Here is a 51,595-nt window from a genome sequence, read left to right on the forward strand (position 1 = left end):
CATATCTAGACAACCTCTTGCCGTCCGCTCCGTGGCGGCATTTTTTATTCATTGCATCCCTGCGGGTTAATTAATCCTTTCCCTGATTAATCCTCACCCCATTCATCAACCCACGCTTCAAGTGGTGTTTTTCCTGCTTCGTAATCATCACGCCAAGCGTCTGCATCTGCTGCGCTACCGCCGTGGTCTGCTGCTACTTGCATTAATAAATCGTGCCATTCTTCAAAACTACAATTTTCATTATTCATATATCTATCTCCTGTTTGCATCCTTGCAAATATATCCTTTGGTTAACTAAAGAATTCCTTTGCGATATTCTTTTTCCAGATAAGTTTCTTTCCCGCTAACTTCGATGCTTCCCTTAAGTAATTCTCGGTTAGCTTTCCCGATAGGGTTATCTGGCCTTATATCTAATCCCTTCAGTGGCCTAGACATAGAATCATGACGACTGATAATTTCCTGCCTTTTCCTGTCAACTCGATCGCATACTTCATCAAAATGCTCTTCGCAGGAATGAAAGCCTCGGTATTCATACCCGTTATAGTCATCAAGCTCTTTTTTGCATAAGCAGCATTTATCCATGGTTATATCCTTTGGTTAAATCACATAGGGAAGGGTCAGAAGGGTAGTGTGGATTACAAAGATTGGAAGAATGGCAATAATTCACTTTCTTCTATTTTGTAATCAGCCCATTTACTAGCTAGTGTTTCTGGAATCGATATTGTTGATGCAGTGGTAACAATTTCATTCGGCATGAGAAAAACATGCTCAGTTTCATTGTCATCATTAAGAGCGTACAAGACAAAAAAGTCAGCGGTGTCTTTTTGTTTATTGATGCAATAACCCCACCTTGGGGCTGAATTACGAATTCCTTTTCCTTGCTGGTAACGTCTAATTCGTGAAGTTTTAACGTCTACCGTTATGTTTCCAATGGTGAAATCAATATCTGCTTGATACTTCAAGTCATTATTATCTATGGCTATTGGAACTGCCTTCTTAAACTTTTGCTCACCAATAACCGCTATTCTATCTGTAACTGACCCATACCTAGCTTTATCACCAGTTACTGGATAATCCGCCTTCCTTAGCGTGCTATATACCGATTGCCACGGTATACCTAGCTCCATGCCAACTAACTTAAGGTTTTTATGTCGAGAGTAACTTTCTATACATAATTGCGTATTATCCATGCTTGATTCCTTCTAAAACGGGATCATATCATCATCAAAATCTAATGGTGGCTCAGGTTGTTGAGTTTGCGGTTGTTGGTGTGGGCGCTGAACCCCCTGAGTTGATGGCTTCGGATTCTGACTTTCAGTTTGATTACCGCTGCCTAACATTTGCATTTTTCCATCAATGTCAACGATGACTTCAGTAATGTACTTATCTTGCCCGTCATTACCTTGATACTTACGAGTGCGCATTTTCCCCTCTATGTATACCTGACTTCCTTTTTTCAGGTATTGACCTGCCACCTCGGCTAACTTTCCTTGTATGACAATGTTGTGCCAGTCAGTGCGCTCTCGTTTCTCACCTGTGTTTTTGTCTTTCCACGTTTCGCTTGTGGCGACCGAGAAATTAGCAAATGCTGTTCCGTTCGGTGAATACCTCACGTTCGGGTCATCGCCTAAATTTCCTAGAATGATGGATTTATTGACGCCTCTCTCAGCCATTTATGCCGCCTCTTGTTTAGTTAACTCTTCTTTTCTTAGCTTATATAGCTTCTGAGCTTCCGCTTGTTCTGGTGTATCCCTGAGCGCTTTATATGCCTCACCAAACGCATTTTTAAGTACATCCATGTCTTGTGTTTCCATTGCAATATCAGTGAAGTGTGATAAATCCACTTCAGCTTTAGTTCGCCCATCATTAAGCCAATCCATTAGCTTTTTGCCTGTTAATTCATTTAGCTGGGTGACTTCGGCATTGCTGAACAATCCTGTTCTATCCTTGCTTGCCATTGCCGTGTGAGTTTCGTGATTGAGATCGAGAACGGTAGTAAATTCATACTCAACACCGTCCCGTTGCTCTGACTTCATACCTAGCTTGTCTACGCCTTTCTTGCCGTTACCTTTATCAACTTGAGCAGTTTCCGTTTTACTTCTCATTGTTGCGATAATGTGCAGGTCAGACCGTAGAATTGCGTCGAGAAATGCGTTGTGACGTGGTGTTATTTCGCTCCATGCTGACCACGTATTACCGCGATATTTCGCCTTTGCTAGTCCGTCCAGTAATTCGAGGCATCCACCTGACCCACTCCATTCATGGGTGATACTGTCGATTATTAAATTGTCGTAGCCAGCTTCCTGCGCAGCTCCGATGGCTTCAATAAATCGCTCTGGTGTGAATGGCGGGTCCAGCTCTAATACATCAAAATTAAAGCGGTCAGAGTAGAGTGAAGCGCTTCCTTTCTCGGTATCTATCACTGCTGTTTTGCCGCCAAGTCCTTTGGCTATTTCCAGTGCTCCATACGTTTTACCTGAGCCACTAGGGCCTGTTAGTGCAAGTCGTAGCTTTGCTTTTTTCCGCAATGCTTTTGCAAATTTCATAATTACCTCCTACAAAAAACCGCCATTTAGGCGGTCAATTGAAATGTCATGCGTTTATGAATATCTCGAACCCGATCTACATCACCCTTGCAGTACTCGGCGACTACTGAAATCTTGCCATCCTTAACAAAATCCCAAACTTTACTGCCGTCGATATCCTCGCCAGTTTCAGAGCCTTTGGCATTTAAACCAAGAACGGAGCAGAGTTTATCTAGCGATACGCGTCCATTATGCCCAGCCCAAACTGTCATTGTGTCGAATAATGATTTACCCCAAGGCCTAGCACCGAACGGAATTACTTTTGGCGGCTTAACACCAAGAACCACAGCACGCTGGAATAAGAATTTAAGGTCAAACTCTGCGATGTTATGCCCAATAAAAACAGGTGGAATGTTTTTTGATGGGTCGTAGTTATCATCAATCAACTCGAATAAGTCAGTGATAATTTTCTTTTCATTAGCCAAGTAATCTTCTGCGTAGAAAGTTTTTGTTTCTCCATCATTAATTGCTACGCCAATCACGCAAACATGACCTAACCCACCGTCGAAACTGGTTTTTTTCCAGTTTTCTTCACCGACAATTTCGCGGTTAGCTGCCAACCACTCATCAATGGATTCCTGCTTTTTGTAATTGCCCGGTGCGGTTACTTCATCTAAAAATTTCTGCTTAATAGCTGGGTCTTGGGATGGGATTGTTTCGATATCAATATAAATATTCATAATTATTCTCTTGTTAAATTAATTTAAAAATCACCCTTGAAGTGACTGTCTGGTATTTTTGCCGGCGTCAATCCTAGACTCTCCAACCAGTAGTAATACTCTACTTCCTCACGCTCCCTGCGTCGTCTTTCGGCATCCTGCCTTTGCTTGAGTTCATAATCTGAAATTCTCATGCTGCGTCCTCATACCGTTCCCTGAGTATCTTCTCCAACAGTTCCCTTGTTGGGTTTAAACTCAATATCAGCCATTCCGTGGCGTTGGTTTCTATCCTTGTATGTGAATCAAACTCAAGCGATATTCGCTGCCCTCTGTGCGCCGCTGGCTTTGAATTCAAATAAATAGCATCGCTTTCTATTTCAATTGTTTGCATACGTCACCTCATAAAAGCAGGAAGAAGAAAAAATATAAATATCAGGATGGTAGCTACACAAAATCCGACACTTGGTTTGTTTTTGATAGCCTGTGGCTTGGTAGGTTTAACCATGCAAACGTCTCGCATTGCACGGCTGTACTTCTGATTTGTACGCATGATTAATCCTCACTTATCGATTGATAGCGATTGTTATTGAAAGTGTTCTGGTGTTGGTGCGGTGGGTATTAGTAATTCATTGTCATGTGGGGGATTTGGTTACTTGCAACTAGCTTAATAAATTCAGTTGCTAATTTTTCGTCAAATCCGTTACTGACTAAGGCTTTCAATGCCTCTTGATTAAATACACGGCGATGTTCTTTATCTTCTTGACGCTTCGCATCTTCCTTACGCTTGCGTTCTTCTTCTGCTAATCGCGATTGCTCAGCTTCAAGGGCTCTTTTGCGCTCAGCTTCAAGGGCTCTTTTGCGCTCAGCTTCGATAGCTAATTGTTTCTCGCGTTCGGCTCTCTTCTGAGCTTCTTTAGCATCACGCTCTGCTTTTTCCTTGGCTTCTTTCGCTTCTTGCTCTGCACGTTGAATGGCTTCCTGCTTTTCACGCTCTGCACGTTCGGCGGCTTCCTTTGCTTCACGTTCGCGTTGCGCTGCTGCTTCAATTTCTTGCTGTGCCTTTCGTTCGGCTTCTAACCTTGCTTGCTCTGCTGCTTGTTTCTTCAGCTCTTCTTCGTGTGCAATACGTTGGCGTTCTGCTTCGGCTTTAGCTTCTGCTAAATCACGGTCGAATTTCTCATTCATGAGCAGGGCGATTTCATGGTCTGACTCGATACGCTCAGCAAGTGCCTTATCGAATGCCGCGTTCATTTCTAGTGCTTCTTCGTGCCACGCTAACATTTGCTTTTCTGCTTCGATTCGCTCTTGCTCGGCTTCCCACTCAGTTAATGGCTGTCGAACTTTATCGCGTAAGGCATCAAAGCGGTCACGAACAGTTCGGCGATTAGCATCAATTAGCTTTGGTATTTCTTTTAGCTCCGCTACCAAGTCTTTACCAAGACCATCGAGATAAGTTTTCGATTGAGCGACTTTGTAAGCCAGTGAAGCAATTTCCTTGCGACCTTTGGCAGTGCTAACATCTGGAATAAAAGAGTTAACTTCTTGCTCTACTTTACGAATGATATCTTCGACGCTATCCGATGACTTAAATACTTCAAGCGCCGTCGACTTCTCAATTACGACTAATTCATTTGCCATTTCCTATGTTCCTTATGTGCGTATTCCTCACTATTAATAGCGATATGAATGATTAAGTGGTGGGTTACTGCTGACCGAGGGCTTTTGCGATTGCTGCTTTGGCTGTGTCTATTGCGTCTGCTAAATCACCTAGACCATCAATGGCATCTTTAGCGCTTTCAGTTAGCTCAATCAAAGCCTCTAATAACTCTGGTGCTGCTGCGATTAGGTCTGCGTCTTCTTTTTTAATGTCATCTGGCGATGAAAAAATAACGTTATAATTATCATCAACTAAAGTTGAGTATTCATTTATTCCATCCCTTAAATGCCAAGGCGCTGGACTATGCTTAAATCCCATATCACCCCCTAGCCTTTAACATTGCATCGGCATATGCATAAGCAAGTTTTGCATAATAATCAGTAGCCTCTTTAACTGAATCAAAAGCGACGTTACTCGTATCGCTATGAGATAAACACCCATTCAGTGCCGCCATTGCGAACTTGTCACGCAGCTCTTCCAGTTGCCACGGTAAACTCTGTTTATCTGTCATACTCCCTCCGTTATTAACTAAATAATATTTATGGAATATTAACCAAGCAAAATTCAAGTAAATCTCTTGCAAACGTTAAATCATCGTTATATTCATCACCTATCATTGATGGATTATTTTTTCTCAATTCTTTGATGATTAAGAAAATATCTATTAGTGAATTTAATAATGCTGGGCTATTGACAACTAATATTCCGCTTCTTAACACATCTTTATGGTCAAGTAGGACGCATACTGAGTTCCCATTACTGTTTACCACCCAGAAATCTTCATGGCTTATTTCAATATGCCAATCCCTTTTAACGTGAATGTCATTTTTCATGTTCTAATTGTTCCCGAATGAGTTGTTTATAACGCCTATCACCCAATTTGCCTCCCAAATAACATTGTCAATTTCTTCTGTTTTAACTTCTGGGTTATTTTGCGTGAGTTTTTTCAATCTTTCTAATAAGTTGGATGTTACATTTAATATGTCATGCGATGTCATAATCATATGTCTATCACCTCTGTCGGTTGTCGACGTATTTACTTCCATAACCTCTTCTTTTGTATCTTGTCTAATTATATGGAAGGTTGATTCTCGGTCATGCTTATCTATACTCCACTTATAACCCCATACTGATAAACCCTCACATATTTCAAAGTTTTTTTCTCTGTCTATGTGAAACATATCTCTATCTCCTATCTATTAATCAAGCCATTCTTGGCAGTTGAAAATCTTGACCAACGCAGATTATTTCTGTTTCCAATTCAATGAAGGCATCTTTCACAAATTTTGCCAGCTCAATACTTGCGCCATCATTTAGGTTAAATGCTTGAGCTCGCTCAAGTTTCAATATTTCAGCAAGCGTTTCTCTTGCTATCTGTTTCGATTCTTTCGATAAATCATGAAAACTCATATTCATCCCCTTGCTGTGACTGAACTGTCACTCATAATCGGCTTGCGTAGCCGTGGTTGCTTGCGTTCTACATCGGGTATGTCTTTTATCCCTATAAGTAAGCTTGCCAGTACATCGGTTTCGTCTACTGGTTTGATAATCGAATCCCATATTTCTTCCACTGAGCGGCTTTTAGGCTGCGACCTCATAGCTATTTTTCTAGCCAAAAACTCACCTTGCTTGCGATATCGTCTAGTTTTTGAATTCTCTCCAGACTGTAAAATCGTAATCTTTGCCATAATTTCCTCCTAAGTGATCTTTGGTGATTGGTGGTAGGTGCTGATCTCCTACTTACGTGACGGGATTCGAACCCGCAACCCTAGCTTTATGGCCTCGCTCTACCTTTGAGCTACACGCTAACAATCGGTACACTCGGCCTAGGAACCCGATCACCCTCATGCTTAGCTAATCAGCCTTAGCGTTCACCAATCCCAAAAACCACTCAGTGGTTGCTCTGAAAATTTATTCTGAGCGTTCCTAATTATTAAAGAGCATAAGGCATATGCTTCATGTTGTTTGCCTTTGATGTGTTCAAATGTATACGAATCGTAGATGGTTGTAAATACAGAATGTAGACTTTATTTGAGTTATAGCGTCAACTATTTGTATTTACAGGTAATTTATTTTCAAAAATTATTTATGTTGCGAGGAAAATCACACTAGGGGGAATTGCGGGCACAAAAAAGCCCTCGCGGGGAGGGCTGGGGGGGTTAGTTTAATTGGTTTTTATTTGATGGAGGGGTTTCATCTAGTAGGTTTAGTGTTATTTGTTCAGATAAAGCCATTGGTTGAATATCAAGTAAAGACTTTATTTCCATGCCAAATTCTGTGCTTTTACTGGAAACTTCTTTGTCCCCGCTCCAAATCTCATCAATATTATTAGCTTTAGCTATTGATATTATTTGCCTGTCGTATCTAATTTTATTGGCGGTAGCATTGGAGTTTATTTCGCTTTTTATAAACTGCTTAAACTCATTTGGTGATGGTAGCAGAGAGCACTCTATGGCAGCTAACTCATCAAATGGTAATATTTCAAAACAGCTCATGCTCAATATTAATTGGGTGTGTTTTTGCTTATTTTTCTCTCCTTCGATACCAAGGAGATATTCGGCTAATACAGGAGCAGGTAAAACTAATGTGCCGCCACTGCTTTCTATGTGGTCTAGTAAAGCCTGAGATCTTAACTCGACATCATCAACAGTTGCGAACCCATTAGCACCAAGTAGATTATCTGTTGGAGAATTCTTTTTCATTAAACAGATAAGAATATTTGTATCTACTATTATTCTTTTCAACTGAAACTCCTGTATTTCAGTATCACTTCATCTTGATTGTCGATTTCATCCCATTTGTTTGCTGGGTCTTCGGCCAAAGCCTTCAGACCCTGTGATAAGCTAACGTCCTGAAGTTCAGAAAAGTTTTCTATTTTCATACTTTTTAGCTTCCAAACTCCGTCTCGCTTTTCATACTGTGCCGTCCCTGTCACTCTTATTTTTTTAAAGATGTATCGACCTAGACGTACAGCATCAGCTTTTGTAGCGCTACACAAAAGGGTTTCACCAGCTGAGCCTTTTAACCTAACTGACGCTGAATTTTGGTTTTTTGCTGCTATATGAAACAACTCACCTTGGATTCTTGCGTTTTTCTTTGTTAAAAGTATTGGTTTATCTTCTAAATTTGGATTAATTGAATTAATTAACTCATTTTCATAATATATTTCTGCTGAAAAGTTATCTTTGTTTAGCCTTTTAGCTAGTTTGCTACCTTCTAAGTTCTCTAAAACATTTGCACGAATAACATCTAATGATAGGGAATCTGTAGTGTAAGCGTTTATTTCAATGCTTCCTTCTTTCACTGATTCAAACCTTACATTTTTAGACATACCATACAGAGCAGAAAGATCTACCAAATAACCAGCCAGTTCATCCATAGGGATATCACTAGGTTTGGTTCCATTGATTTTTAACTTTAATCTAAGTAGATCGCTCATAAGAATTACTCATAATATAGATGCCTTTACCAAAAATTATAGTTTCATAAACCAGTTTTATCAAAAAAAGTCAATGGGGAGCATTAAAAAACCACACCCTAAAACGTGTCATCAGGCCACTGGGACTTAACAACTTTACCGATAATCTGACAGTTACCATTAATTGGGATCAGTCTATATTCATCATTTAATGGAGCTAAGTACTCATCCAAACCTTCGCGGATAAGTTTCTTGAACGTGAACTCGTCATTTAGTAAACGAGCAACGCAAAAATCCCCAAACTCAACATCCTGCTCAGGGTCAACAAGTATCAGCATGCCTTCAGGGAAACTAGGGCGCCCACCTTGCGGCGCTGTCATTGAGTGGCCTTCAACCTCTAACCAAAATGCACTATCGCTTGCTTTTTTGGCTGTTGGTATCCACGCGATGGCATCTTTCTCTGTATATGAATTGCTATTTTCGGTAAATGATCCAGCCTGTACTTTAGAGAGTAAAGGGTATTCATAGATTGGCTCAGTTCTTCTGATCGACTCTTCGTCAATGCTAATCGTACCATCTTGATTTATGGTTGGGTTATTGACGCCAACATATGCAAGTATTCCAGCTATTTCGCTAAATGCTGGCTCTCTCTTTCCTGTCATCCAATGCCCAACGGCACCTTTCGATACCGAAAAATGCTCTGCCAGATGATCGTATGTAATGCCCTTATCTTTCATAAGGGACTTGGCAAGTTCATACCATTTCATTTTCATAACCCAATAATACGATATGTATACATAAATGTAGACAGACAATATGTATACTTTTATATTGAAATTACGGATACTTTATGTATACTCTCGTAATGAACAATAAGGAGGTTCAGATGAATTACATAAGCCGATATAGAAAAAAACTTGGGCTTACACAGACTGATTTAGCTAAAGAGCTAGGCTGCACAAAAGGAAACATTAGCCATTATGAAAATGGCCGCCGTAAAGCAGACCTTGAAGTATGCAGGCAGCTAGTTAGCTTTTTTAACAATAACGGGATTAACGTCACTATCGATGACATTTTTCCACCAAAAGCAGCATAGATTCACTCGCTCTTTAACATCACTAGCCTGCTCAGAGTAAATTCTCAGAGCAATACACACTCACAGGATCGTGAGCAACGGACTAACTACGTCAAAAGGAATTTAACAAATGGACTACGCAAAAACACGCAACGTGCGAGCTATTGAGGCTCGTATTCGCAAAGGGATCATCTTAACCACACCTAAGCAAGTTGCTAAGGCTGTCGGTGTACACGAATCCCAAATCACTAGATGGCAAGCTGAGAACGGCTTTGTTGAGAAGGCAGCAAGACTGCTAGACGCAATAGGGTTCGATGCGCCAATTCAAGATGTGATTATTCAGGGTGATGAGGCTAGGGCATTAATTCAGATGCTAGAGCATATCAGATACCCAAAAAGAAAAACCTCAAAGGCGGCAACCGATGAGGCTCAGATGGAGCTAATCTAAATCAAAATAGTGAGGTAATTATGGCAAAAAAACGCCGATTTATCAACCAAAATCAAGAAGAAAGAGTACATCCTGATAGCCCTGATGGGCTATTAGTCGCAGCTGCAAAAAATAGGGAGTTCGGCAAAAGATTTGTCGAAGAGTTTAGAAAGCAACAAGGAGGTCAGCATGTCAGCGGAAATAAAATATCTTGATGATTTTAGACCTGAGCTAAAGGTCGTGGAGAGCAAAGTGGCTGACCTTGATAACGGCTACACAAGAATAGCCAATGAACTGCTTGAGGCTGTCATGCTTGCCAATTTAACTCAACATCAATTGTTAGTTTTCTTTGCTATTGCCAGAAAGACTTACGGCTATAACAAAAAATCTGATTGGGTTGGTAATGAGCAACTTTCAAAGTTAACTGGAATGTTGCCGCACAAGTGTTCAGCAGCTAAAAGTGAGTTAGTTTCCAGAGGGATTTTATTGGCAGAAAAACGTCATGTTTCAATCAATAAAAACATCCATGAATGGAAAGAAAAACAAGTTTACCCGAAAAAGGTAAGTTTACCCGAATCAGGTAAGAAAACATTACCCGAATCAGGTAAAAGCGATTACCCGAATCAGGTAAACACAAAAGACAATACTACAAAAGAAAAGAAAGATAATAAAAACACTATGAGCGAAGAGGTTCGCTCGACGGATGAAAAATCTAATTCTGAGCCTACAAAACAAGATCCCTTTATCGAGCCATTCGAAAAGATATTTTGGATTGCAGGGATGCGGAAGGTTGGCAAGGACAAATGCAAGACAGCATTTAAATCGAAATTCAAAGAGTGGCGGAAAGAAACTGGCGGTTCAATCGATGAGTTTGCCAAGTTCCTTGCTGATGATATTCAGTGCAGGTTACGTACTCAGCAATTTGGGTTTGATAAAATGCATCCGACAACCTACCTAAACGGCAGTCGCTGGACTGACGAGAAGCCAGAGTTATCACAATCCACAACGCAGCAATCATCCATCACGGTATCTAAAAACGGTCTCGTATTCTACTGAGGCGAAAATGAAATCAACTATCAAATCAATGTTAATTCGTGGTTATTGCCACGGATGGCTAAGTGCTGATTTCGTTCGGTACTGGTTCAGGAAATTAAACTTGAGGGAAGCTTAATGACAATCACGGAACTGTCAGATCGCCTTTGGGATGATGTTGACCGCGTGGCGAAGTATTTATTGCCTAACGGCAAAAAAGAGCATAACGAGTGGGTAGCGGGTTCTGTAAATGGGGAATCAGGCAAGAGCCTGAAAATAAACCTTTCAGGCAAAAGAGTTTGGTCTGATTTCGCTGAGGGGATCGGGGGAGACTTACTGGATTTGTGGGTTGAGGTTAGGGATTGCAGCTTGCACCAAGCCATGACCGAGGCAAAGCAGTATCTAGGCATTCATGACGATGACCATCACTTTTCAGCTAAGAGCCAAAAGAAATTTAGCCGACCCAAAAACGAATCACTCAAGAAAAACATTCGAAAAACTGAAAATTGTTTTACCTACCTAGAAGGTCGTGGGATTAGCAGAAAAACAGCCGAAGAATTTAAGGTCTGTGACGCTGTAGTCTGGTCTCATGATGTTAACCGTGAATTGCCCGCTATTGCTTTCCCGTACAAGCGAGATGGTGAATTATTGCAGGTAAAGCGAATTAGCACCGAGCGACCAAATGGCAAAAAAGCCATTTCAGTTGAGGCAGATTGTGAGCCTTGTTTGTACGGTTGGGATCAGATACCCAAAGACGCCAGAGCAGTAATTATTTGTGAGGGCGAAATTGACTGTATGAGCTACCACGAATATGGGTTAGCTGCGTTATCTGTGCCATTCGGAGGGGGGAAGGGAGCCAAACAACAATGGATTGAGTTTGAGTATCACAACCTAGACCGTTTTACCGAGATTTGGCTGTCACTGGATGCTGACGAAGTAGGGCGAGAGGCAGCTAAAGAGATTGCTAACCGACTTGGTGAATATCGTTGCCGCCTTGTTTCACTGCCAAAAAAAGATATCAACGAATGCCTACAGGCTGGAATTACCCAAGAAGAAATCATTAAGTACCTTGAAACTGCAACCTACTTTGACCCTGATGAGTTATGCAGCGCCCGTGAGTTTATGCAGGACACCATCCAAGCATTCTACGGCAAAGAGCAATATCTTTTCAGAAGCCCGTGGGAAACATTAAACCACCAATTCAGTTTTAGAGAGTCGGAATTAACTATTCTCAATGGGGTGAACGGTCACGGTAAAAGCGAAATTCTAGGTCACATGCTTTGCGAGGCGATGCGACAGGGTGCTAGGGCTTGTGTAGCATCGTTTGAGCTTAAGCCAGCGATATTTCTTAAACGCCTAACACGCCAAGCAACCTGCAATAAACTACCTACAAACATGGAGATTGAATCAGCCTTTGGATTTTATGACGACCGCCTTTGGTTATTTGCGCTAACAGGAACAGCGAAAGCCAAAAAGTTATTGGAGATATTCCAGTATGCAAACCGACGCTATGGAATAAACCTTTTTGTTATCGATAGCTTGATGAAGTGCGGGATTGACGATGATGACTACAATGGGCAAAAGGAATTTTTAGACGCGATATGCGACTTCAAAAATAAAACCAATAGCCATGTCATTCTAGTCACTCACAGCCGCAAGTCTGATAGCGAAGATAAACCCACAGGTAAAATGGACGTAAAAGGCTCAGGCTCAATCACTGACCTGACAGATAACCTGTTTATCATCTGGCGAAATAAACGCCGCGAGAGGGCTTTACAGAAGCTACAGGCTGGGCAGCAATTAACACCAGAAGAACAGAATCACACAGCAGAACCAGCATCTGTATTGTGCTTGGAGAAACAACGTAACGGTGAAGGATGGGAAGGTAAGATCCCGTTATACCTTGAGGAGCGTTCGCACCAGTTTTTAATCATGGAAGGCGGCTCACCCTACAACTACATCGCTAATATGCCTAACTCTGAATATGACCAAGTATGGCAAAGCGAACACGTCACCGAGTATTAACACACCAAATCATAAGGACTTCTAGATGAATTTATTAAAAAGCACAGTCACCAAGGTTTTAGGTGATCCGGTTCGTCACACTTACAAATCGGATGATGGAACAGAAAATGAATATTATCTAACGCCAGTTGAGAGTGATTGCTGGGGCGATATTTCTAACACGAAAGTGATGACAAATACTCTTGAGCAAGCCAAGGCAATTAAAGTCGGCTATGAGTGGGAATCGTGAGGTGTTGAGTGATGAAAGGAACAACGTTAACAGAGGGAGGCATCTAATGCAGGGAGCTAATTGGGTTAAGTGCTCAGATAAAATGCCAGAAGTTGGTAAACCAGTAATTGTTAAATTAGGAACCATGCTTCACATCATGCACATCAGCGACTTTGACGGCAAATGGGATGATGGTGAGTTTTTGTCGGGTGTGGGTTTAGAAAACATCGAGTATTGGCACGAGCTCCCACCAATGCCAGAGGGTGAATGATGAACAGAAAGCTGAGAATAGTAATTTCACTATTAACTATGTATCTAGTTTTATTTATTCCGATTTCTATAGGACTAATGATCGAGGGTAAAGATTTTATATCAATAATCATCGCATTTAATGGCTCTATAGTGGCTGCAATTATCCTTACGTGGTTACTGTCCGTATTGCTTAAATGGATAGATTGAATAGGCAGGTAAATAGCATGAAAGAACTCAAGAAATGCCCGTTTTGCGGTGGGCGCGGTGAATATCACTACTTCGAGGATTTAGGTCACTTGGTCATCTGCTCTAACACTATTTGCCCATCAAATAAGTTTGGATATACAGATGCTGAAGAAGCTGAGCAGGCATGGAACAGGAGAGCTAACAGTGAGTGATAAATTAAAGTGTCGTCGCTGTCGTAAAGTTTCAGAGCGGAAAGAACTTAAGAAAGTGCAGAAAAAGGACTGGATTGATTTAGTTTGCCCAAACTGTAACTGCAAAAACTTCAATTTAGTTGAGGAAAATACAGGAGGTTAACTTGGAAGCAGATTTCCTCTTCCACGAATCAACTAAAACCGCAGCATGGCAACACCTCAAAGAAGCTCTAGCAACAAACCAACCGCACCGAATCATCATCAAGCCTTGGAAGTCTACACGCTCACTATCTCAGAATGCCACTTTCCATATGTGGTGCACAGAGATAAGTAAATATCTGTGTAAGAAAAAGTCTAATTTCACGCCTGATACCGTCAAGGAGATGCTAAAGCATACATTCCTAGGTTATGAGGTCACTGAAATGATAGACGCCACCACGCAGGATATAGAGCGCGTCAGGACACTACGAAAAACATCAAAGTTAGATACAGGTGAAATGTTCCACTTTATGGAGCAGGTTGAATGCTGGGCGGCGGGTATAGGTTGTCTCGTGACAATCCCACACACAAGCGAATACATGAAACTCAAGGAGCAGCAAGAGAGATGAATACAAAACAACGATTAAGAAAAGCACTACTTGAAAATATTGATAAATTCGATATTGGCAAAGATGGGCAAATCATCATGAAGGCTCAACCAAAAAAATCTAGGGTAACACTTGGAGCCAAGTTATTTATGGTGGCTATATTTGCTTGTCTATTTGCATCTGCATGGATATTTAAGGTGGCGATATATGGCTAACTTACGCAAAGAAGCAAAAGGCCGAGAGTGCCAAGTCAGGATACCAGGAGTATGTAATGGAAATTCTGAAACTGTGGTGGGCGCTCATTATCGAATGGCTGGATTATGCGGCACAGGATGCAAGCCTAGCGATTTATTTATAGCTTGGGCATGTAGCGATTGTCATGACGAAATCGACCGCAGGACGCGAATTACAGACGCTGAATACGCAAAGCAATGTCACCTAGAGGGAGTTATGCGAACTCAGGCCATATTGCAAAGTGAGGGGAAGATTAAGGCATGAATGAATATCACCTTAAATTACCTTGGCCACCGACAAATAACACGTTATTTTCAGTAGTCAACGGAAGGAAAATAAAGAGCAAGAAAGGCAGGATATTTACCGAAGCAGTAATAAATCAAATCACCAAAGCAAATCAGCAATTCAATTTATCCGGCAAGCTAAAAATCAAGATAGTAGCCAACCCTCCAGACCTAAGAAAGCGCGACCTAGACAACCTTCTCAAAGCCCCATTAGACGCACTCACGCAAAGCGGCGTTATTACTGACGACAGCATGTTCCGCAGTATGCGTATTGATTTTGGTGAAAAGGTTAACGGTGGCTCACTGGATATCACAATATGGGAGATAGGTGATGCAGACTGAAATAACAACTATTCCAGCGTTGCTTGTTAAGACGCACGGAAACATGAGTGAAGTAGCAAGGCGACTCAATTGCAATAGGGCAACAGTCAAGAAATATTCTGGTGATGTATTTGGCTTTGACCACGCGATTATAAATGGTCGACTGATGACTAAGTATAAACATGCGAAGGGGGCTAAATGAGAAAGGCTTCATTTGAGCAAATAGCTTACTTCCGAACGGAAAAGGAAATGAGGAAAAAGCTTTTTGGAACACTTCCAAAGCTAAGCCCATCAGAACGACCATGGACTAGATATATGCTTACCATATGGGGAAGAAACTACCAAGGAGACGATTCTCCAGATGGCCTAAATATAAATGTTATTGGTCGACTAATGACAAGGGATGAATGGGATGATGGCTCAGCCACTTTGATTCGTGCCACTTTCGATAACTGTAGAAAGATGGGATACACAGGCAATGAGCTAATCGAAAAAGTAAAGGAAATTATTGCACCAAACAAATCAACACTCGGCGCACTTCGCCTCGCCAAAGAAAAAGATGACGCCGAATTTGTTGAAAAGTGTATTAACGAAATTTTACCAACGAGCAACCCGCTTCGTGATGTAGTTATTAAACGCTATAAGCAATGCAAAAGCCCGCAAAACATTCTAGAGGAGCTATCGAGGAAAACAGGTATAGACCTAGACTCTGCCAAACGTCGCGTTAGATGGGCTTGTGCGATGATTGAAGATGCTATTCATCCTATGGTTAGTGATATCAAGTAGCATTATTTTCTATGTAATTTATTAACAGGAGAAATCTATTGCATTCTGCGCCTAAATAGTATACTGTTTATGTTATGCTCGGTCGTGAAAGGCAAAGAGCAGGTAACAAGGTAAAAGAGGCGGCACTTGTTATCGATCCCGCCTAGTTGGTCACTTCGTCTATTTGGACTGGAACTCCAACCGCATCGGCTGAGAGGTCGAAGAAAATAGAGCCTCACTTCGGTGGGGCTTTTTGCTTTCCAACTCTCCGGTTATTCCGAACAAGTTATGGCTGGAAGCTCTCTGCGAGGGCTATATAAGGTATGCCCAACAACAATGAACCCTTTATTAATCCACTGCGTAACTTGTTGAGGTTTAACGCCGCATGACGCTGAAAATGCGGCTTGGTTTCCAGAGTAATATTTTTCAATATATTCTATAAGAGTCATATGTAACTTTACTTTGTCGCTAACTTTAGCGCTTCATGGAAGTTAAAATTGGCACCATTTTCAACCAAGAAATCCAGCGTTGCTTCAATTGATGCATCGTCGTCATATCCTGTTTCTTTAGCGGAGCCTAGTGCATATGCAGCTGCTAGATATTCAGGGGTGTAATCATCAAACCCTTGTGCTGCACCATCGTTAATATGTTGAACGGCTTGGCTTAAATTTTGAAACTTGTTGAAATCGTAGGTTGGCTTAGTCATTTTCTTATTCCTTCATCTTGTTTGTATGAATACAATATAAAGCGTTTTACTTTATATGTAAAGTGTTTTGATTTATATTTATGAGTATAATTTGAAGTAAGTCACATTCAATAAGTCGCCTAGTGCGACTTTTTTCGTATACGCCGCCACAGAATTCTAATCACACACACTTAATTGACGCATAGAGATTGTGCGCGGCTATCTATTAACTTTAATCACGGAACACTCCGCAGGGGGTGGATATGCGTATGCCTGACAAAAACACTGATATCTGGGTGCAAATCTGGGATTGGATAACAATTAATGCCCCACTTATCGCAGGCGTTTTGCTAGCCGCAATGACAGCTTTCACTCGTGAAAAAAGAGAAGGCTCAGGGTGGAAAGCATCACTAGCTGAAGCGGCTATATGTGCATTCATCAGTATTGGAATAATTACAGCTTTGGAATATGCAAAACTGCCAAACAGTCTGGCTCAGTTCTTCGGTGTGTTCATCGGGTTTTTGGGTACCAAGAAAATTGGTGGGATTGTTGAAGCGGTAATGTTGTTCTTCAAAAACAAATTCGGAGTTAACAAATGACACTAGGTGAAAAACAACGCAAGTTTACTCGCATGATTGCTGATTTGATTATCTTCGCATATGACAATGGTTACGAGCTGACATTTTCGGAAGCATACCGAACACCAGAGCAAGCACAGTTAAATGCTAAATCAGGTGCGGGTATTAAAAACAGCTTACATACACAACGCCTAGCTGTGGATTTCAACCTATTTAAAGACGGTAAATATCTAACGGCATCAAGTGACCATAAATTACTTGGTGAATATTGGGAATCTATCGGCGGTACGTGGGGCGGTCGATTCAATGACGGCAATCACTACTCGTTAGAGCACAATGGCGTTAAGTGATATGAAAGCGATCATCTGGAAAGGTTTCTCTTGGGTGATGGAGAATATGACTGTTGTTGGGATGGTTATTTTTGTTGTCATGTTTCTTACTGAAAGTATAAAAAATACTGCTCTGGAACATGATAATAAATCACTCACTGAGCAACTCTCACAACAAGTCGAAATCAACAAAGACTATCAAGCCCGTATCACTCGACTAAACCAACTCGATATTCGTCACTCACAGGAGTTAGCCAGTGCAAAGAATGAAATCAACACTCTTCGTGATGCTGTTAACTCTGGTTCTAAGCGGGTGTACGCCAAAGCTGAGTGTCCAGCAGCCACCAAGAATTCAACCGAAAGCGGAAGCGATGAAACCACCGCACGACTTAACAAAGCAGTTGAACAAGATTATCTACGTCTCAGAGAAATGATAGTCGAGAACGAACAGCAAACGTTGTATTTACAGAATTACATTAACACCGAATGCCTCGCTCAATAGCGGGGCTTTTTAATGGAGAAATATCATGGCAGCACAAGGTTTCGACAACCCAGCTCAATTCCGTGAAGAATTGGATAAAAGCATTCCAAAAGAATAACCCCGACAAGGTAACAGGAGGTGATCCTTCTTGCTGACGGGTAAGCCGTAAGTGACCTGATTAACGTAGTGATACGTGATGATGGTTGCGATTAACTTCACACAGGAACATCAAATGACAGAAATTACAGCACAAAATCAAATGCGCTTAGAGCTATTACGGTTAGTTGGCAATGATACTGCAGCGGCTCAAGCGGCTATCGAGTTCGTAAAAGACGACGCTCTCAAGTTTGAGTTATTCAAAGACGCATATAAGCAGTGCCAGACTGAAAGTGAGTTTGTATCACGATCACAGAAAGCGGCGCGAGAAGCTCAAGAAGCACTAGACCTATTCATGCAATAGTTAATTACACAGCTCATTTACGAGTGGGCTGGATAATTGATTAAAGGGGGATATATGGCTGCACCAAAAGGAAATAGATTCTGGGAGGCTAGAAGTAGTCACGGAAGAAAGCCCATATTCGAATCGCCTGATGATTTATGGAATGCTTGCTGTGAATACTTTGAATGGGTTGAAGAGAATCCACTGTATGAAACTAAGGCGTTTGCATTCCAAGGGTTAGTGACTAAAGAGACATTACCTAAAATGCGAGCTATGACGCTATCAGGGCTTTGCTTGTTTATCGATATACACGAAGACACATGGCGACTATATCGCGCTAAGGAAGATTTTATCGAGGTCACTACGCGAGCTGAGAAAGTTATCTATGACCAGAAGTTCTCAGGCGCTGCCGCTGACTTGCTGAATGCAAATATTATTGCTCGTGATTTAGGTCTCAAAGACAGACAAGAGGTCGAGGATGTAACTCCAGATAAGGGAGACCGTGACAAGCGACGCTCTCGAATTAAGGAGTTATTCAACCGTGGAAAATCTGGATCAGATACTTGATAACTTGAATGACGATGAGCAGTTCGAGTTGCTTGAGTTATTGGAAGAGGAAGAAGAGTACAGAAAAACGCATCGTTTATTTGAATACTCTCCCTATGACAAGCAAAGAGAATTTATTGAGGCAGGTGGTAATTATTTCGAGCGTTGCTTTATGGCTGGTAACCAATTGGGTAAGTCATATACAGGTGGTGCCGAGGTTGCATTTCACTTAACCGGAAGATATCCAGGAACTAAAGGTTACCCTGAAGATGGTGCTTGGAAAGGAGAGTGGAAAGGTAAGCGGTTTCTTGAGCCTAATGTGTGGTGGGTTGGCGGTGAAACCAACGAAACAGTAACCAAAACAACTCAGCGTATCTTGTGTGGGCGTGTGGAGGAAACTGGTGAGATAGGTTACGGTTCAATTCCAAAAGAGGATGTTATTAGCTGGAAGAAATCACCATTTTACCCAAATCTTGTAGATCACATACTTATCCGACACCGAAATGCTGAAGGCGTGGAAGATGGAATGTCAATCTGCTACTTCAAACCTTACTCGCAAGGTCGCGCTAGATGGCAGGGTGACACAATACATGGCGTGTGGTTCGATGAGGAGCCACCATATTCCATTTACGCTGAAGGACTCACCCGCACCAACAAATACGGTCAGTTTTCAATTCTAACATTCACCCCCTTAATGGGGATGTCTACGGTAGTAGAAAAGTTTCTCAAGAACCCATCTAAAGCTCAGAAAGTAGTCAACATGACTATCTATGATGCTGATCACTACACCGAGGAAGAGAAAGAACGGATTGTTGCTTCATATCCTGAACATGAAAGAGAGGCTCGTGCTCGTGGTATTCCAACAATGGGTAGCGGTCGAATTTACCAAATACCCGAAGAGTCTATTAAGTGCCAGCCTTTCGAATGCCCTGAGCATTTTTACGTTATCGATGGTCAGGATTTCGGCTGGAATCATCCACAGGCTCATATCCAGTTGTGGTGGGATAAAGATGAGGATGTTTTTTATCTTGCTAGAGTGTGGAAAAAGTCGGAAAACACAGCAGTTCAAGCGTGGGGTGCTGTTAAGTCATGGGCTAATAAAGTTCCTGTAGCATGGCCTCATGATGGTCATCAGCACGAGAAAGGCGGTGGTGAGCAACTAAAAACTCAGTATGCGGATGCTGGCTTCTTAATGCTGAAGGAGCACGCAACATTTGCAGAGGGTGGCAACTCAGTAGAGTCCGGTATTAATGAATTACGTGATCTGATGCTTGATAACAGATTTAGAGTATTTAATACCTGTGAGCCATTCTTTGAAGAGTTCAGACTATATCACCGTGACGAAAACGGGAAGATAGTCAAAACAAACGATGATGTGCTTGATGCTGTTCGCTATGCCTACATGATGAGGCGCTTCGCTAAGCAGTTGCGTGATATCAAAAAGCCTAAAGAAAAGAGAATTCCCGCCCCAATTAGACCTATTAGGAGATAGAGATGGTCGATAGAAACGAGCGGCTTGAGAAAATACTTCGCAAATTCGACCTCGATTACTCTGCATCTGAAAATGCCAGAACGGAGGCGAGAAACGATTTATTCTTTAGTCGCGTTAGTCAGTGGGATGATTGGCTTGAAAGCTACGTCACATTGCAATACCGAGGTCAGTTTGATGTAGTGCGCCCAATGGTTCGTAAGCTCGTCGCTGAGATGCGCAAGAATCCTATTGAGGTTCAGTATCGACCAAAGGATAACGCTCCAGCTGATGCCGCTGATATTCTTATGGGAATGTATCGAACTGACATGCGAAACAATAGCTCAAAGATTGCCGTTAACGTGGCAGTAAGAGAGCAAATCGAATGTGGTTACGGTGCTTGGCGACTCGTCACTGAATATGAGGATGATAACCCGACTAGCAACAATCAGATTATCCGACGCGTTCCTATGCATGAGTCTTGTACTCACGTTATCTGGGATTGCAACGCCAAGGCAATGGATAAGTCTGACGCGAAGAATTGCACCATAATTCACGCGATGAATATTGATGGATGGGAGTCATTCGCTGAGCAATACGGTCTAGACCCTGAAATTCAACCATCATTCCAATCACCTAACAATGATTTATTGTTCACTTGGTCGAGTGGGAAAACAATTCATATCGCTGAGCATTACGAAGTTGAGGAAAAGAAAGAGTTAGTGTTTGTTTATCGCGACCCGCTAACTAATGATCTTCAAACTTACTCGGCAAAAGAAGCGAAAGAAAAGATTGATGAACTGGCAAATGCTGGCTATCAAAAGGTAGGTGAGCGCAGAGTTAAAAAGCGCAGAGTCTATAAATCAATCATCACTAGCACAGGTATTCTGAAAGATAGAATGCCGATAGCTGGCGAGCATATTCCAATCGTGCCTGTGTATGGTGAGTGGTCATTCTTTGATGATAACGAGCTATATGAAGGGGTTGTTAGGCTATCGAAGGATGCTCAACGTCTGCGTAACTTTATCTTATCCAAGTCTGCGGACACTGCCGCTAAATCACCTAAGAAGAAGCCATTCTTTTTCCCTGAGCAAATAGCAGGGTATGAACATATGTTTAGCGGTGAGGACGATTACCCATACTATCTACTCAACCGTACTGATGAGAACAATGCTGACCTGCCTCCTTCACCCGTTGCGTATATGGAGAATGCTGAGGTTTCACAGGCTGATGCATTGCTTCTGGAAGTGGCAACGGAAGCAGCTAAATCAACCGCTCGTGTCGGCGTTGATACTGAGGCAGCTAATGGACAAGTGGCGTTCGATACCGTTAATCAACTAAATAGTCGCATCGACCTAGAAACGTATGTGTTTCAGGATAACTTAGCTATCGCAATGCGCCGTGATGGTGAAATTTACGCATCAATTGCTACTGAGATATACGACACCAATCGAACAGTAACAACAACCTCAGAGGATGGAAGCGAAAACCAGATTGATCTTATGCAGGAAGAATTAGACTTCAGCAAAGGTGAAGTGATTGTTCGCAATGATATCCGAGGCAAGTACGAAACATTTACTGATGTGGGTCCATCTTTCCAATCACAAAAAGATGCTGCTAGAGCTGAGATAGGCGAGCTTATCGTCAAGGTTCCAGTAGAACATCCTATGTGGAATGTCATGATGCTGACGTATGCAAATATGATGGAAGGTAAAGGCGTTGAATACATCAGAGATTATGCCAACAAGGAATTGATTGTTAATGGCTTGAAGAAACCAGAAACCGATGAAGAACAGCAATGGTTAATGGAAGCTCAGCAAGCAGCACAAAGCAATCAAGATCCTAATGCTATGTTAGCTCAGGCGCAAATCATCGCGGCTCAAGCAGAGCAAACCAAAGCTAATAACGAAACAGCACAAACTCAAATCAAAGCATTTACCGCTCAACAAGATGCAATGGAATCTCAAGCCAATACGGTCTACAAGCTAGCTCAGGCTAGGAATATAGATGAATCGGCAGTAAGAGAGGCCATTAAACTTCTGAACGAGGTTGCACAGCAACAACAACAAAACATTCCTACCGACAATATCGTCGAGAATAATCCTCAAACCATGTAAGAGAGTTAAATATCATGAGCACAACCACCGAAATTCAGAATCAGTCTGAAGAGATAATCCTGTCTGGCGATCAGGCGGCGGCATCCGCAGATGGCTTAGTTATCGATAATGCCAACGGTAACGCAGGGCAAGAAGAAGGCTTCGACATTGTACTGAAAGACGATGAGCAACCGCTGGAAGGCAAGCCTAGTAATAACGCAATACAAGCAGCTAAACGTATCGCTCGCAAACGTCAGCGAGAAATTGAGCAGCAAGTAAAAGCAATTGAAAGCGGCGAGCTTCCTGAGCACCTACGCGTTAATCCTGAGTTACCAGCACAGCCTAATATGGATGATTACTTATCCGATGAAGGTCTGGCTAAATACAACTATGACACTCACAGAGCTACAGCCGCATTTAATGCAGATATGCAGAAGTGGCAAATGGACGCTCTTGATGCAAGAAGTAAGGCTGTTGCATCACAGGGTCGTAAAACTCAGGAGTTCACGCAGCAAAGCCAACAAATAGCTAACGCAATGAAGGCGCACTATGATGCGGCTGAAAAACTCAACTTACCTGACTATCAGGAGAAGGAAGATTCTGCATTGCAAGTATTGCCACAAGGTGTTTATGAGGCAGTCGCAACAAACTTCCCAGAGAAATCAGCCGCCATCATTTACTACCTTGGGTCTAACCCTGATAAAGCGCAAGAATTGTTTAGCAAAAACCCTGTTCAGGTCACTATCGAACTAACTCGATTAGCTGATCGTTTAACTCTCAAGCCTCGTGGTACACAACGTTCATCAGCCCCACCTGCCGACGAACCAATTAGTGGTGATGTTTCTGCGGCCAATGTCGCAGCATTACAGAAGCAAATGGACGATGCAGCAAGTAAAGGTGATGTAGAAAAGTACCGCGCTATCAAGGCTAAATTACAAGGAATTAAATAATGTCTTTAAATGAAGGTCAGATCATCACCTATATGGTGGATGAAGTAGTAAACACTATCGAAAATAACTGCCCCATGGCTCAGCGTGTAGGTAAATATACGCCGCCTGCTGGCGATATGCAGCGCTCTCAAAATACTGTCTGGATGCCAGTAGAGCAAGAAGCCCCTACTCAACAGGGTTGGGATTTAACCAATAAAGCGACAGGTATTTTGGAGCTCTCTGTCAAATGCAACATGGGCGTTCCAGATAATGACTTCTTTGGTTTACGTGCTGATGATGTACGTGATGAAACCTCATTGCGCCGCCGCATCCGTGCATCTGGCTTAAAGTTGGCTAACAACGTTGAGACTTCAATTGCCAAGCAGGCTGCAGACACAGCGTCTTTAGTAGTAACTGATACTGGAGATTTAGCTAATGGCGCAGAAGCTTGGGGTTTTACCGCTAAAGCAGAGTCTCTTATGTTTTCACGCGAGCTGAACCGCAACCAAGGTCTTAGCTATTTCTTTAACCCAGATGACTATCTGAAGGCTGGATATAATTTGGTAGGCAAAGATCTATACGGACGCATTCAGGAAGAGGCTTACAAGTCAGGGACAATTCAAAAGCAAGTTGCTGGGTTTGAAGATGTTCTCCGCTCCCCTAAACTGCCCACGTTATTAGCGGCAACTGCCACAGGTGTCACAGTTGATGGTGCGCAGAAGTTCAAGCCTGAAGCATGGAAAGAAGATGTTGACGGAAATCGTGAAAACGTTGATAACCGCACAGCAGTAGTTAAAGTTAGTGACGGAACGGCATTTAAACGCGGCGATAAAATCAGCTTCGCTGGCGTTAAGTTCATCTCTCAGATGGCAAAGGACTTATTAACACAAGATGCAACATTTGCGGTCGTTGGCGTTGATGGCAATAACATCACTATCATGCCTAAACCAATTGCACTTGATGACGCAGCACTGAAGCCTGAAGAGAGAGCATATGCAAACGTCAACACATCACTTGCAGCTGGTGCGGCAATTAGCGTCCTTAACATTAAAACGTCTAAGACAAATATCTTCTGGGCTGATGACTCAATTACCTTGTTATCTCAACCTATCCCGCTTAACCACGCATTATTTAGCGGAATGAAAACTCAGTCATTCAGTATCGACTCTGTTGGCCTGAATGGTGTTGTAGCGTATCAAGGTGATATCTCAACACTAGAAGGCAAGTGCCGTATTGCTGTTTGGTACTCAGCTTGCACTAAAAGACCTGAAGCGGTTGGAGTTGGTCTTACTGGTCAGGCTTAGTATGGTAATTAGTTAAGGGGGGGGCTTCGGCTCCCTTTATTTTTTGGAGATGAAACATGAGTACCATGCTTTATAAAGCCAATGGGGATGTAAAAATCTGGGGCATGAATCTTCAGATCGCCACTGTCAACGATGATAAAATTGAAAAGCACTTGAAAGACGGCTGGTGTAAGCATCCAAACGACACTAAGAAGAAAACTGAAGATAAACCCGCTACCAAGAAAAAGGCGGTGAAAGATGCAGATAACAACGAAGGGTGAGTTAGTCATCGCAGCACTGCGTAAACTAGGTGTTGCGTCGGATGCCACGCTAACAGATATCGAACCACAATCATTAGAGGACGGAGTAGTTGATTTAGAGTCAATGATGTATGAATGGTTTGAAGATGGCGCAGGAATTCACACTGGTTATAAATTCGCTGATGAAGATACACCGATCGACCAAGGCGATGAACACGGACTGCATAAGCAAGCTATTAACGCAGTTATCTACAACCTAGCCACCCGCATTGCCCCTGATTATCAAATAACACCGCTTGATAAAGTCATTACAACTGCTCGCTATGGCAAAGAAAGATTAATGCGTAGTTGTGCAATGAAACGTGCAAAAGAAGCCAGAGCGCATTATCCAAATGGCTTCCCTATTGGTTCTGGTAATCGCCTAGCAACCATGAACGGATATCGATTCTTCCATAGGAGTAAACCACATGCCAAGGATTCAGATCCCTCTTGCTAGAGGTTTACGCAAAGACCCACACACGGCTGATTATATCGATGGTCTGCCAGTGAATATGTTGGCCACACCGAAAGAAGTATTGAATGCCGCTGGTTATCTTCGTTCATTCCCTGCGCTGGTAAAACTTCGTGATGCTGATGGAGTGTCGCGAGGTGTCCAGTTCAACACGAAAAATGGCACTGTGTATCGTGTGTGTGGCGGCAAGTTGTATCAAGACGCAAATGCTATCGGTGATATTCAAGGTAAAGACAGAGTATCACTGGCACATTCTGGCGTAAGTCAGGCGGTCGCTTTTGGTGGCAAGTTAAAACTCTATCGTTACGATGGTGAAGTTAAAGAGCTGACTAACTGGCCTGAAGAAGAGGTAGTCAAAGAAGGCTACACTCGTGATGTTAAAAAGTGGACTCACAAAGCTGGCAATGATGATTTCGTATCTCTGACTAAAGATGATATCGACGGTTCGCTCACTCTGAAGATAACGCCAAAGGCATCAGACGGTGTTGTAGGTGAAGTTATTGAGATACCCGAGTATCAATTTGGCGCTAAAAAGTCACAAGATAAACCCGAGGCAGAAAAGCCATACTTAACGGATATTATCGTTAATGGCCTGAAGCGAACAGGGAATAAACTCACGATTGAATACAAGTTCAATTACGATAAAACAATCCCTAATAACACTGTGAAGCCAACTGATACGACTGAATTTGTGATGACTAAGGAAGTGTTAGAGGTCGTTAACAAATATCCTCAATACGATTTAGGTGAAGTGGTCGATGTTGCTCGTAATCGTGGTCGTTATATCTGGCTACAAAAGGGCGGCGCTCGTTTCGGTATAACAGATATTGAGGACGAGTCGAAGCCTGATAGATACACGCCATTCTACACAGCAGAGTCACAACCTGACGGAATCATTTCTGTTAGCTCTTGGCGTGATATGGTCATCTGCTTTGGTGCTTCAACTATCGAATACTTTTCATTAACCGGCTCTACTTCTGCGACTCAACCAATTTACGCAATGCAACCATCTTACATGGTGCAAATGGGTATTGCTGGTCGTGATGCTAAATGTAAGTTTGGTGATTCATACGCGTTTATCAGCAATCCTGCAAATGGTGCGCCGTCTGTTTATTTACTTGGCTCAGGTACTGCTAGCGTCATATCGACGGCAAGTATTGATAAAATTATCCGTAGTTATACCGCTGATGAGTTATCAGGCGCAGTTATGGAGTCGGTTAAATTTGATGGTCATGAACTGGCAATAATCCACTTACCACGCCACACACTTTGTTTTGATGGCACTGGCAGCCAGCAATATCCGCAATGGTGCATTCTGAAAACTGGACTATACGATGAGCCGTACCGCGCTATTGACTTCATGTATGAAGATAATCAGATAACGGTTGGCGACAAAAAGTCTGACTTAGTTGGTAAGTTAGCGTTTGATAAATCATCTCAGTATGACCAACAAGCCGAGCACATTATATATACACCGATGGTGAAAGCGGATAACGCACGAGTGTTTGACCTAGAACTCGAAGCGTCAACGGGTGTTGCTCAAATCGCTGACCGTTTATTCCTATCTGCTACTGCCGATGGAATAAATTTCGGTAGGGAGCAAATGTACCCACAAAACGCACCGTTCCGTTACGACATGCGCGCGATTTGGCGCAGGGTTGGCAGAGTGAGAAAGAATATCGGGTTTAAGATTCGCGTTATCACTAAGTCACCTGTAACGCTCAGTGACCTATCGATGAGGGTTGAATGATGGCTGATGAACCTTATGCTAACTCTAAATTGAATGAGCCTATAAGTATCACAGCTTCGTATATAACCCCCGATATATTACCTAGTAACTTCAGCGTAACTTACATGCGGATTGTATTGAATAGCGCTGAAGACATGGGGAAGGTTGCTGGCCGTGCCAACGAGGCTGGACAGGAGGCATATAACGCGCAAGTAAAAAATGAGGAGCAGGACGAAACGCTAGCTAATCACGAGGAGCGTTTAATTTCAGCAGAGGAAACGCTAGAGAAACACGAAGCTCAACTACAAAACCACGAAACACGGATCACCGCAGCAGAAGAGAAAATAGTTGACCATGAAATAAGAATTAAGGCAGCCGAAGAACGATTAGACGACCACGAGACGCGATTAACGACAGCAGAGAGTGATATTACATACCTTACGGAAAAGGTCTCTGAAATCGACGCCGATTACGTCTCATTGAGTCGTGAAACTACGCAAACTTTAGCATCACCGATTTCTGTCAAAGATTCTTACTCTGTTAATGGTGTTCAGGTTATCAGCGCTCGTGTTACTGGCTTCACTGCTTCTACTGGTACGGCTTCGAAATCTGGCTTCAATGCTAATAAAACTTACAGTATTGGCTCGACATATGACCAGTTAGAAATTCAGGCGCTTGCATCGGATCTCACTGAAACTCGTAAATCCCTTAAAGCGCTGGAAGATATGGCGCGGGCACATGGATTAATCGATTGAGGTAATCATGATCACATTCAAACCAACGCGAAATATCGATTTGATTGAAACGGTTGGCAATCACAAAGACATTATCGCTGGTAGCAACAATGGTGATGGGTTCGATTACAACGCTAACCAGAAATACTTTGAGGTTAATGTTCATGGTCAATTCGGTGGCATCGTGTATTACGAAGAAGTGCAGCCGATGACATTTGACTGTCACGCTATGTACCTACCAGAAGCAAGGGGATTCAGTAAAGACATTGGCCTAGCGTTTTGGAAATTCATTCTATCAACAACTCATGTTCAATGTGTTACCTCATTCGCTGCTCGTAAGTTTCGTCACGGTCAAATCTATTGTGCGATGATTGGCCTTAAACGAGTTGGCACTATCAAAAAGTATTTCAAAGGCGTTGATGACGTCACCTTCTATTCAGCAACTCGCGAAGAACTAGCCGAGTTCATCAGTAAATAACGGAGTTAACAATGGCTATCGGAAATATTTTTGCACTAGGCAGAAAGTTGCATGGTGAAGAACCTCTATTCCCTGAAGGTGGAGGAGGTAAAGGTGGCGGTGGTAGTAGTGGTGCAGGAGAGCAGGCCGCAGCAATGAAGTATGCAACTGATATCCAGAACCAACAGTTTGAGAGGGTTATGAATGGGCTTGCTCCATTTACTCCGCTTGCTGGCCAGTATATTAATCAGCTTAAAAACCTATCATCTCCCGAAGGTGCTGCTCAGGCTCTTGGGCAATACTACAACTCGCAACAGTTTAATGATTACTCAAATCAGGCGCGTTACCAAAACTTAGCGGCAGCCGAAGCGATGGGCGGACTAGGCTCTACGGCTACAAGCAACAGTCTAGCTTCAATTGCTCCTGCACTCGGTGAAAGTTGGCTGAATAGTCAAATGAACAACTATAACAACCTTGCAAATATCGGGATTGGTGCGCTTCAAGGTCAAGCGAACGCGGGGCAAACATACGCGAATAATGCTGGCCAGTTGTCTCAACAAAATGCTGCCCTTGCCGCTGCTAACGCTAATAGACCGTCAGGTATGCAGCAAGCAGTAACTGGTGGTTTAGGTGGCGGTGCTCTTGGATATGGAATTGCTAGCGCTCTAGGTACTTCAACGCCTTGGGGAATGGGTATTGGAGCTGGATTAGGTATTTTAGGGAGTATCTTCTAATGGCGACTTGGAACCAGAATATTAATAGTGGTGGTTTTTTAGGAGGCATAGGTCAAGTTAACGACAATGCGCCTAGAGCTAGCGATATTAATCCCACTCTAGGCCTTATCAGAGAAAACAACGACCTTCAACGCTCTGGCGCTAATAATTGGGGGTTGCAGGCCATGCAGGGCTTGGCTGGTATAGCTTCTATGCATCAGCAAGATCAGCAGCAACAAAGGCTGTCTGAGTTCCAAGGTAAATGGGGGCAGGCCATGGCTAATAACGATACTGGTGCCATGCGTGGTCTATTTGCTGAATATCCTGAAATGAGAGAGCAAATTACTGGCGGTATGGATGGGATTAATGATGATGTCAAGCAGTCAATAGGTAACTTAGCACTTGGTTATAATGCCGCTATCTCAGGTGGTAATGTTGAAAGCTTCGTTCGGGAGAATGCAGATGAAATGCGTAAATTTGGCTTTGACCCGCAAGTTGCTTTTAAAATGGCTACAGAAAATCCTGCTGCTGCAAAAGAATATGCCTTGGCTTTAGGAATGAGGGCATCAACGCCTGAGAAGTTTATGGATATGATGGATGCCCAAGCTAATCGCGGGGTGACAATGAGAGGGCAAGATATAGGTGCTGAAACAGCTCGCCGAGGTCAAGATATTGGTGCTGCTACTGCGAGGCGTGGGCAAGACATATCAGCACAAAATTCCATCCGTTCTGCTAATGCTCAGGCCGCAGCTCCTTCATCAGTTAGGGAGTATGAGTATTTGCAGTCACTATCACCTGAGCAGCGTAAGCAATTTATGCAGCTAAAAGGGAAGGGTGGAGATGAGATGCAACAGGCTCAGTTATCAAATGGTCAGACAGTAATGATTGATCCAAAAGCTCAGGGTGCTGGCGAGTCTAAGTATTATAAGGGGTATGACGCTAACGGTAATGTGGTAACTATTCCTGTCAATGCACTATCATCAGTGTCTGATTCATCTGGATCTGCAACAAAAAATATAATGAATAAGGATATTGGTTTAATTCTTAATTCTAGCCCAACTGAAACAGCTCCGCTCACTGGTATAACTGGAGGGACAGGAAGCCCAGCAATTACAGCTGATGTAATGAGTAGAATTAAAGACCCTAAAACAAGAGAAATTTTTAATGCTGCCAACAGAATTCAAGGGAACATGCAGAATCAGGGTATCGGTGCTGCAAGGGCTATGGGCGCAAGCGGAATAAACACCGAGGCAGAAGCTAAGAGATTCTTCCAGTCAATGCCACAGATAGACTACTCAAGCAGGGATGCAATGATTACATCTGTTAAGGACATAAAAAACTATACAGATGAATATAACTCTAGAAATACTGCAAATCTTGGTGGAAGTAAATCTCAGCAACAGCAAGCTCCACAAGCAGCAATACAAGCTTTGCAGCAAAACCCATCATTAGCGCCCCAGTTCAGAGCTAAGTACGGATACCTACCATAGGAATAAATTCAATGGCTAACTTCTTTGATCAATTTGACAGTCAATCAGAATCAGGCGAAGAGGCTAATTTTTTCGACCAATTTGATAGTGAGACAAACGAGCAATCTAAATTGACTGAAGAGCCTCAGCAACAAAATAATTATATTAGCGGGATGGTAAACACGAATAGGCAATTAGCAGAAGGGATCAATCGTAGCGGTCAACAAGGGAAGGATTTCAGAGATAACGTTATTGATGCTGTAACAGGTGAAAGCAAGATGACACCTGAAATACAGGGATTAAATAGCGTTATGTCATCACCTGAAATTCAATCATTAACTGGTGATTCGTTCAAAGCTAACTGGGCGCAACTTTTTGGTAATGATGAAGATTTCATGCTCACTCTTCGTAATATGGGTGGGAAAATGTCATCGGACGAAAAAGGAAACGTCATTGTTGATTTGCCATCTGGTAAATATGCGCTGAATAAGCCTGGTCTTGATGGTGATGATATCATTCCGTTTGTTGCTAATGCGTTAGCGTTTACTCCGGCCGCTAGAGCGGAAACTATTTGGGGTTCTGGTCTGGCTTCCGCTGCTACTGATGTAGGCCTGCAAGGTTCAGTTAGTGCCGCAGGTGGCACTGATGTAGACCCATTACAAACAGCAATATCTGGCGGCATTGGTGTTGGTGGTAAAATAATTGAACGTGGTATCAGTGGATTATCCAGAGCCGCTAGTGGTGAAATAGCACCAGAAACCCAACAATTGCTAAGAAATGCCGAACAGAACGGTATAGATGTACTAACTACTGATGTCTTGCCACCAAGAACAGCAGTAGGACGTCAAATGCAGCAAGCTGGTGAGCAAAGCATAGGCGGAACGGGAAATCGTAGGGCTATACAGGCTGAGCAAAGGGAAAATTTTGTTGAATCTGTTCCTCAAATGATTGAACAAGAGTTCGGTATTTACGCTCCGCATGTCATGCAAGGTGAAGTTAGGGCTGGCTTGAGAGCAGCTAAAGATCAACATGGTGGAGTAATAAACAGAATAACCGAACAAATGGCTGATGCTGTTGTTACCCCAACTAGGTCTATACCTGCCATTGATGGTGCCATGCAGCAATTAGCAAACGGATTAGCCCCTAACGGCGCAGCGATGCAGATATTAAATACACTGAGGGATCGTGTCGCCAATGGAGCTAGTTTTGCAGAAATTAGAAACCTAAGAACCGAATTAAGGCAAAGTTTGCAGGGTGATAATCTGGCTATGCCAACCTCATTAGAGGCGGCATATAATAGGATTAATACCGCTTTAACTGGGGATATGAATAGCGCTGTTGGTAAAACCCTTGGCGCTAATACTTTAAACCAACTTCGCCATGCAAATAATGAATACAGGAATATAGCAAGAGGGATAGAAAAAACAGGTTTGAAAAACGCGCTTGAAAAAGGTGATGTAACTCCTGAGCTAATGGATAATCTAGTATATAGTAAGCGACCTAGTGATATAGCTCGTATATATGGCATGGTTAATGAAAACGGTAGAAACCAACTTAGGGCAGCGTATTTAACAAAAGCTTATGAGAAAGCTAATGGGTCACCTCAAAGAATGATCACCCAATTAGACCAGCTCATCAATCAGTCAAACGGTCAAATATTTAATACAGTATTCAACCCAAGACAGCGTCAAATGATTGAGGGTATGCGTGATGTTCTTGAGGCAACTAGAAGGGCTGGAACGGCAAATCAGGTTACTCAAACTGGTATGGCTCTGTTAACCCCTGCGAGAACAGCAGCAACGTTATTAACTGGAGGTGCTTCACTTGGTATTGAAGTTGGAACAGGGATGATAGCCAGAATGTACGAATCACCAAGAATCCGCAATATGTTGCTTAGGTTGCATAATACACCTAGAGGAAGCACAGCTAGAGACAGAGCGATAACTAATATCATCAATACTCTAACTGCGTCAGGGCAGTCTATTGGCAGAGATTAATCACTTGAACATGTACCAACCACATCCCCAACAAGTGATGTGGTTCCTGTGACCAATTTGTGATTATTAACTACTTTTGAGTAAAGGACTTTGTTTTGATCTGTTATAGACCAAGTCTCAATGGTGGACGTATCCCCATTGACATAGAAGCCTATCATTGATGATGTAGATATAGGCATATATTCAAGACCACCTCCGCCTAGTTCATTATTTACCATCTTCAGCTCGGCTTTATCTTTATTTATATTGATTTGGAAAACACTTTTTGCCATCCCATTTTTTTCATATAAGTAATCACTCTGCTCAAATGCGCTGTATCCGTTTAAGTTAGTAACGACCCAACACTGTGCATTAACGTACACAGGGGTCACGGCAACTAGTGCCAATAGATATTTTTTCACCATCACCTCACATAATTATTTTTAATGCCTCAATGATAGTATGAGGTGGGGATATTCACAATCACATAGTAAATATGGTATAGATTAGTCTGTTTATTGATTAACCTCTCGGGTTAAGCTATTTTTAATTGAAGGCATAGCACTTTAATGATAGATTTTCGACCCCGTTGTTATTATAAGTAATCATAAAGATGGTTGTTTATCCCTCACAATGGAGATTTGTTGGAGGTAACATGAAAAAAAATGTCTTTAGAACAGTTCTTGAACCTGTAAAGGTAAGGCAAATAAGCCCGTCAGAAATGGTTAAAATGACTCCTGAGCAAGCTGACAACGTCGAAAGAGTTGAATACAAAGCCCCTAAGCTTGGCGGTGAAGGCTTCGGCTCATTCTTGGTGACATATAAAACGCCAGTACTCTGCGAAAGTAATTTATGAGCCAAGAAAAAAACCAAGTAGTTCCTGCTAGCTCTGTTGATGATGATCCAGATAAGAATCAAAATAAACAGAAAAAAGACAAGCACAACCCTATCGCCGCAATTGAAAAGTTCGTTGAGGTTCAGTCGAAAGAGATTGAATTGAAGTCAAAGGAAATTGAATTCAAAACTCAGGAACTAGAGGTTAGACGCCAAGAAATAGAGAGCAATAAGGAAATTGCATTAAAATCAATTGATGCACAAAAGGAAGACAGAGAAACACAGACAAAATACTTTAGTGGATTAGAGTCCAAAAAAGTATATTTCAAATGTTTAATTGCCGTTGGCGTTGTGGCGGTTGTTATTATATCTATGTTTACTGATAATGCTCAATATACTATAGAGTTAGCCAAGATTGGTGGAGGTGTTCTAGCTGGGTATCTAGCTGGAATATACAAAGGTAAGTCAGATCAATTGGAAAGAACCCCACCCCCAAAAACAGAAGACTAAATAAAAGACCCACCACTAGGTGGGTTTTTTATTTTCACCATAAAGCTTAATCAGCATTTCTACGACTGACTTTTTAAGCTCTTCGGCTTGTTCGTTGGCCGCACGTTCGGCATCACTACGATAGCCAATAATGGGCGTTGGTGTATCGAGGTACTGGTCAACTATATAGGTTAACTCAGCATTGAGTGAGCGGCCATTTAGCTTAGCTCTTTGTCTTAGTTTTTCTTTCTTTTCAGCATTATACCTAAAGCTGAATACTGAATCTTCACGTGCCATTTTACTCACCATTGGTCTTTAGGGTGGGTTGGCATCTTATAATCTACTGTATTTATTTACAATAACGTCACCGTGATGCCATTGCGGTGCGACTACTCACGCTTGGAGAAAGCAATGTCAGATATTATCCCTAATGTCGTTGTTTCGGCACCTTCGCAACAATTCACTCTCGCAAGGAGATTCCAAGCGATGAGCAATGGTAAAATTTACATAGGCCGAATTGATACCGATCCGACCATTCCAGAAAACCAAATTCAGGTGTATTTGGAAAATGAAGACGGCAGCACTATCCCTGTCGCTCAACCTCTAATTATCGGTGCGGGTGGCTATCCCGTTTATAACGGTCAGATTGCTAAGTTCGTGACAGTAGAAGGTCACAGTATGGCCGTTTATGACAGCTACGGAGCGCAGCAATTCTATTACCCTAATGTACTGAAGTATGACCCCGATCAGTTTGAAAAAAGAGTGTCATCGGTAACAGGCGCAGAATTAGTAGGGTCAGGCCCAACAACCGTCGCTGGGAGATATGCGTTTTCGGGTAAAATTATCACAGACCTTCTCACTAAAGATGAATTAAGCCGACTGCTTTCAGATGACAAAACACTAGACCTTTCTGATAAGCTGCAATCACTCATTGATGAACGCAAGCCATTTTATTTAGCTCCAAATGTGAAGCATTATTGTCACAAAAGTCTCCGTTGGAAATCGGGTGCAAAAATGCGTGGTGCTGGCGCTGGTACGAATCAACGGGATGGGAACGCATGGAGTATTGATACTGCTCTAGTTTTTGATAGTGAAAAAACGGATGTGGGGATCATTTTAGTTGAGGATGGATGGGCATCAGAGTGGGAAATTAGCGACATAACGATTGACACAGTCGATGCGGAGCACGGTTTACGAAGCTTCACGTCGATAGCTTGTCTTGATGGGAGTGATGGCGCATACAACGGCAAGCTGCATGTTTATATTCGAAATTCCAAGGTGGCTGTAGACAATCAATCGACGTTCTGGAATGTCGATTTAGACTTGCGGATATCATATTGCTATAAACCGTTTGTGAGCAAGGGTGGGACATCTTTATCTGGCTGGATAAAAACAAGTTTTTGCTTTCATGGAATTGACATTAAAGATGTTGTTTATTCTCAATTGAATCTTTGGTTTGACCAGTGCGGACTTTCCGCTCCAAAAGATGTACTCAATGCATGTCCTACTGATGAGTTGCCGATTCTAGTAAAAACAGACGGATGCGTAGGATTGACGGGTGTGATGGGTGTCGAGAGAGCTAAAGCTCAATTGACACACTGTATAAACTATAGCGCATTAAGCTACTCTCTAAGTTATCAGTCGTTTAGTGATGAACATTCATTTTATAAAGACGCCAACAGAGCTAGTAATGTACCTATTAATCATCAGGGGTTAATTCATGCTGGAAATTCCACAATTAAATTTAATGATGTTAAATTTAATAATCGTGTAAGCAATGGTTTTCCTGCCGCTGTCGAGGGAGAAGAAACTTACTTTATAACAGCACAAGGTTTTGATAGCCGAGTAACATTTGAAAATAGCTATGTGTATGCAATCAATTACTGTGTTTGTCCAGCGCATACTCTTGAAGTTGTATGCATAAATAAAAAACAAAATTCTGATGTTAAGTTCGGATTAGAAAATATCTCAAAAGTGCTCGATGATTTAGAATTTCATAATGATTACGTGCCTCTTAGATTAAAATACGGTGCGAAAGATGTCAGTAAGAAGCCATATCATCGCATATATAGAGATGACACTGTGTATGTCGAAGGGGATTTAGGATTGGAGGTATCTCCAGCTCAATACGCAGCCCCTATTAGATTTTATGCTGTTAATTCACCGAGTGAATCTAGCGCTAAAGCAGCCATGAGTGTTCCTAAATCAGTAACAACAGGTCGCAGTATTAACGCAGGTGGCACTGTAAACACAAACGGAAGTGACTATGCGGAATACATGGGTAAATCTTATCTCTTTGATGAAAAAGATAAATTCATATTTGGCATTGATAAAAATGGCAAAGTCACTGATAGGTATGATGACGCAATAAAGTTTTGCTTAAAATCAAATGATCCGTCATTTGTTGGTGGTGATAACTGGTTTGATGAGAATAGCATCTCTGATGAAATGACAGATGATGAAATTGAAATGATATATGAGCAGTCGCGTGAAGCCGTAATCCTTATTGCTTTTTGTGGGCAAGTTGATATTCCAATTCATGCCACATCTGGAGAGCATATATTTGCATCAAGGGGCAGGGATGGCCTTATAGAGGCATCATCGGGAACCATTTCTGATTTTAGAGATTACATGCGTTCGATTGGTCAAGTGATTTCATGCAATAGCGGGGAGTCAAAGGTTATCGTTAAGATGTAATTCCTACTGTGACGAACTGTGCCGAAATTGTGACACAAAAATGAGAGGAATAGATAAAAATAGGCAAAAACAAGCAAATCGCAAAAATGCTGGCTGGCTTGTAGTGCGGCTTTGCTAGCTATAAATCGTTAATCAATCTTTGCACATCCTGTGACTCGTAATCGAGCGCAGAAGTGGCTTCATCGAGAATTAAAATGTCTGGTTCGGTGAGTAAAGCGCGCGCAAGTGCAATTCTTTGACGTTGACCACCTGAAAGGTTCAAGCCTTTTTCTGATAAGAGATAATTAAAATTATCAGGCAATGCCATAATAAAGTCATATGCTCCAGCTAATTTTGCTGCGTGAATAACTTGTTCGTTAGTCGCTTGCGGGTGGCTTAAACGGATATTCTCTGCGATAGAACCGACGAATAAAGTGCTTTCTTGTAATACAACGCTCATTTTTCGGCGTAATGACACAGTATCTGCGACAGCTAAATCCATGCCATCAACAATAACTTGCCCATGTTGTGGTACATAAAGTCGTTGTAATAATTTCGTTAAGGTGCTTTTTCCAGAACCAGAAGGGCCAGTAATCCCAATAAATTCACCAGAATTAACCATTAATGACAAATTATTGATAACTTCAGGCGTATCAGGTTGATAACGAAAGCGGATGTTTTGAAACTCGATTTTTCCGTGAAAATTTGAAGTGTTTGCAATCCCTTTACGTTCATTTTCTACAGGTTCATCAAGAATATCTCCCACCCGACGCAATGAAATGATGGTATGTTGGAAATCTTGCCAAACCTGGGCAAATCGCAATACAGGTTGTGTAACATGCGCGCTTAGCATATTAAATGCCACTAATTCGCCAGGAGAAATCCCACCGTTTAATACTTCTTTGACACCAACCCACAAAAGAATTGCGGTAGTTATTTTACTCACAAGTGTCATTAACTGAGAGGCAACTTCACTGCGCATTGATACTTTAAAGCTTTGAGTTAGCTGCTTGCTAAATATTTTTTTCCAGCGTTGATTAAAGTATTTTTCTGTTGCTGTCGTTTTTATGGTTTCAATCCCAGTAATACTTTCGGTGAGAAAAGTGAGACCATTTTCATCGGCTTGGTAAGATTTTTGAGTTTGTTGGCGAATGATTGGGCCTAAAATCATCCATAAAACAAAGAATACACCCATAGAGCCCAATAAAATCCAAGCCATCAAACTACTGTAGGAAAATAAAACCGCGACAAAAAGGATAACAAAGATAAAGTCAATGAATAGCATCAGTGTCGAGCCCGTTAAAAACTGCCTTATATGAGCTAATTCACGGATCCTTGCGATAATTTTCCCTGTTGGCCTTAGCTTAAAATAATTTAAAGGTAAGGCCATTAAATGGCGATAAATTTTCCCTGATAATTCAGCGCTTATCTGGCTACTACTATGACTAAAAATCTTATTACGAATAAAACCATATATCGGCTCTGCAACAGCAATGGCAAAAATCGCCAATGCAATAACGTGTAAATTTGAGAGACTGCGGCCAACTAACACTTTGTCGATTAAATTTTGAAACAACAGTGGGCTAATTAAGGCGAAAAGCTGAATAATGGCAGAGAGAATAAAAATATTTCGTAATTTAACATGTTGTCGTAAAATAGAGGGAATAAACCAGCTAAAACCAAAGGTCTTTTTTTGCTCCGGTTCTAATTGCTCCTTAATGAGTACTATGTCAAATTCAGCTTGTTGATGCCCAATCGAATTATAAATAGGTTTTCGTTCATCATTAGTCGGGTTAATGAGTACCAATTCATTTTCTTGGCTAATTACTTGCCAGAAACCATCTATATAGATTAAAGCGGGCAAAGGTAGTGTTCTTAATTGCTTATATTGTGCTGCAATAAGCTCGGTTTCATACCCCAATATTTGTGCGCATTCTCTAATTTCCCACTCAGTAGGGGATAAAGTTTGCATACCAATAGCATGTCTTAGTTGGTCAGATGAAACATTGTTTTGATAATATTTAGCCACCCAAACTAAGGCATCCAAACCATGATTATTTAACTGTTCCATCGATTATTTTTCTCTCATCGCGTTTGAGGTGTATTCATTGATTGGGCTAAGTAAGTAATCAATAATACGGCGTTTATCTGTTTTTATTTCTGCCACAATGGATAAACCGGGTGTCAGTTCAATAGACTCACCATCAACTACTAGTTCTTTTTGCTTAAGACCGATTTGCCCTAAGAACACTAATCCAAGATTTTCATCGAGAGTACTGTCACGAGAGACGGAAATCACTTCCCCTTCAACTGTGCCATAACGAGTGTAAGGGAAAGCATCTATTTTCACCTCTGCTCTTAACCCTTCATGGATGAAACCAATATCTTTATTTAAGATTTTAATTTCAGCTAGTTGAACATGATTATTAGGTACTATAGCCATTAACTGCTGTGCGGGTTGTAACACTGCACCTATAGTGTGTGTAGCAAGTTGTTGTATCGTGCCATCAACGGGAGCCCGTATGATTTCTAATTGGTTTCTTTCTTTATTTTTTAATAGTTCTTGCTCAAGGGAAGCCCGCTTAAAGTCAGCTTGTTTGTATTTTTCATCCCACTCTTGGTTTTTTTGAGCTTTAATTCTGCCTACCTTTTCATTTAAGGCTTGATACTGGCTTTTCAGAATGGAAAGCTCAGATAATTTGGTGACTTTTTCTTTTTTAGCGATTAATAGTTCTCGCTCTTGTTCTAAAAATTCCTTCTGGCTGATCAACTGCTTTTTAGTTAACGAATGGTGTGCATCGAGGCGCTTTTTGATGTTTACGATGAGGGAATTGATAGTGAGTAATTCGTCTTTTCTAGCTTGCTGATTGACAGTATTTAATTGAATTTCATTATTAAGTTCATTAATTAATGAATCAAATTCTATTTTTTGTGTTTGATAGCTAGCTCGTGTATTGTTTTGTTCTAGTTCAGTTAATTGGTTAAATAAAGGTAATTGCTCAATAGGCTGTTGTGAAATCAATGCTTGATAAATTAATATTTCGGCTACATGGAAGTTATGTTGGTAATTTAAACTCAGGATATCTTGGTCAACACCTAATACATTGACAGTTATTAAAGGATCCCCTTGTTTTACTACTTGCCCATCAGTGACATGAATATGTTCTAAACGACTTAATTCAAACGCTTGAATTAACTGTGTTCGTCCTGAAACAATAAGTTTACCTTGCGTGGTTGCTTGAATATCCAACTTACCAAAAAATGACCAAGTCACAGCAAGAAAAACGCCTACACTAATAGAAATAGCGACGTATAGTGCCAAGTAAGACGGTGGTGTTTTTAATATCGCCAAGTGTGAAGGCAAAAAGCTGTTATAACGGTTTTTGTCTAATCGATGTTTCATTTTACGTCCATGTCTGATTTCAGAGACTGTTGTAGAGTCCACAAATGTTTATAAAAATTACCTTGTTCAATAAGTTGCTGATGGCTACCTTGCTCGATAATTTCACCATTTTGCATCACAATGATCCGCTGGTGATGGCGAATAGTTGATAGGCGGTGAGCAATTGTGATGATGGTCCTTCCTTTTGCAATAATATGCATATTTTCTTGAATAACGGCTTGGGATTCGTCATCTAAAGCGCTAGTTGCCTCATCAAAAATAATCACTTTAGGGTTGGAAAGCAGTGTTCTAGCAATAGCAATACGTTGGCGTTGGCCGCCAGAAAGTGATGTTCCCCCCTCGGCAAGAACGGTGTCGTAACCTTTTGGTAATTTCAAAATAAAATCGTGTGCTCCCGCCATTTTGGCGGCATGAACGACTTCGTCCATGGAGGCATCCGGTGAGGTTTGAGCGATATTGTGAAAAACAGATTGGCTGAATAAGAAATTTTCCTGTAAAACAATACCAATTTGTTGTCTAAGGGAGTGCAAGTTAATCGCAGACATGGGGGTTCCATCCACAAAAATAGCACCACTTTCAGGGGTATAAAGCCGTAGTAATAATTTAGCGAGGGTGCTCTTACCTGACCCTGATGTCCCAACAATACCAATAGTTTCTCCCGCTTTAATATTTAAATTAAAGTTTTTTAGAACAAATGGCATGTTAGGTTGGTAGCGGAACGAGATATTTTTTAGGTTTAAATGCCCTTGAAGAGATAACTTATTTTCTTGCTGTGATTGTTCGGTAGGTAAGTTAATAATTTGGGAGAGTTTTTCGATAGCGACACTGGTTCGAATGTAGTCCCCCCATAGTTTAGTTAGTTTGATGAGGGGCTGGTTAGCGTGGCTAACCATCATGTAAAAGGCAATAAGCTGGCCAATCGTCATCTGCAATGCTAAAACTTCAGAAGCACCAACCCACAAAACAATAGCACTGGTGATTTTTTCAATAGCCATCACTAGATGTTCAGAGCGGGAGCTTATTTGCCCTGATACAAAGTTAGTTTGGCTCATATCAGCGGTTTGGCCGTCCCAGCGACGAGTGAAATTTGGTTCGACGGATAAGCTTTTGGCTGTTTCGATCCCATTGATACTTTCGGTCAAAAAAGAGGTATTGATGGCAATATTGGTGAACTGTTGTTGTGCAGCAGATTCAATTTTAGGCGTTAACCACCAAGCTAATAAAAGATAAAAAGGAATAGAACACAAAAATATTATTGTGAGTGTTGTGGAGATCAAATTCATCACAAAAATAAATACAAATAAAAATAGCACATCGACACATAGAGTAAAAAAGCTGCTGGTTAAAAATTCACGAATAGTTTCGAGCTCTTTTACTCGGGTGACAATTGCGCCTATTTGCCTGCTTTTAAAAAAGGGAATAGGCAGTCTCAGTAAATGATTTACCAGCTTCAAGCCCAGTGTCATATCAATTCGGTTAACAGTGTGATGATAAATATACTCACGTAACCCTTTCAAAGTCACTTCTATTAACGCCGCAATAATTAACCCAAAAATTAAAACGTCCAATGTGACTAAGCTATTATGAACGAGTACTTTATCCATAATAACTTGCATAACAATAGGGGAAACTAATGCGAGTATTTGTAATATAAATGAAAAGAATAAAACCCACAAAATAATGGGTTTGTATTTCATAAATTCAACTTGGAACCAGGTAATGTCAAATTGACCCTGTTTAAGGCTTACTTCTAACCAATGACCATTCCATTGTTGATTCAGCTCATCAATGCTCCATATCTCTGGCGGCGTATTCCCAAATTGCTGAATGAGTACTTGTTCTTGATTGCAGTTAGCTAATAGAATGGCTTCTCCTTTGGTATTATATAAAATAGCAGGGCATACGATTTTAGTTACATTTTTATTCTTCTGATATTTATTCCTACAGCGAATGGCATGTTTCGATTTAATAATGTTAAGTTTTTCATTATAACCAATAGATTGATTGAGTGTTTGTTCTAGTTCTTTAGGATTTACTTGCCCTGATAACTTAGCAATAACACTAATGAAGTATAATGTTGATTTTGATTTGAGACTATCCATTTTCTATATTAATAAATTCCTTAAGTTATTTGAATTTTTAATTCCAAATTTGCATTGATAAAATATGCACTAGATAGTAATAAGGTGGAGTAGAATTTGGATAATACAGGGTTTGTAATTCGCTGTGTATTGAAGTTAGTCTTATTATGTAATTAATAAAGTAATTATATTTAACTACAAATATATTTAAAGATATTGAAAAGTTATATATCTTTTCAATATCTATATTTAAATGTGAACAATTATTCAGGGATAGATAAAAAACGATGAATGGCTCTTAAAACATGGTCTGGTTTTTCTGCATGAACCCAGTGCCCTGTATCAGCAACAACCCACGCTTTGGCTTGCGGAAATTGTTGTGCGATTTGTTCTTTATATTCAGCTTGTACATAAGGGGAATTTCCTCCTGGGATTAACAGCACGGGTTTATTCCAGGCGGGTACTATTTCCCAACCAATAATACTTTCATAATTAGCTTTTAGGGCAGGTAAATTAAATTTCCACTCACCTTGTTTAAAGGATTTAAGCAGAAATTGGATAACACCATCCTCATTAATGTAATTACGCATAATCACGGTAGCTTCTTGGCGAGTTTTTGCATTTTTTGCTGTGACGGCATCAAGCGCCGCGAATATTTTATCATGACGACGGACTTGGTAAGCGACAGGCGCCATATCAATAGCAACGATACTATTAATAAAATGAGGGGCTATTGCTGTTGCCGCCATGGCGATTTTGCCACCCATCGAGTGACCAATTAAAATAGCATTTTCGTAACCTAAAGACTTTATGAGTGTAATAACATCTTGAGCCATTTGCTGGTAACTCATTTGCTCATCACGAAATGAGTCACCATGATTACGGACATCAATTTGAATCGTATCGAAATATTGTTGTAGGTTACGTCCTAAAACACCTAAGTTATTGAGGTCACCAAATAACCCATGTATGAGTACAATGGGACTATTTGAGATTGGATTTTCAGGTTTATGGATAGTATGGTTAAGTAACACGGTCATATTTGTTTGATCAATTCGTCAGCGGTACATGTGGTCTTATCATGTCACGGCTATGAATAAAATCCAAATGGTCAAATAAGCTGCGATTTTGGCTGAGGTAAGTTAATGAGTCGATAATCAAAATATCCATAGCCAATGAATTTCAGAAAATTGAAGTTGATCACTGAGGCAAAATACTGGAAGTCATGGCATGATAACCCACTGAATTATCTTTGAACTTAGAATAATGTTTACTTTAAGTTATTGAAATTTTAATTGTTTTGTTTTTTTTAAATCTGTCTTATAATCACACCGCAAATTTTAGTTAAAAAAGTACTGGGAAAAAATGAAAACGATAGAAGTTGATGAAGAGCTTTACCGCTATATTGCGAGCCATACACAGCATATCGGTGAAAGTGCATCGGATATTTTGCGCCGTATGTTAAATTTCAAATCCGGGCAGCCAGTACAAGCAAAAGAAATTAGTCAGGAACATGCTGTTATTAAGGCTGAACCTGCGATGAGTACACCTGCTGTTGCATTAAACCCTGTTAGAGTCATTAGAGAGCTTCTGTTATCTGACGCTTATGCAGAAAAAAGTAAAGCGATTGACCGCTTTATGTTGATTTTGTCTACTTTATATAGTTTAGATGCGAATCGTTTTGCGAGTGCAACAGAGTTAATGCATGGCCGAACTCGTATTTATTTTGCTGGTGATGAACAAACATTACTTGCAGCTGGTAAGCAATCTAAGCCGCGTCATATACCAGGAACACCCTATTGGGTGATCACGAATACGAATACGAATCGTAAACGTAGCATGGTTGATGCGATCATGCAGGAAATGCAATTTCCAACCAATGTGATTGAAAAAGTTTGTAATACTATTTAAAAACTGAAAGGCCACTGATGTTGATAACAAAGCATCAGTGCTTTGGGAGAAAACAAGTGACAATACATGAACGTGCAGGGCAGCTTCCGTTTCAAAGTGACTTGATCAATGTCGCTCAATTAACCGCTCAATATTATACGCAGCAACCACAACCCGGTAATACATCTCAAGCTGTTAAGTTTGGTACATCAGGGCATCGTGGTAGTTCGTTGCGTAAAAATTTTAATGAAAACCACATATTAGCTATTGCACAAGCAATTGCCGATTTACGCAAAAAACAAGGTGTAACAGGTCCTTGTTTTGTAGGGAAAGACACCCATGCGTTATCAGAAGCGGCGTTTATTACAGTGGTTGAAGTGTTAGCGGCAAATCAAGTTCATGTAATTGTTCAGGAAAATAATGGTTTTACGCCAACTCCAGCTATCTCTCACGCTATTTTAAGTTATAACCAATCACACCAAGATGTTGCGGATGGCATTGTGATTACGCCTTCACATAACCCACCTGAAGATGGCGGTATTAAATACAACCCTGCGAATGGCGGGCCGGCTGATACCGATTTAACTTCTGTTATTGAAAAAAATGCAAACCAATTGCTAGTCAATAACCTGGAAGGGGTTAAAAGAGTCAATTTTGATACAGCGATGGCGAGTGAATACGTTATTCAGCAAGATTTGGTTATGCCTTATGTCTCTGCATTAGGCGAAGTTGTTGATATGCAAGCGATTGCTAAGTCTGGTTTGAAAATTGGTGTTGACCCACTAGGCGGTTCCGGTATTGAATACTGGAAAAAAATTGCTGAATATTATCAATTAGATATTGAAATCGTAAATGACCAATTAGACCAAACGTTCCGTTTTATGCCTTTGGATCATGATGGTGTTATCCGTATGGATTGCTCATCAAGTTGGGCAATGGCGGGTTTGCTTGGGATGAAAGAAAAATTTGATTTAGCTTTCGCTAATGACCCTGACTATGACCGTCATGGCATTGTTACTCCCGATGGTTTAATGAACCCAAATCACTATCTTGCTGTGGCAATCGACTACCTATTCCAACACCGCCCTCAGTGGGGAAAAAATGTTGCGGTAGGGAAAACACTTGTCTCAAGTGCGATGATTGACCGTGTTGTTAATGATATCGGTCGTGAATTAGTTGAAGTGCCTGTAGGGTTCAAATGGTTCGTTGATGGGTTATTCAGTGGACAACTAGGTTTTGGCGGTGAGGAAAGTGCTGGGGCATCATTCTTAAAATTCGATGGCACACCTTGGTCAACAGACAAAGACGGTATCATTCTTTGCTTACTAGCCGCGGAAATTACGGCGGTTACCGGTGAAAACCCGCAGCAGCGTTATAATAACCTTGCCAAAAAATTTGGGGCACCGATTTACAACCGTATTCAAGCGAAAGCTACTCACGAAGAAAAAGCGAAGCTAAGTAAATTATCACCGGAAATGGTTGCAGCAGATACATTGGCAGGAGATAAAATTACACAGCGTTTAACCGCAGCCCCCGGTAATAATGCGCCAATTGGTGGTTTAAAAATCATGACTGATTATGGCTGGTTTGCAGCAAGGCCATCAGGCACGGAAGAAGCGTATAAAATTTATTGTGAAAGCTTCCGTGGAGAAGAGCATTTACGCCAAATAGAAAAAGAAGCTATTGAGATCGTAAGCAAAGTTATTCGCTAATTTTTAATCTTCAATAAAAGACATTTCAATGAATATCCCGAAACACAGCGCAATGATGTAATTCGGGATATTATCGCTTATTTATTGTTAATTTCTCCATAAAATGGTGCTTGTCGAGAGTGTGACAAGATTAACAAAATTCTTTTCCCCATTATCAAAAAATAACCCCCCTTTCATTTTTGGGATTGCTGACAATAACCGTTGCAGCTAAAGGCTTGGAGTGGTACAACTTTAACTATCTGAGTGAATTTTATTAACCATAATTGAAGATGGATAGGGTGAGGTCAATGAGTCAGGTTTATAATTTCAGTGCAGGTCCAGCTATGCTACCTGTTGAAGTCATGCGTCGTGCTGAACAAGAGTTTTGTAATTGGAAGGGTTTAGGCGTTTCTGTCATGGAAGTTAGCCATCGCGGAAAAGACTTTATCGAAGTGGCAACAGAAGCAGAGCAAAATTTACGTGATTTATTAAACATCCCTGATAACTATAAAGTTTTATTTTGTCACGGTGGAGCTCGAGCCCATTTTGCGACGTTACCAATGAATTTACTAGGTGATAAAACGACCGCAGACTACATTGTAAGCGGCTATTGGTCAGAGTCAGCAGCAAAAGAAGCTGAAAAATACTGTACACCTAATGTAATTCAAATTACTGAAGAAAAAGATGGCATTGTTAGTTTAAAACCTATGAAAGAGTGGCCATTAAGTGATGATGCCGCTTATGTTCACTATTGCCCAAATGAAACCATTGGTGGCTTAGCTATTCATGAGGAACCTGATTTCCCTGAAGATAAAATTATTGTTGCTGACTATTCCTCTTCTATCTTATCTAAACCGATTGATGTAAGCCGTTATGGTGTAATTTATGCGGGAGCTCAAAAAAATATTGGGCCAGCTGGATTAACTATCGTTATTATTCGAGAAGACCTGCTCGGTAAAGCTTCGCCTCAGACTCCATCTGTATTTGATTACACGGTATTAGCAAAACACGATTCAATGTTTAATACTCCACCGACCTTTGCTTGGTATCTCGCGGGGATGGTCTTCAAATGGTTAAAAGAGCAAGGTGGTTTGCAAGAAATGGCTAAGCGTAATTATGAAAAATCACAATTACTCTACAATGCAATTGATGATAGCCAGTTCTATATTAACCGTGTTGCGGTTGAAAACCGTTCTTGGATGAACGTACCGTTCCAAATGCAAAACCCGGCACTTGATGCGAAATTTATTGAAGAAGCCAAAGAGCAAGGCTTACTTTCTCTAAAAGGACATAAAGTGGCTGGTGGTATGCGTGCGTCAATCTATAATGCTATGCCATTAGCTGGTGTACAGGCTTTGGTTGATTTTATGGCTGATTTCGAACGCCATAACGCTCAATAATGAGATTTACCGACTGAAATAGGATGTTCAGTCGGTTATCTGTGCTCTTCTTATTTGATTTAAAAGAAAATAGAGCCAGATTTTATTTACTTGCAAAACTTCACTGGAGAAACTGCTTTTTATGCAATCCCTGACATTACAACCTATTTTTTCAATCAACGGCACAATTAATTTGCCAGGGTCAAAAAGTGTCTCAAACCGCGCACTATTATTAGCAGCGATGGCTAAAGGAACGACCACACTCACTAACTTATTGGACAGTGATGATATTCGCCATATGCTGAATGCATTAAGCCAGCTAGGTGTTAACTACCAATTGTCTGAAGATAAAACACGTTGTTGTGTGGAAGGTTTAGGTGGAAATTTATCTCATCCAGATGAAACAGAGATCTTTTTAGGCAATGCAGGAACCGCAATGCGCCCACTTACAGCTGCATTATCACTAAGCCATAATAATATTATTTTAACGGGTGAGCCTCGCATGAAAGAGCGCCCAATTGGGCATTTGGTCGATGCGCTGAGGGAAGGCGGTGCAGAGATTGAATATTTGGAACAAGAGAATTACCCGCCACTACGTTTAAAAGGTGGTTTTATCGGTGGTCAAATTTCAGTCGATGGGTCTGTTTCCAGCCAGTTTTTAACTGCATTGTTAATGGCGGCTCCGCGTGCACAGCAAGATACAACAATTTCAATTATTGGTGAGTTAGTCTCCAAACCTTACATTGATATCACATTAGCCTTGATGAAAACGTTCGGTGTCAATGTCGAAAATCATCAATATGAATATTTCGTTATCAAAGGGCAGCAACAGTACCAATCACCAGGCGAATATTTAGTGGAAGGTGATGCTTCATCAGCGTCTTATTTCCTCGCTGCGGCCGCCATTAAGGGAGGCGTAGTGCGTGTAACAGGAATTGGGCGCAATAGTTTGCAAGGGGACACTAAATTTGCCAACGTATTAGAAAAAATGGGCGCAACTATTCGTTGGGGTGATGACTACGTTGAATGTGAACGCGGAACGTTGACTGGTATTGATATGGATATGAATGCGATCCCTGATGCGGCAATGACCATTGGAACGGTTGCGCTATTTGCTGAAGGCGAAACAGTTATTCGTAATATTTATAACTGGCGAGTAAAAGAGACCGACCGGTTATATGCGATGGCAACAGAGTTACGAAAAGTTGGCGCTGAAGTGGAAGAAGGGCATGATTATATTCGTGTCGTTCCACCGAAAAAATTACAACATGCTGAAATTGAAACCTATAACGACCATCGTATTGCAATGTGTTTTTCGTTAGTTGCATTATCAGATACACCAGTAACAATTTTGGATCCCGGCTGCACTGCAAAAACTTTTCCTGATTACTTCGAACAGTTGGCACGTCTAAGTCATTAATCTATTGATTGGGTTGATATTATTTTCTTTGATATCAACCTGATTTTTACGATTCAAACATCAATTTTTCTTATTTTTTAGTAATCATCTGAACCTGCTTATTTCACAAATCTACTGAATTGGTATAATACCTTCACAGATTTTAATTGCGGATAGCTAGGCTATTTGCAGAAAAGGAGATTTTTTATGGTGGCGATAGCCCCTGTAATCACCGTTGATGGACCAAGCGGAGCAGGTAAAGGTACGCTTTGCCAAGCATTAGCAAACGAATTTGGGTGGCAACTTTTAGACTCGGGTGCAATTTATCGAGTATTAGCGTTAGCAGCGTTACATCACCATGTTGATATCCAATCCGAAGATGCGTTAGTTCCTTTGGCTGCAAATTTAGATGTGAAATTTGTTCCTGAAGATAATGTACTGAAAGTCATTCTGGAAGGGGAAGATGTTTCAAATCAAATTAGAACCGAAACAGTAGGAAACACTGCATCCCAAACAGCCACTTTTCCTCGCGTACGTGAAGCTTTACTCCGACGCCAACGTGCATTTAGAACCCATCCTGGGCTAATTGCTGATGGCCGTGATATGGGAACGGTGGTTTTTCCCGATGCACCGGTAAAAATTTTTCTTGATGCCTCCGCGGAAGAACGGGCTCATCGGCGGATGAAGCAGTTGCAAGAAAAAGGTTTTGATGTTAATTTTGAACGTCTTTTAAGCGAAATTGAAGAGCGGGATTTTCGTGATCGTAATCGCTCTGTTGCACCTCTTATTGCCGCGAAAGATGCATTAGTGCTGGATTCCACAAGTATGTCTATTGAGGAAGTTATTGAAAAAGCACACACCTATGCAAAAAAAATTCTACAATTATCGTGATAATAGGCTTTATTTTAGCTTATAATTAGATAATATACGCAGTTACCGCTATGTGATTATATTATTAGCATAGCATCAACCTTGCGACATGGAATGTTGTGGGGTATGTGAAACAACCCCATTTGGCGGGAAGCTAAGTGGACGTTAATTTAAAACTCTTGAAGATCATTAATATGACTGAATCTTTTGCTCAACTCTTTGAAGAATCCCTGCAGAATATTGAAACTCGTCCTGGTTCTATCGTCCGTGGTACTGTTGTTGCCATCGATAAAGACGTAGTCCTTGTTGACGCAGGTCTTAAATCAGAATCTGCTATCCCAGTAGAACAGTTCAAAAATGCTCAGGGTGAGCTAGAAATCCAAGTTGGCGATGAAATCGATGTAGCTCTGGATGCAGTAGAAGATGGTTTCGGTGAAACTATCCTGTCTCGTGAGAAAGCTAAACGTCATGAAGCATGGCTGATGCTGGAAAAAGCTTACGAAGAAGCTGAAACTGTAACTGGTGTTATCAACGGTAAAGTTAAAGGTGGTTTCACTGTTGAGCTGAACGGTATTCGTGCGTTCTTACCAGGTTCACTGGTTGATGTACGTCCAGTTCGTGATACTACTCACTTGGAAGGCAAAGAGCTTGAGTTCAAAGTAATCAAGCTGGATCAGAAACGCAACAACGTTGTTGTTTCTCGTCGTGCTGTAATTGAATCTGAAAGCAGCGCTGAGCGCGATCAACTGCTGGAAAATCTGCAAGAAGGCATGGAAGTTAAAGGTATCGTTAAGAACCTTACTGACTACGGTGCATTCGTTGATCTGGGCGGTGTTGACGGCCTGCTGCATATCACTGACATGGCTTGGAAACGTGTTAAACACCCAAGCGAAATCGTCAACGTTGGTGATGAAATCAATGTTAAAGTTCTGAAATTCGACCGTGAGCGCACTCGTGTTTCTCTGGGTCTGAAACAACTGGGCGAAGATCCTTGGGTCGCAATCGCTAAACGTTACCCAGAAGGTACTAAACTGACTGGTCGCGTTACTAACCTGACTGACTATGGTTGCTTCGTAGAAATCGAAGAAGGCGTTGAAGGTCTGGTTCACGTTTCAGAAATGGATTGGACTAACAAAAACATCCACCCATCTAAAGTTGTTAACGTTGGTGATGTTGTTGAAGTTATGGTTCTGGATATCGATGAAGAACGTCGTCGTATTTCACTGGGCCTGAAACAGTGCAAATCTAACCCATGGCAGCAATTTGCAGAAACTCACAACAAAGGCGACCGCGTTGAAGGTAAAATCAAGTCTATCACTGACTTCGGTATCTTCATTGGTCTGGACGGCGGCATCGATGGCCTGGTTCACCTGTCTGACATCTCCTGGAACGTTGCAGGCGAAGAAGCAGTTCGTGAATACAAAAAAGGTGATGAAATCGCAGCTGTTGTTCTGCAAGTCGACGCAGAGCGTGAGCGTATTTCTTTAGGTGTTAAACAGTTAGCTGAAGATCCATTCAATAACTATTTAGCAGCAACTAAGAAAGGCGCAATCGTAACTGGTAAAGTAATCGCAGTTGATGCTAAAGGTGCAACTGTTGAGCTGACACTGGGCGTTGAAGGTTACCTGCGTGCATCAGAAGCTTCACGTGACCGTGTTGAAGATGCAACACTGGTTCTGAACGTTGGTGATGATGTTGAAGCTAAATACACTGGTGTTGATCGTAAAAACCGTGTAATCAACCTGTCTGTTCGTGCTAAAGACGAAGCTGATGAGAAAGACGCTGTCGCAGCTGTGAACAAACAAGAAGATACAGCATTCGGCAACAATGCTATGGCTGAAGCTTTCAAAGCAGCTAAAGGCGAATAATTAAGTGGGGGCAACAGTAGCGTTGCCCCTTTGTAACGGTAGTTTAGGGAGGTACTATGACCAAGTCTGAATTAATTGAAAGACTGGCTAGCCAGCAGTCTCATCTTTCAGCAAAAACCGTTGAGGAAGCTGTAAAGGAAATTCTTGAGCATATGGCGGATACGTTAGCTAACGGTGAGCGTATTGAAGTCCGTGGTTTCGGCAGTTTTTCTCTTCACTACCGTGCTCCACGCGTTGGCCGTAACCCAAAAACTGGTGATAAAGTGGAACTAGAAGGTAAATATGTTCCTCACTTTAAACCAGGTAAAGAATTACGTGATCGTGTAAATATTTACGGCCAATAATCGGGCTGTAAATCTTAATTATTACATCAAAACAGTGCTTGTATTTTATACGGCACTGTTTTTTATTTCTGATCAACACCAA

The 51,595-nt window shown here is 41.4% G+C and carries 68 protein-coding genes and 1 tRNA gene; 42 read left to right on the plus strand and 27 right to left on the minus strand.

The genetic code is table 11. The features are described 5' to 3' along the window. Positions 1-86 precede the first annotated feature (86 nt). The 19 genes from PSF31_RS18100 to PSF31_RS18190 form a co-directional block, all read right to left on the minus strand. Positions 87-248: a hypothetical protein gene (locus tag PSF31_RS18100; RefSeq protein ID WP_172974374.1), complete on the minus strand. Its 162-nt coding sequence runs from the start codon at positions 246-248 to the stop codon at positions 87-89. Positions 249-294: 46 nt separating this feature from the next. Next, on the minus strand, positions 295-582 hold the full coding sequence (locus PSF31_RS18105) for a hypothetical protein (RefSeq protein WP_096864293.1): 288 nt from the start codon (positions 580-582) through the stop codon (positions 295-297). Between the two features lie 53 nt (positions 583-635). Further along, complete coding sequence (locus PSF31_RS18110; protein WP_096864292.1) at positions 636-1,190, minus strand: hypothetical protein; 555 nt, start codon at positions 1,188-1,190, stop codon at positions 636-638. Positions 1,191-1,202: 12 nt separating this feature from the next. After that, on the minus strand, positions 1,203-1,673 hold the full coding sequence (gene ssb, locus PSF31_RS18115) for a single-stranded DNA-binding protein (protein WP_096864291.1): 471 nt from the start codon (positions 1,671-1,673) through the stop codon (positions 1,203-1,205). Continuing rightward, the gene (locus PSF31_RS18120) at positions 1,674-2,546 is read right to left on the minus strand and encodes an ATP-binding protein (protein WP_272683216.1); all 873 of its coding nucleotides are present in this window, start codon (positions 2,544-2,546) and stop codon (positions 1,674-1,676) included. Positions 2,547-2,572: 26 nt separating this feature from the next. Next, positions 2,573-3,265, minus strand: a complete 693-nt coding sequence (locus tag PSF31_RS18125) for a hypothetical protein (RefSeq protein WP_272683217.1) — start codon at positions 3,263-3,265, stop codon at positions 2,573-2,575. A gap of 23 nt (positions 3,266-3,288) precedes the next feature. After that, the gene (locus tag PSF31_RS18130) at positions 3,289-3,438 is read right to left on the minus strand and encodes a hypothetical protein (protein ID WP_176489306.1); all 150 of its coding nucleotides are present in this window, start codon (positions 3,436-3,438) and stop codon (positions 3,289-3,291) included. Continuing rightward, on the minus strand, positions 3,435-3,635 hold the full coding sequence (locus PSF31_RS18135; RefSeq protein WP_096864288.1) for a hypothetical protein: 201 nt from the start codon (positions 3,633-3,635) through the stop codon (positions 3,435-3,437). Before PSF31_RS18135 ends, PSF31_RS18130 begins: the two co-directional genes overlap by 4 nt. A 227-nt stretch (positions 3,636-3,862) precedes the next feature. Beyond that, on the minus strand, positions 3,863-4,882 hold the full coding sequence (locus PSF31_RS18140; protein WP_272683218.1) for a cell envelope biogenesis protein TolA: 1,020 nt from the start codon (positions 4,880-4,882) through the stop codon (positions 3,863-3,865). Between the two features lie 64 nt (positions 4,883-4,946). Next, positions 4,947-5,219 carry a hypothetical protein gene (locus PSF31_RS18145; RefSeq protein WP_096864287.1) on the minus strand — a complete coding sequence of 91 codons (273 nt, stop codon included), beginning with the start codon at positions 5,217-5,219 and terminating at the stop codon, positions 4,947-4,949. Between the two features lies 1 nt (position 5,220). Beyond that, positions 5,221-5,412, minus strand: coding sequence for a hypothetical protein (locus tag PSF31_RS18150; RefSeq protein ID WP_272683219.1), 192 nt, complete (start codon positions 5,410-5,412; stop codon positions 5,221-5,223). 28 nt (positions 5,413-5,440) lie between these two features. Continuing rightward, complete coding sequence (locus PSF31_RS18155; protein WP_272683220.1) at positions 5,441-5,734, minus strand: hypothetical protein; 294 nt, start codon at positions 5,732-5,734, stop codon at positions 5,441-5,443. 3 nt (positions 5,735-5,737) lie between these two features. Next, the gene (locus PSF31_RS18160) at positions 5,738-6,082 is read right to left on the minus strand and encodes a hypothetical protein (RefSeq protein WP_164561131.1); all 345 of its coding nucleotides are present in this window, start codon (positions 6,080-6,082) and stop codon (positions 5,738-5,740) included. A gap of 22 nt (positions 6,083-6,104) precedes the next feature. Continuing rightward, positions 6,105-6,311, minus strand: a complete 207-nt coding sequence (locus tag PSF31_RS18165) for a hypothetical protein (protein ID WP_272683221.1) — start codon at positions 6,309-6,311, stop codon at positions 6,105-6,107. 2 nt (positions 6,312-6,313) lie between these two features. After that, complete coding sequence (locus PSF31_RS18170) at positions 6,314-6,499, minus strand: hypothetical protein (protein WP_272683222.1); 186 nt, start codon at positions 6,497-6,499, stop codon at positions 6,314-6,316. A 142-nt stretch (positions 6,500-6,641) separates the two neighbouring features. After that, a tRNA-Tyr gene (locus tag PSF31_RS18175) sits at positions 6,642-6,709 on the minus strand. 351 nt (positions 6,710-7,060) lie between these two features. Beyond that, positions 7,061-7,645: a type II toxin-antitoxin system VapC family toxin gene (locus PSF31_RS18180; protein WP_272683223.1), complete on the minus strand. Its 585-nt coding sequence runs from the start codon at positions 7,643-7,645 to the stop codon at positions 7,061-7,063. Beyond that, positions 7,642-8,340, minus strand: a complete 699-nt coding sequence (locus tag PSF31_RS18185) for a hypothetical protein (RefSeq protein ID WP_272683224.1) — start codon at positions 8,338-8,340, stop codon at positions 7,642-7,644. Before PSF31_RS18185 ends, PSF31_RS18180 begins: the two co-directional genes overlap by 4 nt. Before the next feature lie 98 nt (positions 8,341-8,438). After that, complete coding sequence (locus tag PSF31_RS18190) at positions 8,439-9,086, minus strand: LexA family protein (protein WP_272683225.1); 648 nt, start codon at positions 9,084-9,086, stop codon at positions 8,439-8,441. Positions 9,087-9,184: 98 nt separating this feature from the next. Between PSF31_RS18190 and PSF31_RS18195 the strand changes: the two genes are divergently transcribed. The 15 genes from PSF31_RS18195 to PSF31_RS18260 all read left to right on the plus strand — a co-directional run bounded on the left by PSF31_RS18195 (position 9,185) and on the right by PSF31_RS18260 (position 15,927). Continuing rightward, positions 9,185-9,415 (plus strand): helix-turn-helix transcriptional regulator, encoded by a 231-nt coding sequence (locus PSF31_RS18195; protein ID WP_316927703.1) that lies wholly within the window; start codon positions 9,185-9,187, stop codon positions 9,413-9,415. A 109-nt stretch (positions 9,416-9,524) separates the two neighbouring features. Further along, positions 9,525-9,842, plus strand: a complete 318-nt coding sequence (locus PSF31_RS18200) for a CII family transcriptional regulator (RefSeq protein ID WP_272683226.1) — start codon at positions 9,525-9,527, stop codon at positions 9,840-9,842. A gap of 20 nt (positions 9,843-9,862) precedes the next feature. Further along, positions 9,863-10,036 carry a hypothetical protein gene (locus tag PSF31_RS18205; protein ID WP_187710178.1) on the plus strand — a complete coding sequence of 58 codons (174 nt, stop codon included), beginning with the start codon at positions 9,863-9,865 and terminating at the stop codon, positions 10,034-10,036. Then, positions 10,011-10,877 carry a replication protein gene (locus PSF31_RS18210; protein WP_272683227.1) on the plus strand — a complete coding sequence of 289 codons (867 nt, stop codon included), beginning with the start codon at positions 10,011-10,013 and terminating at the stop codon, positions 10,875-10,877. Before PSF31_RS18205 ends, PSF31_RS18210 begins: the two co-directional genes overlap by 26 nt. A 114-nt stretch (positions 10,878-10,991) precedes the next feature. Then, on the plus strand, positions 10,992-12,878 hold the full coding sequence (locus tag PSF31_RS18215; protein ID WP_112860421.1) for a toprim domain-containing protein: 1,887 nt from the start codon (positions 10,992-10,994) through the stop codon (positions 12,876-12,878). 25 nt (positions 12,879-12,903) lie between these two features. After that, positions 12,904-13,107 (plus strand): hypothetical protein, encoded by a 204-nt coding sequence (locus tag PSF31_RS18220; protein ID WP_105881150.1) that lies wholly within the window; start codon positions 12,904-12,906, stop codon positions 13,105-13,107. Between the two features lie 46 nt (positions 13,108-13,153). After that, on the plus strand, positions 13,154-13,357 hold the full coding sequence (locus tag PSF31_RS18225; protein WP_272683228.1) for a DUF551 domain-containing protein: 204 nt from the start codon (positions 13,154-13,156) through the stop codon (positions 13,355-13,357). 205 nt (positions 13,358-13,562) lie between these two features. Further along, complete coding sequence (locus PSF31_RS21135) at positions 13,563-13,736, plus strand: Lar family restriction alleviation protein (RefSeq protein ID WP_442959850.1); 174 nt, start codon at positions 13,563-13,565, stop codon at positions 13,734-13,736. Next, positions 13,687-13,878, plus strand: coding sequence for a hypothetical protein (locus tag PSF31_RS18230; RefSeq protein ID WP_272683229.1), 192 nt, complete (start codon positions 13,687-13,689; stop codon positions 13,876-13,878). Before PSF31_RS21135 ends, PSF31_RS18230 begins: the two co-directional genes overlap by 50 nt. Position 13,879: 1 nt before the next feature. After that, positions 13,880-14,323: a YbcN family protein gene (locus PSF31_RS18235; RefSeq protein WP_272683230.1), complete on the plus strand. Its 444-nt coding sequence runs from the start codon at positions 13,880-13,882 to the stop codon at positions 14,321-14,323. Further along, positions 14,320-14,517 carry a hypothetical protein gene (locus PSF31_RS18240; RefSeq protein WP_096864270.1) on the plus strand — a complete coding sequence of 66 codons (198 nt, stop codon included), beginning with the start codon at positions 14,320-14,322 and terminating at the stop codon, positions 14,515-14,517. The genes PSF31_RS18235 and PSF31_RS18240 overlap by 4 nt, the downstream gene beginning before the upstream one ends. After that, positions 14,510-14,800 (plus strand): DUF1364 domain-containing protein, encoded by a 291-nt coding sequence (locus PSF31_RS18245; protein ID WP_096864269.1) that lies wholly within the window; start codon positions 14,510-14,512, stop codon positions 14,798-14,800. The genes PSF31_RS18240 and PSF31_RS18245 overlap by 8 nt, the downstream gene beginning before the upstream one ends. After that, the gene (locus PSF31_RS18250; RefSeq protein ID WP_096864268.1) at positions 14,797-15,162 is read left to right on the plus strand and encodes a RusA family crossover junction endodeoxyribonuclease; all 366 of its coding nucleotides are present in this window, start codon (positions 14,797-14,799) and stop codon (positions 15,160-15,162) included. The genes PSF31_RS18245 and PSF31_RS18250 overlap by 4 nt, the downstream gene beginning before the upstream one ends. Before the next feature lie 43 nt (positions 15,163-15,205). Continuing rightward, positions 15,206-15,343 carry a hypothetical protein gene (locus PSF31_RS18255; RefSeq protein WP_306801865.1) on the plus strand — a complete coding sequence of 46 codons (138 nt, stop codon included), beginning with the start codon at positions 15,206-15,208 and terminating at the stop codon, positions 15,341-15,343. Further along, the gene (locus PSF31_RS18260) at positions 15,340-15,927 is read left to right on the plus strand and encodes a hypothetical protein (protein ID WP_226693966.1); all 588 of its coding nucleotides are present in this window, start codon (positions 15,340-15,342) and stop codon (positions 15,925-15,927) included. The genes PSF31_RS18255 and PSF31_RS18260 overlap by 4 nt, the downstream gene beginning before the upstream one ends. A gap of 251 nt (positions 15,928-16,178) precedes the next feature. On the opposite strand, the gene PSF31_RS18265 is transcribed toward PSF31_RS18260, so the two are convergent. Then, a complete protein-coding gene (locus PSF31_RS18265) occupies positions 16,179-16,355 on the minus strand; it encodes a helix-turn-helix domain-containing protein (protein ID WP_141395908.1) in 177 nt (58 codons plus the stop codon). 8 nt (positions 16,356-16,363) lie between these two features. After that, the gene (locus tag PSF31_RS18270) at positions 16,364-16,612 is read right to left on the minus strand and encodes a hypothetical protein (protein WP_096864266.1); all 249 of its coding nucleotides are present in this window, start codon (positions 16,610-16,612) and stop codon (positions 16,364-16,366) included. Between the two features lie 242 nt (positions 16,613-16,854). On the opposite strand from PSF31_RS18270, the gene PSF31_RS18275 reads away from it, so the two are divergent. The 17 genes from PSF31_RS18275 to PSF31_RS18360 all read left to right on the plus strand — a co-directional run bounded on the left by PSF31_RS18275 (position 16,855) and on the right by PSF31_RS18360 (position 32,610). Then, on the plus strand, positions 16,855-17,190 hold the full coding sequence (locus PSF31_RS18275; protein ID WP_164561114.1) for a phage holin, lambda family: 336 nt from the start codon (positions 16,855-16,857) through the stop codon (positions 17,188-17,190). Continuing rightward, on the plus strand, positions 17,187-17,519 hold the full coding sequence (locus PSF31_RS18280; protein ID WP_036976899.1) for a M15 family metallopeptidase: 333 nt from the start codon (positions 17,187-17,189) through the stop codon (positions 17,517-17,519). The genes PSF31_RS18275 and PSF31_RS18280 overlap by 4 nt, the downstream gene beginning before the upstream one ends. Position 17,520: 1 nt before the next feature. Further along, on the plus strand, positions 17,521-18,000 hold the full coding sequence (locus PSF31_RS18285) for a lysis protein (protein WP_272683231.1): 480 nt from the start codon (positions 17,521-17,523) through the stop codon (positions 17,998-18,000). A gap of 211 nt (positions 18,001-18,211) precedes the next feature. Next, on the plus strand, positions 18,212-18,439 hold the full coding sequence (locus PSF31_RS18290) for a DUF2560 family protein (RefSeq protein WP_071233446.1): 228 nt from the start codon (positions 18,212-18,214) through the stop codon (positions 18,437-18,439). 54 nt (positions 18,440-18,493) lie between these two features. Further along, the gene (locus PSF31_RS18295; protein WP_164561110.1) at positions 18,494-18,985 is read left to right on the plus strand and encodes a DNA-packaging protein; all 492 of its coding nucleotides are present in this window, start codon (positions 18,494-18,496) and stop codon (positions 18,983-18,985) included. After that, positions 18,960-20,456, plus strand: coding sequence for a terminase large subunit (locus PSF31_RS18300; RefSeq protein ID WP_164561109.1), 1,497 nt, complete (start codon positions 18,960-18,962; stop codon positions 20,454-20,456). Before PSF31_RS18295 ends, PSF31_RS18300 begins: the two co-directional genes overlap by 26 nt. A gap of 2 nt (positions 20,457-20,458) precedes the next feature. Continuing rightward, positions 20,459-22,549: a portal protein gene (locus PSF31_RS18305; protein WP_164561108.1), complete on the plus strand. Its 2,091-nt coding sequence runs from the start codon at positions 20,459-20,461 to the stop codon at positions 22,547-22,549. Between the two features lie 14 nt (positions 22,550-22,563). Then, positions 22,564-23,478 carry a scaffolding protein gene (locus tag PSF31_RS18310; RefSeq protein ID WP_164561107.1) on the plus strand — a complete coding sequence of 305 codons (915 nt, stop codon included), beginning with the start codon at positions 22,564-22,566 and terminating at the stop codon, positions 23,476-23,478. Continuing rightward, positions 23,478-24,761, plus strand: a complete 1,284-nt coding sequence (locus PSF31_RS18315; protein ID WP_164561106.1) for a P22 phage major capsid protein family protein — start codon at positions 23,478-23,480, stop codon at positions 24,759-24,761. The genes PSF31_RS18310 and PSF31_RS18315 overlap by 1 nt, the downstream gene beginning before the upstream one ends. 56 nt (positions 24,762-24,817) lie before the next feature. After that, entirely contained in the window at positions 24,818-25,021 is a 204-nt protein-coding gene (locus PSF31_RS18320; protein WP_164561105.1) for a hypothetical protein, read from the plus strand. After that, the gene (locus PSF31_RS18325) at positions 24,999-25,496 is read left to right on the plus strand and encodes a packaged DNA stabilization gp4 family protein (RefSeq protein WP_164561104.1); all 498 of its coding nucleotides are present in this window, start codon (positions 24,999-25,001) and stop codon (positions 25,494-25,496) included. Before PSF31_RS18320 ends, PSF31_RS18325 begins: the two co-directional genes overlap by 23 nt. After that, a complete protein-coding gene (locus PSF31_RS21060) occupies positions 25,468-27,261 on the plus strand; it encodes a packaged DNA stabilization protein (protein ID WP_336298889.1) in 1,794 nt (597 codons plus the stop codon). The genes PSF31_RS18325 and PSF31_RS21060 overlap by 29 nt, the downstream gene beginning before the upstream one ends. Beyond that, positions 27,258-27,995 (plus strand): phage tail protein, encoded by a 738-nt coding sequence (locus tag PSF31_RS18340; RefSeq protein WP_164561103.1) that lies wholly within the window; start codon positions 27,258-27,260, stop codon positions 27,993-27,995. Before PSF31_RS21060 ends, PSF31_RS18340 begins: the two co-directional genes overlap by 4 nt. A 7-nt stretch (positions 27,996-28,002) precedes the next feature. Continuing rightward, positions 28,003-28,452: a DUF2824 family protein gene (locus PSF31_RS18345; protein ID WP_048606466.1), complete on the plus strand. Its 450-nt coding sequence runs from the start codon at positions 28,003-28,005 to the stop codon at positions 28,450-28,452. An 11-nt stretch (positions 28,453-28,463) separates the two neighbouring features. After that, a complete protein-coding gene (locus PSF31_RS18350) occupies positions 28,464-29,165 on the plus strand; it encodes a DNA transfer protein (RefSeq protein ID WP_423810769.1) in 702 nt (233 codons plus the stop codon). Further along, positions 29,165-30,634 (plus strand): phage DNA ejection protein, encoded by a 1,470-nt coding sequence (locus PSF31_RS18355; RefSeq protein WP_164561102.1) that lies wholly within the window; start codon positions 29,165-29,167, stop codon positions 30,632-30,634. Before PSF31_RS18350 ends, PSF31_RS18355 begins: the two co-directional genes overlap by 1 nt. An 11-nt stretch (positions 30,635-30,645) precedes the next feature. After that, entirely contained in the window at positions 30,646-32,610 is a 1,965-nt protein-coding gene (locus PSF31_RS18360) for a hypothetical protein (protein WP_272663402.1), read from the plus strand. On the opposite strand, the gene PSF31_RS18365 is transcribed toward PSF31_RS18360, so the two are convergent. Further along, a complete protein-coding gene (locus tag PSF31_RS18365; protein ID WP_272663403.1) occupies positions 32,607-32,996 on the minus strand; it encodes a hypothetical protein in 390 nt (129 codons plus the stop codon). The two genes, PSF31_RS18360 and PSF31_RS18365, sit on opposite strands and share 4 nt — an antisense overlap. Before the next feature lie 248 nt (positions 32,997-33,244). On the opposite strand from PSF31_RS18365, the gene PSF31_RS18370 reads away from it, so the two are divergent. Next, positions 33,245-33,445, plus strand: coding sequence for a hypothetical protein (locus PSF31_RS18370; RefSeq protein ID WP_164561099.1), 201 nt, complete (start codon positions 33,245-33,247; stop codon positions 33,443-33,445). Next, positions 33,442-33,933, plus strand: coding sequence for a hypothetical protein (locus PSF31_RS18375; RefSeq protein WP_164561098.1), 492 nt, complete (start codon positions 33,442-33,444; stop codon positions 33,931-33,933). Before PSF31_RS18370 ends, PSF31_RS18375 begins: the two co-directional genes overlap by 4 nt. 15 nt (positions 33,934-33,948) lie before the next feature. Here PSF31_RS18375 and PSF31_RS18380 read toward each other — a convergent pair whose 3' ends face one another. Beyond that, positions 33,949-34,209 (minus strand): Arc family DNA-binding protein, encoded by a 261-nt coding sequence (locus tag PSF31_RS18380; protein ID WP_164561097.1) that lies wholly within the window; start codon positions 34,207-34,209, stop codon positions 33,949-33,951. A gap of 114 nt (positions 34,210-34,323) precedes the next feature. Between PSF31_RS18380 and PSF31_RS18385 the strand changes: the two genes are divergently transcribed. After that, positions 34,324-36,609: a phage head-binding domain-containing protein gene (locus tag PSF31_RS18385; protein ID WP_272683232.1), complete on the plus strand. Its 2,286-nt coding sequence runs from the start codon at positions 34,324-34,326 to the stop codon at positions 36,607-36,609. Between the two features lie 118 nt (positions 36,610-36,727). On the opposite strand, the gene PSF31_RS18390 is transcribed toward PSF31_RS18385, so the two are convergent. The 4 genes from PSF31_RS18390 to ybfF form a co-directional block, all read right to left on the minus strand. Next, positions 36,728-38,659, minus strand: a complete 1,932-nt coding sequence (locus PSF31_RS18390) for a type I secretion system permease/ATPase (RefSeq protein WP_272683233.1) — start codon at positions 38,657-38,659, stop codon at positions 36,728-36,730. A 3-nt stretch (positions 38,660-38,662) separates the two neighbouring features. Then, positions 38,663-39,991 (minus strand): HlyD family type I secretion periplasmic adaptor subunit, encoded by a 1,329-nt coding sequence (locus PSF31_RS18395; protein WP_096864235.1) that lies wholly within the window; start codon positions 39,989-39,991, stop codon positions 38,663-38,665. Then, positions 39,988-42,093: a peptidase domain-containing ABC transporter gene (locus PSF31_RS18400; protein ID WP_164455835.1), complete on the minus strand. Its 2,106-nt coding sequence runs from the start codon at positions 42,091-42,093 to the stop codon at positions 39,988-39,990. The genes PSF31_RS18395 and PSF31_RS18400 overlap by 4 nt, the downstream gene beginning before the upstream one ends. A 242-nt stretch (positions 42,094-42,335) precedes the next feature. Beyond that, positions 42,336-43,112, minus strand: a complete 777-nt coding sequence (ybfF, locus tag PSF31_RS18405; RefSeq protein ID WP_096864234.1) for an esterase — start codon at positions 43,110-43,112, stop codon at positions 42,336-42,338. Between the two features lie 325 nt (positions 43,113-43,437). On the opposite strand from ybfF, the gene seqA reads away from it, so the two are divergent. From seqA to ihfB, 7 genes are all read left to right on the plus strand, one after another. Further along, positions 43,438-43,983, plus strand: coding sequence for a replication initiation negative regulator SeqA (seqA, locus tag PSF31_RS18410; RefSeq protein WP_004256238.1), 546 nt, complete (start codon positions 43,438-43,440; stop codon positions 43,981-43,983). A 56-nt stretch (positions 43,984-44,039) separates the two neighbouring features. Then, the gene (gene pgm, locus PSF31_RS18415) at positions 44,040-45,674 is read left to right on the plus strand and encodes a phosphoglucomutase (alpha-D-glucose-1,6-bisphosphate-dependent) (RefSeq protein WP_036957914.1); all 1,635 of its coding nucleotides are present in this window, start codon (positions 44,040-44,042) and stop codon (positions 45,672-45,674) included. A 287-nt stretch (positions 45,675-45,961) separates the two neighbouring features. Further along, positions 45,962-47,053, plus strand: a complete 1,092-nt coding sequence (gene serC, locus PSF31_RS18420) for a 3-phosphoserine/phosphohydroxythreonine transaminase (protein WP_036957913.1) — start codon at positions 45,962-45,964, stop codon at positions 47,051-47,053. Positions 47,054-47,174: 121 nt separating this feature from the next. Continuing rightward, complete coding sequence (gene aroA, locus PSF31_RS18425) at positions 47,175-48,452, plus strand: 3-phosphoshikimate 1-carboxyvinyltransferase (RefSeq protein WP_096864233.1); 1,278 nt, start codon at positions 47,175-47,177, stop codon at positions 48,450-48,452. 186 nt (positions 48,453-48,638) lie between these two features. Next, positions 48,639-49,322: a (d)CMP kinase gene (gene cmk, locus PSF31_RS18430; RefSeq protein ID WP_094960688.1), complete on the plus strand. Its 684-nt coding sequence runs from the start codon at positions 48,639-48,641 to the stop codon at positions 49,320-49,322. A gap of 173 nt (positions 49,323-49,495) precedes the next feature. After that, positions 49,496-51,169 (plus strand): 30S ribosomal protein S1, encoded by a 1,674-nt coding sequence (gene rpsA / locus PSF31_RS18435; RefSeq protein ID WP_004909559.1) that lies wholly within the window; start codon positions 49,496-49,498, stop codon positions 51,167-51,169. 56 nt (positions 51,170-51,225) lie between these two features. Further along, positions 51,226-51,513: an integration host factor subunit beta gene (ihfB, locus tag PSF31_RS18440; RefSeq protein ID WP_004256221.1), complete on the plus strand. Its 288-nt coding sequence runs from the start codon at positions 51,226-51,228 to the stop codon at positions 51,511-51,513. Positions 51,514-51,595: the final 82 nt, after the last annotated feature.

Source organism: Providencia sp. PROV156 (assembly GCF_028480905.1).
Classification (GTDB): domain Bacteria; phylum Pseudomonadota; class Gammaproteobacteria; order Enterobacterales; family Enterobacteriaceae; genus Providencia; species Providencia hangzhouensis.

Coding starts and splice junctions, on each gene's coding strand:
- PSF31_RS18100 (WP_172974374.1), bottom strand. CDS start 248: ATGAATAATGAAAATTGTAGTTTTGAAGAATGGCACGATTTATTAATG.
- PSF31_RS18105 (WP_096864293.1), bottom strand. CDS start 582: ATGGATAAATGCTGCTTATGCAAAAAAGAGCTTGATGACTATAACGGG.
- PSF31_RS18110 (WP_096864292.1), bottom strand. CDS start 1,190: ATGGATAATACGCAATTATGTATAGAAAGTTACTCTCGACATAAAAAC.
- ssb (WP_096864291.1), bottom strand. CDS start 1,673: ATGGCTGAGAGAGGCGTCAATAAATCCATCATTCTAGGAAATTTAGGC.
- PSF31_RS18120 (WP_272683216.1), bottom strand. CDS start 2,546: ATGAAATTTGCAAAAGCATTGCGGAAAAAAGCAAAGCTACGACTTGCA.
- PSF31_RS18125 (WP_272683217.1), bottom strand. CDS start 3,265: ATGAATATTTATATTGATATCGAAACAATCCCATCCCAAGACCCAGCT.
- PSF31_RS18130 (WP_176489306.1), bottom strand. CDS start 3,438: ATGAGAATTTCAGATTATGAACTCAAGCAAAGGCAGGATGCCGAAAGA.
- PSF31_RS18135 (WP_096864288.1), bottom strand. CDS start 3,635: ATGCAAACAATTGAAATAGAAAGCGATGCTATTTATTTGAATTCAAAG.
- PSF31_RS18140 (WP_272683218.1), bottom strand. CDS start 4,882: ATGGCAAATGAATTAGTCGTAATTGAGAAGTCGACGGCGCTTGAAGTA.
- PSF31_RS18145 (WP_096864287.1), bottom strand. CDS start 5,219: ATGGGATTTAAGCATAGTCCAGCGCCTTGGCATTTAAGGGATGGAATA.
- PSF31_RS18150 (WP_272683219.1), bottom strand. CDS start 5,412: ATGACAGATAAACAGAGTTTACCGTGGCAACTGGAAGAGCTGCGTGAC.
- PSF31_RS18155 (WP_272683220.1), bottom strand. CDS start 5,734: ATGAAAAATGACATTCACGTTAAAAGGGATTGGCATATTGAAATAAGC.
- PSF31_RS18160 (WP_164561131.1), bottom strand. CDS start 6,082: ATGTTTCACATAGACAGAGAAAAAAACTTTGAAATATGTGAGGGTTTA.
- PSF31_RS18165 (WP_272683221.1), bottom strand. CDS start 6,311: ATGAGTTTTCATGATTTATCGAAAGAATCGAAACAGATAGCAAGAGAA.
- PSF31_RS18170 (WP_272683222.1), bottom strand. CDS start 6,499: ATGAGGTCGCAGCCTAAAAGCCGCTCAGTGGAAGAAATATGGGATTCG.
- PSF31_RS18185 (WP_272683224.1), bottom strand. CDS start 8,340: ATGAGCGATCTACTTAGATTAAAGTTAAAAATCAATGGAACCAAACCT.
- PSF31_RS18190 (WP_272683225.1), bottom strand. CDS start 9,086: ATGAAATGGTATGAACTTGCCAAGTCCCTTATGAAAGATAAGGGCATT.
- PSF31_RS18195 (WP_316927703.1), top strand. CDS start 9,185: ATGAACAATAAGGAGGTTCAGATGAATTACATAAGCCGATATAGAAAA.
- PSF31_RS18200 (WP_272683226.1), top strand. CDS start 9,525: ATGGACTACGCAAAAACACGCAACGTGCGAGCTATTGAGGCTCGTATT.
- PSF31_RS18205 (WP_187710178.1), top strand. CDS start 9,863: ATGGCAAAAAAACGCCGATTTATCAACCAAAATCAAGAAGAAAGAGTA.
- PSF31_RS18210 (WP_272683227.1), top strand. CDS start 10,011: ATGTCAGCGGAAATAAAATATCTTGATGATTTTAGACCTGAGCTAAAG.
- PSF31_RS18215 (WP_112860421.1), top strand. CDS start 10,992: ATGACAATCACGGAACTGTCAGATCGCCTTTGGGATGATGTTGACCGC.
- PSF31_RS18220 (WP_105881150.1), top strand. CDS start 12,904: ATGAATTTATTAAAAAGCACAGTCACCAAGGTTTTAGGTGATCCGGTT.
- PSF31_RS18225 (WP_272683228.1), top strand. CDS start 13,154: ATGCAGGGAGCTAATTGGGTTAAGTGCTCAGATAAAATGCCAGAAGTT.
- PSF31_RS21135 (WP_442959850.1), top strand. CDS start 13,563: ATGAAAGAACTCAAGAAATGCCCGTTTTGCGGTGGGCGCGGTGAATAT.
- PSF31_RS18230 (WP_272683229.1), top strand. CDS start 13,687: ATGCTGAAGAAGCTGAGCAGGCATGGAACAGGAGAGCTAACAGTGAGT.
- PSF31_RS18240 (WP_096864270.1), top strand. CDS start 14,320: ATGAATACAAAACAACGATTAAGAAAAGCACTACTTGAAAATATTGAT.
- PSF31_RS18245 (WP_096864269.1), top strand. CDS start 14,510: ATGGCTAACTTACGCAAAGAAGCAAAAGGCCGAGAGTGCCAAGTCAGG.
- PSF31_RS18250 (WP_096864268.1), top strand. CDS start 14,797: ATGAATGAATATCACCTTAAATTACCTTGGCCACCGACAAATAACACG.
- PSF31_RS18255 (WP_306801865.1), top strand. CDS start 15,206: ATGAGTGAAGTAGCAAGGCGACTCAATTGCAATAGGGCAACAGTCAAG.
- PSF31_RS18260 (WP_226693966.1), top strand. CDS start 15,340: ATGAGAAAGGCTTCATTTGAGCAAATAGCTTACTTCCGAACGGAAAAG.
- PSF31_RS18265 (WP_141395908.1), bottom strand. CDS start 16,355: ATGACTCTTATAGAATATATTGAAAAATATTACTCTGGAAACCAAGCC.
- PSF31_RS18270 (WP_096864266.1), bottom strand. CDS start 16,612: ATGACTAAGCCAACCTACGATTTCAACAAGTTTCAAAATTTAAGCCAA.
- PSF31_RS18275 (WP_164561114.1), top strand. CDS start 16,855: ATGCGTATGCCTGACAAAAACACTGATATCTGGGTGCAAATCTGGGAT.
- PSF31_RS18280 (WP_036976899.1), top strand. CDS start 17,187: ATGACACTAGGTGAAAAACAACGCAAGTTTACTCGCATGATTGCTGAT.
- PSF31_RS18285 (WP_272683231.1), top strand. CDS start 17,521: ATGAAAGCGATCATCTGGAAAGGTTTCTCTTGGGTGATGGAGAATATG.
- PSF31_RS18290 (WP_071233446.1), top strand. CDS start 18,212: ATGACAGAAATTACAGCACAAAATCAAATGCGCTTAGAGCTATTACGG.
- PSF31_RS18295 (WP_164561110.1), top strand. CDS start 18,494: ATGGCTGCACCAAAAGGAAATAGATTCTGGGAGGCTAGAAGTAGTCAC.
- PSF31_RS18305 (WP_164561108.1), top strand. CDS start 20,459: ATGGTCGATAGAAACGAGCGGCTTGAGAAAATACTTCGCAAATTCGAC.
- PSF31_RS18310 (WP_164561107.1), top strand. CDS start 22,564: ATGAGCACAACCACCGAAATTCAGAATCAGTCTGAAGAGATAATCCTG.
- PSF31_RS18315 (WP_164561106.1), top strand. CDS start 23,478: ATGTCTTTAAATGAAGGTCAGATCATCACCTATATGGTGGATGAAGTA.
- PSF31_RS18320 (WP_164561105.1), top strand. CDS start 24,818: ATGAGTACCATGCTTTATAAAGCCAATGGGGATGTAAAAATCTGGGGC.
- PSF31_RS18325 (WP_164561104.1), top strand. CDS start 24,999: ATGCAGATAACAACGAAGGGTGAGTTAGTCATCGCAGCACTGCGTAAA.
- PSF31_RS21060 (WP_336298889.1), top strand. CDS start 25,468: ATGCCAAGGATTCAGATCCCTCTTGCTAGAGGTTTACGCAAAGACCCA.
- PSF31_RS18340 (WP_164561103.1), top strand. CDS start 27,258: ATGATGGCTGATGAACCTTATGCTAACTCTAAATTGAATGAGCCTATA.
- PSF31_RS18345 (WP_048606466.1), top strand. CDS start 28,003: ATGATCACATTCAAACCAACGCGAAATATCGATTTGATTGAAACGGTT.
- PSF31_RS18350 (WP_423810769.1), top strand. CDS start 28,464: ATGGCTATCGGAAATATTTTTGCACTAGGCAGAAAGTTGCATGGTGAA.
- PSF31_RS18355 (WP_164561102.1), top strand. CDS start 29,165: ATGGCGACTTGGAACCAGAATATTAATAGTGGTGGTTTTTTAGGAGGC.
- PSF31_RS18360 (WP_272663402.1), top strand. CDS start 30,646: ATGGCTAACTTCTTTGATCAATTTGACAGTCAATCAGAATCAGGCGAA.
- PSF31_RS18370 (WP_164561099.1), top strand. CDS start 33,245: ATGAAAAAAAATGTCTTTAGAACAGTTCTTGAACCTGTAAAGGTAAGG.
- PSF31_RS18375 (WP_164561098.1), top strand. CDS start 33,442: ATGAGCCAAGAAAAAAACCAAGTAGTTCCTGCTAGCTCTGTTGATGAT.
- PSF31_RS18380 (WP_164561097.1), bottom strand. CDS start 34,209: ATGGCACGTGAAGATTCAGTATTCAGCTTTAGGTATAATGCTGAAAAG.
- PSF31_RS18385 (WP_272683232.1), top strand. CDS start 34,324: ATGTCAGATATTATCCCTAATGTCGTTGTTTCGGCACCTTCGCAACAA.
- PSF31_RS18390 (WP_272683233.1), bottom strand. CDS start 38,659: ATGGAACAGTTAAATAATCATGGTTTGGATGCCTTAGTTTGGGTGGCT.
- PSF31_RS18395 (WP_096864235.1), bottom strand. CDS start 39,991: ATGAAACATCGATTAGACAAAAACCGTTATAACAGCTTTTTGCCTTCA.
- PSF31_RS18400 (WP_164455835.1), bottom strand. CDS start 42,093: ATGGATAGTCTCAAATCAAAATCAACATTATACTTCATTAGTGTTATT.
- ybfF (WP_096864234.1), bottom strand. CDS start 43,112: ATGACCGTGTTACTTAACCATACTATCCATAAACCTGAAAATCCAATC.
- seqA (WP_004256238.1), top strand. CDS start 43,438: ATGAAAACGATAGAAGTTGATGAAGAGCTTTACCGCTATATTGCGAGC.
- serC (WP_036957913.1), top strand. CDS start 45,962: ATGAGTCAGGTTTATAATTTCAGTGCAGGTCCAGCTATGCTACCTGTT.
- aroA (WP_096864233.1), top strand. CDS start 47,175: ATGCAATCCCTGACATTACAACCTATTTTTTCAATCAACGGCACAATT.
- cmk (WP_094960688.1), top strand. CDS start 48,639: ATGGTGGCGATAGCCCCTGTAATCACCGTTGATGGACCAAGCGGAGCA.
- rpsA (WP_004909559.1), top strand. CDS start 49,496: ATGACTGAATCTTTTGCTCAACTCTTTGAAGAATCCCTGCAGAATATT.
- ihfB (WP_004256221.1), top strand. CDS start 51,226: ATGACCAAGTCTGAATTAATTGAAAGACTGGCTAGCCAGCAGTCTCAT.